This window comes from Streptomyces sp. NPDC028711, from assembly GCF_055565415.1.
In genome coordinates this window covers 56,615-113,914 of sequence record NZ_JBVHUJ010000011.1, presented here as the reverse complement: position 1 = coordinate 113,914, position 57,300 = coordinate 56,615, and the positions used below count along the sequence as shown (strand labels likewise).

Sequence of the window (57,300 nt, the reverse complement as noted above, 5' to 3'; positions counted from 1 at the left end):
CGCTCGATCCCGTGCCACCCACCCTCCGCCTCCACCGCGTCGCCGTCCTCGTGCTCGAAGGGGCGAAGCCGCTCGACGTCGGCATCCCGGCGCAGGTGTTCACGACCCGCGCGAGCATGCCGTACGAGGTGCGGGTGTGCGGCGCGGAACCCGGTCCCGTCACCGGGGGCGACGGCCTCTCCTACGCCGTCGCCCACGGCCTCGACGCACTCGCGTGGGCCGACATCGTCTTCGTCCCCGGCTACCGCTTTCCCGACCGCGAGGACCCGCCGCGCGCCGTCGTCGAGGCGCTGATCGCGGCCCACGACCGGGGCGCGCGCCTGGCCGCGATCTCCACCGGCGCCTTCGCGCTCGCCGCGACGGGACTGCTCGACGGCAAGCGCGCCACCACCCACTGGCACTACACCCAGGCCCTCGCGGCGAAACGCCCTCTCGTCCGGGTCGACGAGAACGTCCTCTTCGTCGACGAGGGCAGCGTCCTCACCTCGGCGGGCGCGGCCTCCGGCATCGACCTGTGCCTGCACATCCTCCGCGGCGACCTGGGGGTGGCCGCGGCGAACCATGCCGCCCGGCGTCTGGTCGCCGCCCCCTACCGCAGCGGCGGTCAGGCCCAGTACGTGCCGCGCAGCCTGCCCGAGCCGCTCGGTGAACGGTTCGCCGCGACCCGCGAATGGGCACTGCACCGGCTCGGCGAGCCGCTCACCCTCGACACGCTCGCCCAGCACGCGGCCGTCTCGCCCCGCACGTTCTCGCGGCGCTTCGTCGAGGACACCGGCTACACGCCCATGCAGTGGGTCATGCGCGCTCGCGTCGACCTCGCCCGTGAACTCCTGGAGCGCTCGGAGCGGAGCGTCGAGCAGATCGCCGCCGACGCCGGTCTCGGTACCGGCGCGAATCTGCGGCTGCACTTCCAGCGCATCCTGGGCACCACACCGAGCGAGTACCGGCGCACCTTCACGCAGGGCGACTAGGGCCCGTCCGGCGGATCGCGGCCGGGGCCGCGGCGCCCGGCACGGCACCTCGCCAGGGCCTTGTCCGGCCCTTCCCGTCGGGTCCGGCCCGCCCGGCTGTGCCGACGATCAGTCGGTGACGACGACGTCCTCGGCCGGCGGGGCCTTCGCCTCGACCGGCCTGTCGTAGTCCGAGAAGGTGGTCGTCCCCCGCACCTCGCCGCCCGCGGTGACGATCTTCAGGAGGTACGGGGTGCCCTCGGCGGCGATGTAGACGGTGGTCGTCCCGCCGTCGGTGCCGACCGGCTTCGTCAGCTTCAGCGCCTTCCGCCCCTCGACGGTGGTCGCCTCGCCCTCCGCGGAGTCGTCGTCCCAGCCGTTCCCCAACGCGGAGGAGTCCCTCTTCCCGCCGCAGAGCTGCTCCAGTTCGGGCGGGGCGTCGGGGCCGTCGACGGGCGGCTTCGTCCAGCGCCCCCTGAGCTCGTCGATCAGGGCCTCCAGATCCTCCGGGCTCCGGTGTCGCTCCTGCGTGCGCAGGAACGTTTCGTCGCGGCGCAGGTACACGTCCTTGCCCTCGATCTTGATCAGTTCGACCGTGCCCGCCCCGCCGTAGGACATCGTGGCGGTGCAGTTCCCCCGGTCGTCGGTGGAGACGTAGCCCTTCATCGGCACCATCAAAGAGAGCACGTCGGTGTGAACGGTGACGGACGTCGCCGCATCCGTCGCTGTGATCGCCTTGCCGAGAATCCCAGGTCTGCTCAGGTCGCCCAGGAACGGACCGCAGGCGGTGGCGGAGAGAGTGACGGCCACGCAGGCCAGGGCGGCGGCGGGGAGGCGGAGTGCGGCGGGCATGGGTGGCAGTCTCTCCGAGGGGGAGGAACGGGGGAAGGGCAGGTGTGTGGCGCGATCCTTGCGGACCATGGCGATCCCGCCTCTGTCGAGACACGTTCCGCCGAGCGAACCTGGTGGCGACGCAGAAAGGGACACACCTCATGACTCGCATCGCCATCAATGGTTTCGGCCGCATCGGACGCAACGTGCTGCGCGCACTGCTGGAGCGCGACACCGACCTCGAGGTCGTGGCTGTCAACGACCTGACGGAGCCGAAGGCCCTCGCCCGCCTGCTCGCCTTCGACTCGACCTCGGGCCGCCTCGGCCGCCCGGTGAGCGTCGAAGGGGACACCCTCGTCGTCGACGGCCACCGGATCAAGGTGCTCGCCGAGCGCGAGCCGGCGCAGCTGCCGTGGGCCGAGCTCGGCGTCGAGATCGTCCTTGAGGCGACCGGCCGTTTCACGTCGGCCAAGGCCGCCCGCGGCCACATCGACGCCGGTGCCAAGCGCGTCCTCGTCAGCGCGCCCGCCGACGGTGCCGACGTCACGCTCGCGTACGGCGTCAACACCGACGCGTACGACGCGGACCTGCACACGATCGTCTCGAACGCCTCGTGCACGACCAACGCGCTCGCGCCCCTCGCCAAGGTCCTCGACGACCTCGCCGGCATCGAGCACGGCTTCATGACGACGGTCCACGCCTACACGCAGGAGCAGAACCTGCAGGACGGCCCGCACCGCGACCCGCGCCGCGCCCGCGCCGCCGGCGTCAACATCGTGCCGACCTCGACGGGTGCCGCCAAGGCGATCGGCCACGTGCTGCCGAACCTCGACGGCAAGCTGTCGGGCGACTCGATCCGCGTGCCCGTCCCGGTCGGCTCGATCGTCGAGCTCAACACCACCGTCGCCCGCGACGTGACCCGCGAGGACGTCCTCGCGGCGTACCGCGCCGCCGCCGAGGGCCCGCTCGCCGGTGTCCTCGAGTACTCGGAGGACGCGCTCGTCTCCTCCGACATCACGGGCAACCCGGCCTCGTCGATCTTCGACTCGGAGCTCACCCGCGTCGAGGGCCGCCACATCAAGGTCGTCGCCTGGTACGACAACGAGTGGGGCTTCTCGAACCGCGTCATCGACACCCTCCAGCTGCTGGCCGGCTGAGCCGACGCCGCTTCCCCGCTGCCCCCGCCGAACCACGGATTCGGCGGGGGCAGCGGCGCGTTCCGATGTGCTCCGGAGCCCCGGGCCGCCCACGGCCTGACGTCGACTCCGGGCGTACGACACGGCCCCGGCGTCAACGGCGAACGGCCCGCAGCAGGAGGATGGCGCCGAACACCGGGACGCCCAGCGAGAACACGAGGAGCAGCAGGAGTTCCATCGGCCCGATCCGGGACGAGGCTCCGAGCAGGGCGCCCAGGAAGGCCACCCCGGGCACGACCACTCCGGTGGCCGTTCCGATGAGCTTCTGACGGCTCTCCCACTGGGGCGCGCCCCAGTAATGCAAGGTAGCCGGGTGAGAGGCGCCCGACAAGCCCGGCCCCCGGGACGGACCTCGTCCCGGGGGCCGACTCGTCGACGGGCCGACCCGTCAGCCCGCGGCCCGGTACGCCTCCGCCAACTTGCCGACCGCGCCCACCAGATCGCCCGTGAGCAGCAGATGGTCCGCCTCGGCGAACGGCCCCGCCACGGCCTCCGTGACGTTCTGGCCGATCCGCTCCTGGACGATCAGCCGCGCCGCCACGACGAGCCTCCGGCCCTCGGGGGAGCGGCCACGGCCGGCCGCCTGGAGCGCCTTGGCCGCGACGCGGACCGTCCGCAGCGCGGACTCCCCTCCGGTCGGCGCCGGGGTGAGCGTCGTCAGGCCCCAGCCGTACGGGTACTGCGGGTCATAGCTGCTGTCGCCGACGTTGATCGGCAGCTGCGCCTCCGACCTCGGCCAGGTCACCGGCAGCTGACCGGTGAACGGCCGCCTGCCGTAGAGGACATCGGCGACACCGGCGCCCTCCGTGCCGGGCAGCCAGGAGGCGACGAGCGCGTCGACGGCCGGCAGCCGGTCACCGATCAACTGCGGCCGCCCGGACACGACCAGGACCGCGCACGGCATCGCCGCGCAGACCGTGTCCACCGCCGCCTTGTCGGCGGCGGTCAGTTCGAGGTCGTTGCCGTTGCCGACGTCGCCGAACCCCTCGGCGTACGGCGTCTCGCCGACCACCACGACACCGACGTCATAGCCCCCGGTCGGGGCGGAGGCGTCCTTCGACCAGGCGATGTCGGCGTCCGGAGCCGCCTCGCGCATCCCTTCGAGGATCGTGGTCCCGGTGGTCGTACGACCGGAGGAGCCCTGCCAGCTGATGGTCCAGCCACCGGCCTGATTGCCCAGGTCGTCGGCGTTCGACCCGGCCACGTACACCTTCTGCGAGGGCTTCAGCGGCAGGACCGCGCCCTCGTTCCTCAGGAGCACCTGCGACTTCGCCACGGCCTCGCGGGCCACCGCGCGATGCTCGGGGGAACCGATCGACGGCAGGTTCGTGGTGTCCGCGTACGGCTTCTCGAACAGGCCGAGGCGGAACTTCTGGGTGAGGACGCGGGCCACGGCGTCGTCGATCCGCGCGGTGGAGATCCGGTCGGCCTCGACCTCGGCGGTGAGGGTCCGGGTGAACTCCTGGTAGTTCGTCGGCACCATGATCATGTCGAGTCCGGCGTTGACCGAGGTGCGCACATCGCTGGGGTAGTCGCCGGGGATCTGGTCGATGGCCTGCCAGTCGCTGATCACGAAGCCCTCGAAGCCCATGCGGTCCTTCAGGACTCCGTTGATCATCTCGGCGTTGGCGTGCATCTTCACGGGCCCCTGGTCGTCGCCGAGAACGTCCAGGGAGGAGTACGAGGGCATGACCGTGCCGGTTCCGCGCTGCACCGCCTCGGCGAACGGGGCGAGATGCACGGCCTCGAGCTCCGCGCGGGTGACCCGGGTGACGCCCTGGTCGATGGTGTACGAGCCGGTGGCCGAGGAGCCGAAGGCGGTGCCGCCGTCGCCGACGAAGTGCTTGGCGCTGGTGAGGACCTTGTCGTTCCGGTCGAGGTCCTTCCCGTTCCGGGCGCCCTGCATGCCGTTGATGACGGTCTCCATGGCGGTGACAAGCGCCGGGTCCTCGCCGAAGGCCTCGTAGGAGCGGCCCCAGCGCTCGTCGCGGGTCACGCAGACGCAGGGGGCGAAGTCCCAGGGGACACCGGTGGCCCGCACCTCCTTCGCGGTGACGGCGCCGGTCCTCGCGGCCGACTCGGGATCGCGGCCGGCGCCGATGCCGATGTTGTGCGGCATGATCGTCGCCCCGATGACGTTGTTGTGGCCGTGCACCGCGTCCACGCCGTAGATCAGGGGGATCTGGAAGCGGGTCGCCTGCGCGCGCAGCTGGTACGCGTCGACCATCGCGGCCCAGGCCTCGGGCGTGTTGGGGGTGGGGACCGAACCGCCGCCGGAGAGGAGGGACCCGAGGGCGTAACCGGCGATGTCGCCCGGCGCGCGCAGCGCGTTGCGCTCGGCCTGCGTCATCTGCCCGGCCTTCTCCGCGAGAGACATCCGGGAGAGCAGGTCCGCGACCCGCTTGCGTACCGGCAACCGGCTGTCGAGGTACGGCAGGCCGTGCGCGTTCACCACGACGACCGGGTTCTCCGCGGGAGCCTTGGCGCCGTCGACCGTCAGCCGGAGCGGAACGGTCTCGGCGGACTCGGCCGCACCGTCCTTCAGCGTCGGCACAGTGATCGAGCGGGTCGTACCGGAGGGCGTGCCGGCGGGGAACACGACGCTGCCCGTCACGGGCCGGTAGTCCTTCCCGGGCTCGGCGCTGCCGTCGCCCGTCTCGTACGAGACGGTGACGGGCTCACCGACCGGACCGGAGCCCGTGGTCGCCACGGAGACGTCGACCCGGGCGCTGCCGCCCTCGTCGACGGGATGCACGACGGACCGCGTGACCACCTTCGTGTTCAGGGCGGGCTCCGCCGTGCCGTACAGCTCCACGCCGTCCAGGGCGAACGCCCCGGGCCCGCCGGTGGGGAGCGTGACGGCGTACCCCCACATCCGGTCGAGCCCGAGGACCTGGTCGATGCCGCCGACGGGCTGGTAGTCGGTCCGGTAGGTGAACTCGGAGAACGGGATCTCGACGAGGTGCCACCCCTCCCAGTCGTCGGTGAAGGACGTCGTCCACAGCTCGGACGCCTCCCCGTTCGCACCGCCGTCCTTGATCTCCAGGGCGATCCGCCGGCCTGAGCCGGGAGGCAGCGGCGCGGTGTTCTGGCCGTACCACCAGAGCCGGATGCCCCGGTACGCGGTCCAGTCGTGGGCCGGCCGGTCGAAGGCGAAGTCATGGGTGAAACCGCCCCAGCCGCCGATGTCGTAGCGGCCTTCGAGGACCTTGCCGCCCTCGGGCGCGTCGGCGCGCTCCCTCAGTTCGAGCGTGGGGTGGGACCGCGCGGCGTCGCCCCAGGTGAACAGGCCCTCCGCGGGCGGACTCGCGAACGGCACCTCGCCCTCGAACCGGTCGACGGCTCGGGGAGCGGGCTCCTGGGCGGCGGCGCTCGGCGGACCGCCGGTGAGCAGGCCGGTGAGCACGGCGGTCACGGCGACCACCGCCGCGCTCACCGTCCTTCGGGGACGTGCGGGGGGCATACGGGCTCCTTGGAACGGATGCGGGGGACGGGGGAGGTCAGGACGTGCCCGGTCGGCACGGGCCACGGGTCACGACGGGCTGTGGGTCCACTTCTGGTTGGCCCCGCCGGTGCAGGTCCAGATCTGCGCCCGGGTCCCGTCGGCGGAGGAGTTGCCGGTGATGTCGAGGCACTTGTCCGCACCCGTGTTGACCACGTCGTGCGTCGAGGCGTCGTAGGTCCAGCGCTGCGCGGCGGTGCCGTTGCAGTTGTACAACTGCACCCGCGCCCCGTCGGCCGTCGAACCGCCGGTGACGTCGAGACACTTGCCGAGGGCTCGCACGCTGCCGTCTGCGGCGATGGTCCAGCGCTGCGCCGCGGTGCCGTTGCAGCCGTACAGCTGGACGGGGGTGCCGTCGGCGGTGGCCCCGCCCGCCACGTCCAGGCACTTCCCGGCCAGACCGGTCAGCGGCCCGGCACCGGTCCCGCCGCCGGGCGTCCCCGCCCAGGTGAAGGTCGCGGTGGTACGGGCGGGCAGCGTGTACGTGAAGGACTGGCCGCCCCAGTCGACCCGCACGGACTGGGCGGAGGTGCCGCCGTTGTGGGCGATCAGCGCCTTGGTGCCGTCGGAGTTGCGCCAGGCCACGTTCCGTACCGTGCTGTTGGCGGTGGAGGCGATGCGGTACGCCCCGGGCCTGACGAACTTGGTCAGGTGACCCGTCGTGTAGTACTCGATCGTGTAGTCGACCTGCCCGGCGCGGGGGCCGCCCTCCTGCACGGTGAGGAGACCGGTGCAGGTGCCGCAGCCGCCGTTGTGCGGGCCCATGTCCTGGTTGAGGGCGAGGCTCCACTTGACCAGGCTGCCGCTCCAGTTGCGCGCGTAGTCGACGATGTCCCTGAGGTCCTCGTCGTGCTGGTTCGCGATCCAGGTGCCGCCCGAGTGCTCGGTGCTGAACTGCCGCACAGCCGGGTACTGGTCGTGGACCTGCGTGCCCACGGCTGGGTCGCCGAAGTAGCCGTGCCAGGCGATGCCGCCGAAGAGGGGGTCGTTGCGGACGCCCGCGTCGTTCAGGACCCCGGCGCCGAAGTTGGCGTAGTCGCCGTAGTTCCAGTCGTGCACCAGGACCTTGGTGGTGATGCCCGCGGCGCGGAAGGCCGGGTAGACGTGGTTCTTGGTGAACTCGACGAGCCCGGCCGGATTCCAGCTCATCCCCGGGTAGTTCATGGCGGTGGGGTTGCCGGCCTGGCAGCAGTTCGGCTCGTTCTGCACGGAGAGGTAGTCGACCTTCACTCCGGCGGCCTGGTAGCTCTGCACGTACCTGACCAGGTACTGGGCGTACAGCGGGTAGTACTCGGCCTTCAGCCATCCCATCTGGTCCATGCGGCCGTTGTCCTTCATCCAGCCGGGGGCGCTCCAGGGCACGCCCTTGACCCGCAGCGCCGGGTTGAGCTGCTTGGCCTGCGCGGTCAGGAGCCGGACGTTCGTGTCGTAGCCGTTGGACCCGAAGTCCTTCAGGTCGCAGCAGGTGTCGTCGAGGGAGACGTTCCCGGGCCGGGAGAGGTCGGAGGCGCCGATGGGATTGCGGACGAAGGAGAGACCGATGCCCTCGGTCGGCGAGAACAGCTTGCGCATCACCTCGTCGCGGGTGGCCGCGCTGACGGCGCCCCCGCGCAGCAGATGGGCGGTCGTGTCGGTGATCGACGCGCCACCGCCCTCGAACTGCTGGTACGTGGTGCCCTCGTCGACGCTGATCGTGTGGGACGCGGTGCCGCCGGCCGGGCCGAACGCGAGGGGCGCCTGCGGGGCGAGACCGCGGGTGACGGTACGGCCGCCGGAGTCGGAGGTGGTGGTGAGCCAGACGTCGACCCGCTCGCCGGCGGCCTGCGCGGTGCCGGGGCCCGCGAGGACCAGGCTGCCCGCGACGAGGGCGCCGGCGGTGAGCGCGGTGAGGGGGCGGTGGCGGTGAGGGACGGCTGCTCCGCCTCTCCTTCCTCGGAGGAACGCGAGACCACGCGTAAGTATGTTATGCACCTGACAACCCTTTCGTCGTTCCACGCCGGGGCGGATCGCAACAGCAGGCCTTTTATCAAGGCTTGAAGTTATGGGGCGCCCCTGGGGGCGTCAACCCTTCGGGTCCGGAAGGTGGGCGCCCCTCTCGCGCCGATTGCGTTCGTCTCCTGCAAGGACTCCGCAGCGACGCAACTCGCTTGCGCGGCTTGCGATACTCTTGCGCTCATGACGCGACGACTTGCTCAAGTGGCCAAGAAGGTGGGAGTCAGCGAGGCGACGGTCAGCCGTGTCCTCAACGGCAAACCCGGTGTCTCCGAGGCGACACGGCAGTCCGTGCTCACCGCTCTAGACGTGCTCGGTTACGAGCGGCCCACGCAGCTGCGCGGAGAGCGCGCGCGTCTGGTCGGCCTCGTGCTCCCGGAGCTGCAGAACCCCATCTTCCCCGCGTTCGCCGAGGTGATCGGCGGCGCCCTCGCGCAGCAGGGCCTGACCCCGGTGCTGTGCACCCAGACCAAGGGTGGCGTCTCCGAGGCGGACTACGTGGACCTCCTCCTCCAACAGCAGGTGTCCGGCGTCGTCTTCGCCGGCGGCCTGTTCGCGCAGGCCGACGCACCGCACGACCACTACCACCAGCTGGCCGAGCGCAACATCCCGGTGGTCCTCATCAACGCCTCCATCAAGGGGCTCAACTTCCCCTGTGTCTCCTGCGACGACGCCGTCGCCGTCGAGCAGGCGTGGCGCCACCTCGCCTCCCTCGGCCACGAGCGGATCGGCCTCGTCCTCGGCCCCGGCGACCACGTGCCGTCGCGTCGCAAGCTCGAAGCCGCCCGGGCCATGGTCGAAGCCGCCGGCGGAGAACTGCCGGACGAGTACGTCGTACGGTCGATCTTCTCGCTCGAAGGAGGCCAGGCAGCGGCCACCCGCCTCCTGGATCGGGGCGTCACCGGGATCGTCTGCGCCAGTGACCCGCTCGCCCTCGGCGCCATCAGGGCCGCACGCCGCCGCGGACTCTCCGTCCCCGCCCAGGTGTCGGTCGTCGGCTACGACGACTCCGCCTTCATGAACTGCACCGAGCCGCCGCTCTCCACGGTGCGCCAGCCCATCGAGGCGATGGGCCGGGCCGCCGTCGAGCTGCTCTGCGCCCAGATCTCGGGCACCCAGACGGATCCCGGTGAGCTCCTCTTCGAGCCCGAACTCGTGGTGCGCGGCTCGACGGCGCCGCCGCCGACCGTCTGATCCTTCCGCTCCCGATCCCGGCTCCGGCGCCGGGGAGGCCCCACGGCCTCCCTCGGCGCCGGAGCCGTTTCTCGTTGACCTGCGCGGATGGAGGGCCTCAACCCCCGTTTCTGTCATGGCTGTTGACAAAGCCGTGACCTGCTAGAAACCTGACACCCCGGCGGCGCAAAAGATTAACGAAAATGCTCAATTAGTCTGTATCTCGCCGTCATTCATTGTCAGAGTTCCGCTGGGTTCCTGGCGAGAGGCACTGTGTCGGCGCCGAGCCGCGGCCCAGCAGACGGAGAGGCCCATATGAGAGGCAAAATCCTGAGCTGGCGGCTGACCATCGGCGTCCTGATAGCCGGACTGGTCGCCATCGGGCTCCTGCCGGTCACCGCCCACGCGGCGGCCGCACCCAACCTCGCCCTCGGCAGAACGGTGACGGCCACCGGCGCCCACGGGGCGTACCCGGCGGGCAACGTCACCGACGGAAGCCAGCAGTCCTACTGGGAGGGCCCGGCCGCATCGTTCCCCCAGTGGGTGCAGATCGACCTCGGCGCCGGAACCCGGGTCGACAGCGCCGTCCTCAAACTCCCCACCGGCTGGGGCGCCCGCTCCCAGACCGTCGCCGTACTCGGCAGCACCGACGCCGGCACCTTCACCACCCTCGCCGCGCCCCAGCCACGGTCCTTCGACCCCGCGGCGGCGAACACCGTCACCATCGGCCTCACCTCCGCCACCGTCCGGTACCTCCGGGTCCAGGTGACGGCCAACACCGGCTGGAACGCGGCCCAGCTCTCCGAGGTCGAGGTGTACGGCGAGAGCGCAGGCCCGGTCGACCCACCGCCCACCGGCGCCAACCTGGCCCGCAACAAGCCCATCGAGGCGACCTCCACCACCCAGACGTACGTCGCCCCGAACGCCAACGACGACAACACCGGCACCTACTGGGAGTCCGCCGGCTTCCCGTCCAGCCTCACCGTGAAGCTCGGGGCCGACGCCGACGTCACGGCCGTGGTCGTCAAACTCAACCCGGACCAGATCTGGGGCCCGCGCACCCAGGCGATCCAGGTCCTCGGCCGTGCGCAGGCCGCCTCCGGGTTCACCTCGCTCAAGGCCCGCGCCGACTACGCGTTCAGCCCGTCCGCCGGGCAGAACACCGTCACCATCCCGGTCACCGGAAGCTACGCCGACCTGCGGCTCACCTTCTTCTCCAACACCGGAGCCCCCGGCGCCCAGGTCGCGGAGTTCCAGGTCGTCGGTACGGCGGCGCCGAGCCCCGACCTCACCGTCACCGGCCTCACCTGGACCCCGTCCGCCCCCTCCGAGACGGAGACCGTCACGGTCCAGGCCACCGTGCGCAACGCCGGCACCGCCACGGCGGCCGCCACCACCGTCGAGGTCAGTGTCGAGGGTGCCGTCGCCGGGTCCGCCCCGGTCGGTCCGCTCGCCGCCGGCGCCTCGGCGACCGTCCCGGTCACTGTCGGCAAGCGGCCCATGGGCTCGTACACCGTCTCCGCCGTGGCCGACCCGAGCGACACCGTCCCCGAGCTGGACAACGGCAACAACAGTCGTACGGCCGCCACGAAGCTGGTCGTCGGCCAGAGCCCCGGCCCCGACCTCCGCGTCACGGCCATCACCACCAACCCGGCCAGCCCCGCCGTCGGCACCGCCGTCACCTTCACCGTCACGGTCCAGAACCGCGGCACCACCGGAGTCGCGGCCAGCAGCGTCACCCGGCTCACCGCCGCGGCGACCACCCTCAGCGGCACCACCGGCGCCGTCCCCGCCGGCCAGTCGGTCACCGTGCCGATCTCCGGCAGCTGGACCGCCACGACCGGCGGCGCCACGCTGACCGCGACGGCCGACGCCACCGGCACCGTCACCGAGACCGACGAGAGCAACAACGTCTTCTCGCGCTCGCTCGTCGTGGGCCGGGGCGCGGCTGTCCCCTACACCGAGTACGAGGCGGAGGACGCCCGCTACCAGGGCACCCTGCTCACCACCGACCAGAAGCGGACCTTCGGGCACACCAACTTCGCCACCGAGTCCTCCGGCCGCGCGTCGGTCCGGCTGAACACCACCGGTGAGTTCGTCGAGTTCACCTCCACCCACCCGGCCAACTCCCTCGTCGTCCGCAACTCCGTGCCCGACGCGGCCACCGGCGGCGGCGCCGAGGCCACGATCAGCCTCTACGCGAACGACGTCTTCGTCCGCAAGCTGACCCTGTCGTCCAAGCACAGCTGGCTGTACGGCAGCACCGACGACCCCGAAGGACTCACCAACCGGCCCGGCGGCGACGCCCGGCGTCTCTTCGACGAGTCCCACGCCCTGCTCTCCCAGTCGTACCCGGCGGGCACCACGTTCCGCCTCCAGCGCGACGCCGACGACCGGGCGGCCTTCCACATCATCGACCTGATCGACCTGGAACAGGTCGCACCCCCGGCCGCCAAGCCCGCGAACTGCGTCTCCATCACCGAGTACGGCGCCGTCCCCAACGACGGCATCGACGACACCGACGCCCTCCAGCGCGCGGTGACCGCCGACCAGAACGGCCAGATCCCCTGCGTCTGGATCCCCGCCGGCCAATGGCGCCAGGAGCAGAAGATCCTCACCGACGACCCGCTCAACCGCGGTCAGTTCAACCAGGTCGGCATCCGCGACGTCACCATCCGCGGCGCCGGCATGTGGCACTCCCAGCTCTACACCCTCACCCCGCCGCACGAGGCCGGCGGCATCAACCACCCGCACGAGGGCAACTTCGGCTTCGACATCGACCACAACACCCAGATCTCCGACATCGCCATCTTCGGCTCGGGCACGATCCGCGGCGGCGACGGCAATGCCGAGGGAGGCGTCGGCCTCAACGGGCGCTTCGGCACCGGTACCAAGATCAGCAACGTGTGGATCGAGCACGCCAACGTCGGCGTCTGGGCGGGCCGCGACTACTCCAACCTCCCCGAGCTGTGGGGCCCCGGCGACGGCCTGGAGTTCACCGGCATGCGGATCCGCAACACCTACGCCGACGGCATCAACTTCGCCAACGGCACCCGCAACTCCACCGTCTTCAACTCGTCCTTCCGCAACACCGGCGACGACGCCCTGGCCGTCTGGGCCAGCAAGTACGTCAAGGACACCTCGGTCGACGTCGGCCACGACAACCACTTCCGCAACAACACCATCCAGCTGCCCTGGCGTGCCAACGGCATCGCGGTCTACGGCGGCTACGGCAACACCATCGAGAACAACATCATCTCCGACACCATGAACTACCCCGGGATCATGCTGGCGACCGACCACGACCCGCTGCCCTTCTCCGGCCAGACCCTCATCTCCAACAACGCCCTCCACCGCACGGGCGGCGCGTTCTGGAACGAGGACCAGGAGTTCGGTGCCATCACCCTCTTCGCCCAGGGCCAGCCCATCCCCGGCGTCACCATCCGGGACACCGAGATCCTCGACTCGACCTACGACGGTATCCAGTTCAAGACGGGTGGCGGCGAGATGCCGGACGTGAAGATCACCAACGTCCGCATCGACAAGTCGGTCAACGGCTCCGGAATCCTCGCGATGAGCGGCGCCCGCGGCAGCGCGACGCTGACCGGAGTGACCATCAGCAACTCCGCCGAGGGAGACGTCCTCGTCGAGCCCGGTTCGCAGTTCGTCGTCAACAGGGCCGGATGAGCGCGATGCGACGATTCGAGAGCGAGGACAGATGACCATCCGCAACTGGAGATCACGGAGCCTGGGCGCCGTGATCGCGACCAGCCTCCTGGTGCTGGGAGGGCCCCTCATCTCCGCCCGGGCGGCGGGCGGCCCCAACATCGCCCTGGGCGACGCCGCCGCGGCGGCCAGCACCCACGCCGAGTACGACGCCGCGAACATCACCGACGGCAACCAGGGAACGTACTGGCAGAGCGCCGGCAGCACCTTGCCGCAGTGGGTCCAGGTCGACCTGGGCGCCACCACCCGCGTCGACGAGGTGGTGCTCAAGCTGCCCGTCGGCTGGGAGAGCCGCGACCAGACCCTCTCCGTCCAGGGCAGTGCCGACGGCACGAGCTTCGCCACCCTGAAGAGCTCCGCCTCCTACGCCTTCACCCCGGGCGCGGCCAATACCGTCACGGTGAGCTTCCCGGCCACCCAGACCCGGTTCGTCCGGGTCGACATCACCGCCAACTCCGGCTGGCAGGCCGCCCAGCTCTCCGAACTGGAGGTGCACGCCGCCGACGGCTCCTCCACGAACCTGGCGAGCGGCCGAACCCTGACCGCGAGCAGCCACACCGAGGTGTACGTCGCGGGCAACGCCAACGACGGCAACCGGGCCACCTACTGGGAGAGCGCCAACAACGCTCTCCCGCAGTGGATACAGGCCGACCTCGGCTCCTCCGTCCGCGTCGACCGGGTCGTGCTGCGCCTCCCGGACGGCTGGGGCGCCCGCAGCCAGACCCTGAAGATCCAGGGCAGTACGAACGGCACCACGTTCACCGACCTGACCGCCTCCCAGGCGTACACCTTCGACGCCGCCGGGGGACGGGCCGCGACGATCACCTTCGACGCCACCACCACCCGGTACGTCCGCGTCCTCGTCACCGCGAACACCGCGCAGCCCGCCGCCCAGGTCTCCGAGCTGGAGATCTACGGCCCGACGTCCGGGGACACCCAGGCACCGACCGCCCCCGCGAACCTCGCCTACACCCAGCCGGCCACCGACAAGATCAGGCTCACCTGGAACGCCGCCACCGACGACACCGGCGTCACCGGCTACGACATCTACGCCAACGGCACCCTGCTGACCGGCGTCGCCGGCGATGTCACCACCTTCACCGACACCCGGCCCGCCGGCCAGTCGGTCAGCTACCGGGTCCGCGCCAAGGACGCGGCGGGCAACCAGTCGCCCGACAGCAACACCGTCACCCGCACCGGCAGCGGCGGGACGGGCTCCAACCTCGCCATCGGCAAGGAGATCAAAGCCTCCTCCGTCGTGCACACCTTCGTCGCGGCCAACGCCAACGACAACAACGTCAGCACCTACTGGGAAGGCGCGGGCGGCAGCTACCCGAACACCCTGACCGTCAAGCTCGGCTCCAACGCCGACGTCAACAGCCTCGTCCTCAAGCTCAACCCGGACACGGCCTGGTCGACCCGGAGCCAGACCGTCGAGGTCCTCGGCCGCGAACAGAGCGCCTCGGGCCTCACCGGCCTCGCCGCCGCGAAGAGCTACACCTTCGACCCGGCGAGCGGCAACACCGTCACGATCCCCGTCACCGCCCGGGTCGCCGACGTCCAGCTGAAGTTCACCACCAACACCGGAGCCCCGGCGGGCCAGCTCGCCGAGTTCCAGGTGATCGGAGTCCCGGCCCCCAACCCGGACCTCGAAGTCACCGGCCTGACCACCTCGCCCGCCTCACCCGTCGAGTCGGCCCCGGTCACGGTCAGCGCCACCGTCCGCAACAGCGGCCCGGCCGCCGCACCGGCCAGCGCGGTCGCGCTGCGTCTCGGCGGCACCAAGGTCGCCACCGCCCAGGTCGGCGCCCTGGCCGCCGGCGCCCAGACCACGGTCAGCGCATCCATCGGGGCCCGCGACGCGGGGACGTACCAGCTGAGCGCCGTCGCGGACGAGGCGAACGCCGTCATCGAGCAGAACGAGTCCAACAACACCTACACCAGCGCCACCGACCTGGTGGTGAGGCCGGTGTCCAGTTCCGACCTGGTCGCCGCCGCGGTGACGACCTCACCGTCCAGCCCCGCCGCCGGTGACACGGTCACCTTCAAGGTGGCCCTGAAGAACCAGGGCACCGCCGCGAGCGCGGCGGGCGGCCACGGCGTCACCCTCACCCTGACGGACTCGACGGGCGCCACCGTCAAGACCCTGACGGGCGCCCACACCGGAGCCCTCGCGGCCGGTGCGAGCGCCGAGGTGAACCTCGGCCCGTGGACGGCCGCCAACGGCTCGTACACGGTGAGGACGGTCCTCGCCGACGACGCCAACGAACTGCCGGTCAAGCGTGCCAACAACACCTCCACCCAGCCCCTCTTCGTCGGGCGCGGCGCCGACATGCCGTACGACATGTACGAGGCGGAGGACGGCTCCGTCGGCGGCGGAGCCACCGTCGCCGGGCCCAACCGCACGGTCGGCGACATCGCGGGCGAGGCCTCCGGCCGCAAGGCCGTCAGCCTGGACGCGACGGGGGAGTACGTCGAGTTCACCACCCGGCGCCCGACCAACACCCTGGTGACCCGCTTCTCCCTCCCGGACGCCCCGGGCGGCGGCGGCATCGACTCCACGATCAACGTGTACGTCGACGGCGTCCTGAAGAAGGCGCTGCCGCTGACGTCGAAGTACGCGTGGCTGTACGGCGCCGAGACCGCCCCCGGCAACTCCCCGGGCGCGGGCGCCCCGCGCCACATCTACGACGAGGCGCACATCCTGCTGGGCGAGAACGTCCCGGCCGGGTCCAGGATCCGGCTCCAGAAGGACGCCGCGAACACCTCCACCTACGCGATCGACTTCGTGAACCTGGAGCAGGTCGCCCCGGTCGCGAACCCGGACCCGGCCACGTACACCGTGCCGGCCGGCTTCACCCACCAGGACGTGCAGAACGCCCTGGACAAGGTCCGGATGGACACCACAGGCACCCTCGTCGGCGTCTATCTGCCGCCGGGCGCCTACCAGACGTCCAGCAAGTTCCAGGTGTACGGCAAGCCCGTCAAGGTGGTGGGCGCGGGACCTTGGTACACGGCCTTCCACGCGCCTTCGGCACAGGACAACACCGACGTCGGCTTCCGCGCCGAGGCGACGGCGAAGGGCTCGCTGTTCAAGGGCTTCGCCTACTTCGGCAACTACACCTCGCGCATCGACGGACCGGGCAAGGTGTTCGACTTCGCCAATGTGTCGGACATCGTGATCGACGACATCTGGAACGAGCACATGGTGTGCCTCTACTGGGGCGCCAACACCGACCGGATGACGATCAAGAACTCCCGGATCCGCAACATGTTCGCCGACGGCATCAACATGACCAACGGTTCGACGGACAACCACGTCGTCAACAACGACGCGCGGGCGACGGGTGACGACAGCTTCGCCCTGTTCTCCGCGATCGACGCCGGCGGCGCCGACATGAAGAACAACGTCTACGAGAACCTGACCTCGACCCTCACCTGGCGGGCTGCCGGGGTGGCCGTCTACGGCGGCTACGACAACACCTTCCGCAACATCCACATCGCCGACACGCTCGTCTACTCGGGGATCACCATCTCCTCCCTGGACTTCGGCTATCCGATGAACGGCTTCGGGACCGGGCCCACGACCTTCGAGAACATCTCGATCGTGCGGGCAGGCGGCCATTTCTGGGGCTCCCAGACCTTCCCCGGCATCTGGGTCTTCTCCGCCTCCAAGGTCTTCCAGGGGATCAGGGTGAACCACGTCGACATCGTCGACCCCACCTACAGCGGCGTGATGTTCCAGACGAACTACGTGGGCGGTCAACCGCAGTTCCCCATCAAGGACACCGTGTTCACGGACGTCTCCGTCACGGGAGCGCGCAGGAGCGGAGACGCCTTCGACGCGAAGTCCGGGTTCGGCCTGTGGGCCAACGAGATGCCCGAGTCGGGGCAGGGGCCCGCCGTGGGCGAGGTGACCTTCAACGGTCTGCGGCTGAGCGGCAACGCGGTGGACGTCCGCAACACCACCTCCACCTTCAGGATCAACCTCAACCCGTAACCGCAGCCGTACCCCTTGCGCGAGACCGATGCAGGTGGCTTGCAGCCACGTGCATCGGTCTTGCGTGCGTTCTGACCGTCACGAGAAGCGCGGGGTGACGGCACGCCTCTGCGGCCCGCCAGGTGTCGGCTTCGTGAGCCTCCCATCACCCCCATATTCCGCTGCCTGTCAGGCAATTACTAAATCAGCGCGATATCTTGCGTTCACTTGTCGAGGGTGATTGAGTGTGCCGCGCCCCACAACGCACAGGCGGTGGGGCGACCTCCACGTTCAGGCCCGAAGGGGACCACCCATGAGAAGTGCCCGGTTCCGCCGTACGCGCCGCGCCAGCGCGGTCACCCTCGCCTCCGCGCTCACGCTGACCGCACTCGCCGCCTGCGGCACGAGCAGCAGCAACAACGGCGGCGGCGCTTCGGAGGGCGGCGGCTCGTCCGACCCCACCACCCCGCTGGACCCGAAGACCAAGGTGACGCTCACCATCGACTGCATGCCCCCCGCGGCGAAGGCGGCCGAGCTCAGGGAGTGGAAGGAGGACGTCGCCGAGTTCAACAAGACGTACCCGAACGTCACCATCGAGGGCCGCTCCACCCCCGGCCAGTGCCTGGAACCGCCGCGCTTCACCGCGATGCTCAAGGCCAAGTCCCAGCCGGACGTGTTCTACACCTACTTCACCGACCTGCCGCAGGTGCTCTCCGAGGACGGAGCCGCGGACATCACCGCGTACGTCCACGACAAGAGCGTGCCGCTCCTCAAGGACATCGACCCGAACGTCCTCGGCTCCCTCAAGCACGACGGGAAGCTCTACGGACTGCCCACCAGCAACTACACGATGGGCCTCCTGATCAACCGCAGGCTCTTCACCCGGGCCGGCCTGGACCCCGACGCCCCACCGCGCACCTGGGCAGAGGTCCGCACCGCCGCCAGGAAGATCGCCGCACTCGGCGACGGCATCGCCGGATTCGGCGAGTACAGCGCCGGCAACACCGGCGGCTGGCACTTCACCGCGCAGATGTACAGCATCGGCGGTGAGGTCGTCGACGCGAGCGGCAAGAAGGCCGCGTTCAACAACGAACTCGGCAGACAGGTCGCGAAGAACCTCCACGCCATGCGCTGGGAGGACGACAGCATGGGCAAGACCCAGCTGCTCAAGTGGGGCGACCTCCAGAAGCAGATCGCCACCGACAAGCTCGGCATGTTCCTCGCCGCCCCCGACGACATCGCGTACATGGTCCAGCAGCTCGGCGCGGAGTACGAGAACTTCGGCATGGGCCCCATACCCGGCGAGAAGAACACCCTCGCCGGCGGCAACAACTACATGATCAAGAAGGGCATCCCGGGCGACAGGATCAAGGCCGCCGTCGCCTGGCTCAACTTCAAGAACCTCACGGTCGGCAAGGGCCAGTTCGACTGGGCCCGCGCCAAGAAGGACGCCCTGCCCGTGGGCGTACCGCAGCCCAACTTCTGGCTGAACGAGTCCAAGAGCACGGACGACGCGGCCCGGCTCGCCCACGCCACCATGCCCGTCGCGAACTTCAAGACCTTCATGGACAACCCCGTCGCGGGCAAGGCCGAACCGCCGAAGGCGCAGGAGGTCTACAAGGTCCTCGACAACGTCATGTCCGGACTCCTCACCAACAAGGACGCCGACATCGACAAGCTCCTCGCCACCGCCGAGGCACAGGTCAACCAGGTCCTCGCCACCCAGTGACGGCCCCCGGCGGGGGCGCGCCGAACCGCCCTCGCCGGCCCCCGAACCCCACCCCGGCAGACCAGCACCAAGGAGCGATGATGTCGGCCCCCAGCGTCACCCCGAGCAAGGCGGGCCGCCCCCGCCACTCCCCGCCGCCGGCGCGCCCCCCGGCCCCCGGCGGCCGTGACCGCCTCGCGAAGAGCGTGCGGCGCAACCTCACCGCCCACGGCTTCCTCATCGGCGCCGTCCTCTGCTTCGCCTTCTTCTCCTGGTACCCGATGGTCAGGGAGTTCCTCCTGGCCTTCCAGAAGACCGAGAGCGGACAGACGACCTGGGTCGGCCTGGACAACCTCCTCACCGTCGTCAACGACCCCGCCTTCTGGCAGGCCTGGCGCAACACGCTCCTGTTCACCGCGCTCGCACTGGTCCTCGGCTTCGCCGTCCCCTTCGTCGTCGCCCTCGTCATCAACGAGTTCCACCACGGCCAGGGCTACCTCCGGCTGCTCGTCTACCTGCCCGTCATGCTCCCGCCGGTCGCCTCGGTCCTCCTCTTCAAGTACCTGTACGACCCCGGCTACGGGCTCCTCAACGAACTGTTCCGCCTCCTCCACCTCCCGGAGCAGCAATGGCTCCAGGACCCCGACCTCTCCCTGCTCTCCGTCGTCATCGCGTCGACCTGGATGAACATGGGCGGCGCCGCCCTCATCTACCTCGCCGCCCTCCAGGGCATCCCCGGCGAGCTGTACGAGGCGGCCGAACTCGACGGCGCCGGAATCCTCCGCAAGATCTGGCACGTCACCATCCCGCAGACCCGGCTCATCCTCTCCCTGATGCTGCTCATGCAGATCATCGCGACCATGCAGGTCTTCGTCGAACCGTTCCTGCTCACCGGCGGGGCGGGACCCGAGGGATCGACCACGACCGTCGTCCACCTCATCTACCAATACGCCTTCAACTTCAACAACTACGGTGCCGCGGCGGCGCTCGGCCTGCTCCTGCTCGTACTCCTGTCCGGATTCTCGGCGGCGTACGTCAGGCTCAGCCGCGCCGAGGACGAGTAGGACCGGGGAGACCAGCATGTCCACACGCACACTCATCTCGCCGGCACAGCTCGCCCGACCCCGGGGCAAGGTCCTCTACTGGACCGTCTTCGCCCTGGTCGTCGGTGGCTTCACCCTGGCGTTCCTCGGGCCCCTGTACTGGCTGGTGTCCAGCGGCTTCAAGGACACCCAGGAAGTGATCCAGACACCGCCGACCCTGGTGCCGGGATCCTTCCGACCGGAGAACCACACCCGGGCCTGGGAGGTCATGGACCTCGCGACCCTGCTCTTCAACACCCTCTACTACGCGTTCGGAGCGCTCGCCTTCCAGCTCGTCCTGGACGTGGCCGCCGCGTACTCCCTGTCCAAACTCCGGCCCGTGTTCGGCAAGGCCGTGCTCGGCCTGATGCTCGTGACCCTCATGATCCCGGCGACCGTCCTCGTCGTACCCCAGTACCTGACGGTCCTCGACCTGCCGATCTTCGAGCGCAACCTGCTGAACACGCCCTGGGTGATCTGGCTGCCCTCGGTCACCAACGCGTTCAACATCTTCCTGCTCAAGCGCTTCTTCGACTCGATCCCGAAGGAACTCCTGGACGCCGCGTCCCTCGACGGAGCGTCCCCGACGCGGGCCCTGTGGTCGATCGTGCTGCCCCTCTCACGCCCGATCCTCGGAGTCGTGTCGATCTTCGCGGTCGTGGGCGTCTGGAAGGACTTCCTCTGGCCGATGCTCACGCTCCCCGACCCCGCCCTGCAGACGCTCAACGTCGGGATCTACTCCCTGTCCAACGGCGTGCCCGTGAACGTGCTGATCGCCGCGCTCACCATCGCCTCCGTGCCGACCCTGCTCATCTTCCTGGTCTTCCAGCGCAACATCATGAGCGGCCTCACCGCCGGCGGACTCAAGGGCTGACCGGCCCACCCGCCCCGACCCGCCCGAAAGGACCCTCACGTGGCAGCCCCGCACTCGCATCGCACCGACGACTGGTGGCGCGACGCCGTCATCTACCAGGTGTATCCGCGCAGTTTCGCCGATGGCGACGGCGACGGCACCGGGGACCTCGCGGGCGTCCGGGCGAGACTGCCCCACCTCGCCGAACTCGGCGTCGACGCCGTCTGGTTCACCCCCTGGTACCTCTCGCCGCTGGTCGACGGCGGCTACGACGTCGCCGACTACCGCACCATCGACCCCGCCTTCGGCACCCTCGCCGACGCCGAGAAACTCATCACCGAGGCCCGCGACCTCGGCATCCGCTCGATCGTCGACATCGTCCCCAACCACGTCTCCGACCAGCACACCTGGTTCCGCGAGGCACTGGAGGCAGGCCCGGGCAGCGCCGCCCGCGCGCGCTTCCACTTCCGGCCCGGCCGGGGAGAGCGCGGCGAACTCCCGCCCAACGACTGGCCGTCCCAGTTCTCCGGGAACACCTGGACCCGCGTCCCCGACGGCGAGTGGTACCTCCACCTCTTCACCCCCGAACAGCCCGACCTCAACTGGTCCCACCCCGACGTCCGCCGCGAGCACGAGGAGATCCTCCGCTTCTGGTTCGAACGCGGAGTCGCCGGCGTACGGATCGACTCCGCCGCCCTGCTCACCAAGGACCCCGGCCTCCGCGACTTCGTCGAGGGCGTCGACCCGCACCCGTACATCGACCAGGACGAGATCCACGACATCTACCGCTCCTGGCGCGCGATAGCCGACGAGTACGACGGTGTCTTCGTCGGCGAGGTCTGGCTCCCCGACGCCGAACGCTTCGCCCGCTACCTCCGCCCCGACGAACTGCACACCGCCTTCAACTTCACCTTCCTCTCCTGCCCCTGGGAACCGGACCGGCTGCGCCGCACCATCGACGACACCCTCGCCGAACACGCCCCGGTCGGCGCCCCCGCGACCTGGGTCCTGTGCAACCACGACGTGACCCGCACCGTCACCCGGTACGGACGCGCGGACACCGGCTTCGACTTCGCGAAGAAGACCTTCGGCACCCCCACCGACCTCGGCCTCGGCACCCGCCGGGCCCGCGCCGCCGCGCTGCTGACCCTGGCACTCCCGGGCTCCGTCTACGTCTACCAGGGCGAGGAACTCGGCCTTCCCGAGGCGGACATCCCGCTCGACCGGATCCAGGACCCCATGCACGCCCGCTCCGGCGGCACCGACCCCGGCCGCGACGGCTGCCGCGTCCCCCTGCCGTGGACGGCCGACGAACCCTGGTACGGATTCGGTGCGCACACCGAGCCGTGGCTCCCGCAGCCCCCCGACTGGCACGACTACGCGGTGGACCGGCAGCGGGCCGACCCGGGATCGATGCTGGCCCTGTACCGGGAGGCGCTGCTGCTCCGCCGCACGGCCGACGGCTTCGGCGACGGCCCCCTGACATGGCTGCCCGCGCGGGCGGGAGTGCTCGCCTTCGCCCGGACCGAGGGCCTGATGTGCGTGGTCAACCTCTCCGAGGGCCCGGCCGGCCTCCCGCCGTACGAGCGCCTGCTCCTGTCGAGCGGCCCGCTCGACCCGGACGGCCGCCTACCGGTGGACACGGCGGTGTGGCTGCGCGCCTGACCCGCCGGCCGCTCACCTTCCGGTGGCCCCCCGCCCCGGCGGGGGACGTCAGGAGACGGACCTGCCGAAGAACTCCAGCTCCGCGACGGCCACCTGCTTCCGGGGGTCGGCCCGCCACGCCGTACGCAGCACAAGCCGCACCGACAGCGCGTCGCGCACCCGCACGTCGACCCGCTGGGTGCCACCGTCGTTGACGCGGTGGTGCGAGACCCGCGTCTCGCCCGAGGAGTCCCTGACCACCAGGTCGAAGGTGCGCGGGGTCGCCTGACCGTCCGCCTGGGTGGTGTTCTTCGAACTGCCGGGGGTGATGAGGACGCTCAGCAGATCGGTCGGCTCGGCGAAGCGCGCCTCCAGGTACTGGCCCGCCGAGTCGCCCGCGTACCCCGTGCCCCACCAGGTGTTGGAGTAGCCGTCGCCCGCCAGCTTCGCCTCCTGCTTCGGCGCGGAGTGCGAGGCGGTCCAGCCGACGGGGTGCACCGGGACCCGGGTGGCGAAGTGGTCCTGGACCGCGCGGGCGGCGGGCGGTCCGCCGATGACACCGCCGACCACCACGGTCACGACCGCGGTGGCGATCAGGGCACGGACGATCCAGCGGCTCCGGTCGCGGGTCAGACCGGGACGCCGTCCCGCGTACGGGCCCTCGGCCGTGGAGAGCCGCTCGGGGACCATGGGGGTCGCGCAGAAGCGGCAGAAGTGACGGCCCGGGGTGTTGGCGAGCGAGCACGCGGGGCACGGGACGCCGCCCTGGACGGGCGCGGGCGCCTCCGGGGCCCGTACCGCCGGACGTGCGGCCTCCGGACGAGCGGGCAGCACGGGCGCGGCCACGGCAGGCTCCGCGGGCCGGTTCCCGGGGACCGGGACGAGGAGGGAGCGTACGAGCGTGTCCGACGGCCCCTCGGACGCCGGCCTCGCCTCCGGTACGGCTGCCGACGCGGGTGCCTCGGGGGACGGGGGCACGGCGGGCAGCGGCGCGGTCACCTCCTCGGGCCCGACGGCCGGACGGTCGCCGTCCGCCGCGCCGGAGCCCGGGACGCCCGAAGCGCCGCCGACACCCGAAGCGCCGGCCGCGGCCGATGCCGGAGCCGGGGCGTCGGAGGCCGGCGTGGACGCCGTCGCCGGGGACGGCTCCGGCCGCGCCACGGGAGCCGGCGCGGTGTCACCGCCCGGCGTGCCGCCGACCGGCACCGCCGCGTCGGCGCCGGACGGGGACCCCCCGGCCCCACCGGCCGGGTTCACGGCCGGGCTGTCCCAGCGCAGGAACGCTCCGCAACTGTCACAGAAAGACTGGTCCGTCGTCCGGACCGGGCTCGCGCAGTCCGGGCAGGGACGGGTCTGGGGCGCGTCACTCATCAGGGTCATGCTCCTTCGGATGTACGGGAAGTGGTCACCGACACCGTGAACGGCAGGTGCGCGGGACGGGCCGCGGCCACGACCGCGCGCAGGCGGTGCGGATCCACGGAGGCCGGGTCGGCGACCCGGAGAACGACACGCAGCCCGGCCACGGGCGTTCCGGGGAACGGGCCGAGCGGAGCGGCGGACCAGCTCGCGCCCCCGCTCTCGGAGATCTCCGGAGGCACGCCGAAGGCCAGCCGGACCGCCGCAGCGAGGCCCTGCCGCGTGCCGCGGACCCGGTGCAGCGCCACGGCCGAGGCGACGGCGTGCCGGCGCAGCGGAAGCGGCTCGCCGCCGTCCAGCTCCGCGCCGACCCAGGTCGCGAGGTAGTCCACGAAGTCGGCCGGGGCGAGCGCGGGCGAGAAGTACGCCTCGAGGGAGTCCAGGACGCCGAAGAGGGGAGCCAGGACGACATCGAGACCGGAGACGAACCGCTGCCCGAAGTCGTCCTCCGCGTACACGGCGGGCAGCGCCGCCCCCAGCGGGTACGGCGTCGCCAGACCCGGAACCGTCCCCCGTACCGACCCGCTCACCGCGCCTCGATCACACGGACGCGGTGGTCGAACGGGAAGAGCAGCGCGGACGGCGACAGCTCGATCCGGTCCGTCACGTCACCCCTGCGACCGGTCAGCGGGTCCGCCGGATGCAGCAGGACCTCGTCCACCAGCTCCACCCCCGGCACCCGCTGGAGGGCCGCGAAGACCTCCCCGGCCCGCAGCGGGCGCCCGAACGGCCACCCCTCGCCGTGCGCCCCGCCCGTCAGCGGGTCCAGATACGCGTACAGCGCGTCGAGGGCCGCGGCCCGCACCCGCTCCGCCTCCGCCGCCCGGAAGGAGTGCAGCGTCGCCACCACCGTCACCCCCTGGTAGAACGGCGGCCCCACGGCGAGGCGGGTCCCCAGCGGACGCCGCTCGTCGAGGAAACCGGTCACCCGGGAGAGGAGCTCCTCGCCCGGGACCAGCTGCTCGAACCGCAGCCGCCCGCCCCGGTCCGGCACCGCCTGCGGCACCACCAGGACCCGCACCGCGTTCTCGCCCGCCTCGGCCGCGTCAGCCGCCAGGCAGGAGATCCGCGCCGCCTCGGGCGCGGCCCGGCGCGCCAGCTCCTCGTAGTCGCGGGCGGTGACCGCACGTTCCTGCGCCCGCAGGGTGATGGGCGCCCGGGACTTCGCCTCCTCGACGGTCTCCCCGTCCACCCCGCCCCGCGCCGCCTCCCGGTTCTCCACCCGCGCGATGTACGGGATGGAACTGCGGAGCACGGTGATCGTCGAGCGGGCCACGTTGCCCGCCCGGCCGCCCCCGGTGCCGTAACGGACCGCGCGGATCGCCGCGCCCTTCGGCGGCACCGCCCCGAACTGCCGCAGCGTCCCGTCCGGTTGGCGCACGCACGGTCCGAAGGCGATCTCGCCGGTGGTCGCGTCCAGGGTGACGTGGCGGTCCTCCGGGCGTGAGGAGGCGAAGTCGCGGACGACGCTCCACTCCTGCCACCCGGCCTCCGGATCATCCTCGTCCCCACCGCCGTCCGCCCGCTCGGCGACCTGGAGCAGCAGCGGAGGCCGGTCGACGACCGGCGCGTGCGCGAGCCGCACCCGCTGCCCCGCCACGCCCTCGGACTCGCCGAGCGGCTCGTCCCGTACCGCCTCGGCGTGCGCCGCCCGTACCGTCCCGCCGATCGTGAACGCCCCCGCCGCCCGAACGGTCGGAGACTCGCTGTACGAGGGCAGACCCTCGACCGGCTCCACGACCCGGCAGCGCACCCAGCCCGCCTCGTGCCCCGCGAGCCGCGACACCGCGTGCCCGGACGGCATGTGCAGCACGACCTCGCCCGGGCGGTTCAGGCCGCCCGTGGTGTCCTCGTCGACCTCGCAGCCGACCCAGCCCTCGGCCGCCGTCCACGCCTCCCACACCAGGGGCGGCCGGCGCGGGTCCACGCCGACGCCGTCCACCCGGCTGTCGAGGTCGAGGACGAGCAGACAGTCCGGCACGGCCGCCGAAAGACCGAGCAGCAGCAGATCGCCGACGCGCGGCGCCGGCGAGAACGCGGGCACGTCCTCGCCGCCGGCCAGGTCCTGCGAACGGTCCTCGGGCGTACCCCCCGTCTCCTGGCGCACGAGATGGGTCAACGCGCACGGCACGACGGTCAGATCGGCGGTGGTCGCGAACACCACCGCCTCCTCCGTCTCCGTACGCCCGGTCGACACCTCCGTCCCGGTGGGCAGCACCACCGGCTCCGGCTGCGGAGCGGAGAGCCGGAAGGTGATCTCGGCACGCGCGGCGGCCGGCGGGAACAGCGTCACCCCGAGCAGGTCGAGGAAGGCCAGATGGTTCTTCTCCGGGACCCGGTTGAGGCGGTAGACGAGCTGGTCCGCCATGTGCGCGACGGCCTCGACCAGGGTGACCCCCGGGTCCGAGACGTTGTGGTCGGTCCACTCGGGGCACGCCTGCTGGATGTAGCGCTTGGCGTCGTCGACGAACTGCTGGAAGCGGCGGTCGTCGAGATGGGGTGCGGGCAGGGCCATGGCGGCTCTTTCAGTCCTCGGAGGGGATGACGTAGAAGGGGAAGACGAGATTGCGCGGATTGTTGGCCCCGCGCACCCGGTAGCGGACGTCGATGTACAGCGTGGTCGGCTCGTCGGGCGCGGGGACGACCGTGACCTCCTCCACGTCGATGCGCGGCTCCCAGCGGTCGAGCGCGGACACCACCTCGTACCGGACCCGGCCCATCGTCGCGTCGTTGACCGGGGCGAACACCAGCTCGTGCACCGCGCAGCCGAACTCGGGGCGCATCGGCCGCTCGCCCGGAGCGGTCGCGAGCACGAGCCGCATCGACTCCTCGATCTCGCGGTCGCGCCGGACCAGGGCGATGGAACCGCTCGGCCCGGTCCGCAGCGGAAAGGCCCAGCCCGCGCCGACGAAGTGCTCACTCACAGGAGGTCCTCCTCAGGACCGGGATACCGGCCATCAGATCGGCAGGTTCGCCACGACGGGGTTCGGCATGGGGACGGTCGAGGTCACGAACGCCGGCGCGTTGACGACGGCCTGCGTCAGCGCCGACACCTTGAACTTCATCCCGGCCTTGATGTCCACACCGAGCCCCGCGTCGAGCTTGATCCGCCCCTTCGCGGAGAGCGTCAGATCGGTCCCCGACTCCACCGTGACCCCCCGGGCCCCCGAGATGGTGACCGTGCCGTCGCTGTCGATGGTCAGCGTGGTCCGCGCCTCGTTCAGCTCGACGCTCAGCCCGCCCTTCGCGGTGCGCAGGCGGATGCCGTGCGAGGCCCGCGTCCGGCCGCCCTCCTCGCGCAGCTCCACCGTGTGACCGGTCCGCGAGGTCAGGGCACGCCACTGGACCCGTCCGCTGGTCGGATCGACCGGCGGTACCCGGTCGGTCGCCGGGGTGTGCCGGTCGACGCCGTTGTACAGCCCCGCCAGGACGTACGGGTGTTCCAGTGACCCCCGGTCGAAGGCGCACAGCACCTCGTCGTCCACCTCCGGCAGCATCAGACCGCCGCCACCGCGCCCGCCGAGCTGGGCGACCCGGCACCAGCCGCTCTCGTACGTCGCCGAGAGCCACGGGAAACGCAGCCTGACCCGGCCGAGCGACAGCGGGTCCTTCGTGTTGGTGACGAGCGCGACCGCGACCCCCGGCATCGGCGGCGCCGGCTCCCCACCGCCCGAAGCCGTCCCGTACAGCGAACGGAACTGCCGGCCCGACACGGTCAGCCACGTCGCGAACTGCCGTCCCGACGCGAAGACATGCCGGACACCGGTGGCCGTGTAACGCCCCTCGAAGGGAAAACCCGCGCCCTTCACGGCCACCGGCTGCCCCGGCTTCAGCGCCGGGTTGCCCGTGACGGCGACCTCCAGCTCCGCGAACGAGCCGGTGACGTCGTCCGCGAGCGCCACCGCCGCCCGCGTCACCTCCGACTGCGTCGTGAACGGCGTCCCCGTCGCCGCCAGTTCGGCGGGACCGAAGGGGGCGGACAGCTGGGCGGGGGTGATGTCGGAGACGATCTCCGTGCTCGCCACGGCGGGCGTCGGAGACGACAGCGCCTGCTTGGTACGGGGATCCCAGCCCCGCACGTCCACCTTCCCGACCTGCCCGGCGGCGGTCACGGACACCCGGCTGTGCAGCGTGTTGCTCCCGAAGTCCAGCACGTACGGGCTGACCGCCGCCGGCGTCGTGTCGGCGGGCGCGGACGAGGCCGGAGGCAGCGCGGCGAAGACGAGCCGGCCCGCCGGGTCGAGCGAGAGACGCACGTCGTTCTCCCGCGCCAGCCGGGACAGGAAGTCCCAGTCGGTGATGTTGGGCTGGGTCGCCAGCTCGTACACCGTCGGCGTCGCGTCGATCCTGCCCAGCGGGATCCGGTTGAGCGCGGCGAGCTTCCTGACGATGTCGGACGCCGTCATGTTCGGATAGCCCTCGACGCGCCGACTGCGCAGCAGCCGGTGGCCCGGGTCGTAACCGCGCACGATCAGATACCGGCCGTGTCCTGGCGCCGCGTCCACCTCGACGGCGGTGACCTCGCCGGTGAGCATCGGCTCCCCGAGCTTCCCGTCGGTGAAGGGCGAAAGCACCGCCATCGCCCCGACCTTGAGGAAGGGGAACTTCCCGGTGAGGGTGCCGTCCTTGTCCCCGAAGGTCAGCTGGAAGGCGGACGGCACGTTGACACTCGCGTCCACCCAGCCCTCGGTCAGGCGGACCGCGAGCGGGTCCGGCAGCGGCGTGCCGTCGAGCTGCACGTGGAGGACGGTGGTGAAGGTCTTCTCGCTCATGAGGCGCCCTCGGTCTCCGGCGTTTCGGTGGTGGAAGGGAGCAGCAGTTCCGTGCCGGGCCGCAACCGCATCGGGTCGTCGATGCGGTTCGCCTCGGCGATGACACGCCAGCGGGTCGCGTCGCCGTACTCCCGCCAGGCGAGGGAGGCGAGCGAGTCCCCGGCGACCGTGCGGTGCACCCGACGGGCCGAGAGCGCGCCCGAGGTCGGGTTCTGCTTCTTGGTCGCGCTGGAGATCTCGGTGAGCGCGAGCGAACAGGTGGCCCGGATCGGCATCCCGCTGGGGCTGAACAGGGTGTACGTCGCGGACACGGAGGTGACGTACGCGATGAACTGCACCGTCGAGAACGACCCCCAGGTGAACTGCACCCACGGCGGCGACGGCGCCTTCGCGCTGATGCTCTGCTGGGTCACCTCACAACAGGAGAGCAGCAGTTCCACCTGCTGCTTCACGTCGTCGGACGACGGGTCGCCGGAACGGTCGAGGAAGACCTCGAGCTGCATCTCGGCGGGTTGGCTGCCGGTGAACTTCGGCGGCGCGCCCCGGTCGTACGCGACGGCCTGCTCGGTGTGCCAGCTCGCGGACCGGCTGAGGCTGAGCTGATCCGGGTTGAACTCGAAGGTGACTTCGCCGAGCTTGCCGCCGTAGTTGCTCGACAGGTCGGTGGGCGGCTGGTGGATGGCGAGCGACGCGCGCGACAGTCCGCTGGCGACGAGCCCGCCGAAGGACGGTGCCATCTCAGGCGCCTCCCGCGTCGGTGAAACCGTGGTGCGCGATCTCCAGCGTCTCCGTCGCCACGGCCGGATTCGCCGGGTCGAGCGTCGGCCCCGTCCAGCGGACCGGCAGCACCTCCACCAGACCCCACTGGGCGACGAGCGACCCGTCCGCGCGCAGCGCCGCGATCTGCGCCGTCGGACGGGTGATCCCGGTGGCGAGCGACGAGACCCAGGCGGCGACCTTGGCCGTGTCGGGGGTGAGGGGACGGGTGAGTCGGATCGTGGAGAACGTGACGCGGGTGGGGAGCTGCCAGACGAAACCGTTGTTCCCCCCTTCCCGGCGCTGCTCCACTTCGACCTCGGAGGAGAGACCGTCACAGCTGTTGAACAGGCCGAGGTCCTGGCCGTCGATGCTGAGCTTGAAGAAGACGGTGGATGCGGGGTCCAGCTGCTGGGGCATGGTGGCGGGTCTCTCGGATCGTCGTGTCGGTGTCGGGGCGGAAGCCTGGGAAGGGGCCGGGACGGCCGGTCAGCGGCCGTGGTCGCGGAGCCGGCCCACCCGCTCCCGGTCGGCGCGGAGCTCGGCACGCAGGAGCCGCGACAGCGGGGTGACGAGACGACGGGCCAACTCGTCCAGCTGACCGGGCCCATCGGTGTCGGCACCTGCGGCGGCGGCATGCGGGGTCGTGGCGGTCCGCTGTACGGCGGTCTGAGCCGGTGCGGTCCTGGTGACGGTGGTGGCGGCGCGCGGGGCGTGCGCGGCCGGAGCGGGTGCCGCGGTGGTCCGCTGGAGCGGGACGGGGGCCACGACGTGGAGCGGGGACGCGGACGGCGTCGCCTCGGGAGCGGTGTGACGCTGTACGGCCACCGGGCGCGCGACCGGCCGCGCGGCGGAGGGCGAGGCGAGGGGGACGACGGGAAGGGGGGAACTGGGCGGCGTCGCGGCGGAGCGGCGCTGGACGTGGGGGACTGGGGTGGTGGGCCTGGAGAGGGGAACGGCGGCCGTGGCGGGGGAGGTACGCGGGGCCGGGCCGCCAGGGGTACGGGAGGAGGGCGGCGCGGTCGGGACGTCCGGCGGCTTCGGTGTGAACGACCGCGTGCCGGCGAGCGGAAGCGCGGCCTGCCGCTGCACGCCGGGTACGCCGGCACGGGGTACGTCGGTGACGGTGACCACGGGCATGGGGAGCTCGGCGGGAGCGTGGGCGGGCGGCTGCGCAGCGGGCCGGGGAGGGGGAGCTGCCGCACTCGGGAGCGCGGCGCTCCGCCGGGGTGCGGCCGTGGAGCGCTGTACGAGGGGAAGCGGCGCGGCGACGGGAGCCGAAGGAGCACTGTTCGACACAGCCGTCGTCGGCGCCGGTTCTCCCGGAACGTCGGCTGCCTCGGGGGCGGTCGCCCGCTGGATCGGAGCCGACGCGGATGCCGGGGTACGTGGAAGGGGCGCGACCGGCGGAAGCGCGGGCGGAGTCAGGGGGGTGCTCGGGGCCGGTGCGGCGGCCGGCCGGGACGCGGGAGCCACGGGGACGCCCGGAAGGGCCGAGGGCGTGGAGGGAGCGGACGACGGCCGGGTCGGGGAGGGCGGGGCGACCGGCAGGGTGGTCGGAGGGGCGGTCGGCGGGGTGGTCGACGGTGTGATCGGCGCCCCGATCGGAGACCGGCGCGGCGCGGCGCTGGTGCGTGGTGCGGGGTTGCCCCGTGGCGTCGGATTCGGGTGCGGTACGGGTGCCTCGACGGCCGAGCGCTGCACGGGAGCGCCGAGGCCCGGGTGGGCGGGCGGAGGTGTGGTGACCGGGCGAGGGGCGGCGGCCGGGGCCGCCGGGGCCGCCGGGGTCGGCAGGTTGGCCGGGGCCGCCGGGGTTGCCGGGGGAGTGGGTGGAGCCGTCGGGCTCGGGGGAGTGGTCGGTGCCGAGGGACGTACCGGAGCGGCCGGAGCCTTCCGCGGTGCGGGTCCAGACGGAAGCGGTCGGCTCGCCTGAGGTTCCGGTGCCACCGGACCTGACGGAGGCGGCGGGCTCGCCTGAGGTTCCGGTGCCACCGGGGTCGCCGGGCCCGGCGGCGGCGTGGACGACGTCGTGTTCCAGTCCGCCCCGGGGGCACGCCGGGAGCGACGCACGAGAGGACGACGCTGCACCGGCGCGACCGGCGCGTCGGCCGTGCCGACGGGAGTCCCGGGCCCCACGGGGGAAGCGGGGCCCGGGACGTTCTGGGGCCGACCGGCAGCCAAGGGCTCCGGTGCGGCGGTGTCGTGCGCGGTCGTCGGCGTCGCACCGCGCTCGGACGCGGAGGCAGGGACTGCCGCCCGCTGGACGGGCGCCGCGCCGGGCGTGACCGTGCCACCCTGCCGGGCCGCCCCGGCAGGGGCGAGTCGGCGCGGCGGCTGCACGGGCCGGGCGGAGACGAGCGACGCACGCCGAACGGGCATCGGCCGTACGGGCCCGGGGGGCGTGGCGCCGAGGGACGGTGTCGCCGTACGCGCCACGGAGCCGGATTCGGGTTCGCGGGCGCCGCTCCTGGACGCGGACGTCCGGGCCGCGCCCTCGGAACTCCTGGCTTCGGGCGCGGCAGCACGCTGGACCGCCCGAGGCGCGGACGCCGGAGGGCGCTGCGCGCCGCCACCTCGTACAGGAGCGTCAGCTGCATCCCGTACGGGAACTGCGGCCGGCTCGACCCCTACGGGAGCGGTGGAAGGCACACGTTGTACCGGCGCCGGCGCCTCGCCCCGTACGGGACGGGCCGCCCCGGCCTGTCGCCCGTGCGGAGCTGTCGCCGCCGGCGGCGACACCGACGGTGTGGCGCCACGGGCGCCGGCCCCCGGGGGCACCGACCCGCCCGCACGACCGGAACCCGACCGCGCGGCCGAGCCCCCAGCCGAGCCCGGAGCGGACACGGAAGCGGACCGGGAAGCCGTTCCCGAACCAGGCACCGGCCCGGACGCCGTTCCCGAACCAGGCACCGGCCCGGAAGCCGATCCCGCACCCGGAACCAGCCCGGACACCCTCCCCGAACCCGCCGCGGAAGCCGTCCCCCCACTCGTTCCCGCCACCGGCAGCCGCAGCCCCGGCAGTTCGGCAGCCGCCTCGGGCCGGGTCGCCGACCGCTGTACGGGCCGTACCGCGTCGAGCAGTACACCGCTCGGCGCGTCCGGCACCGCCCCATGGCCCAGGTCGCTCTGGAAGGAGGGGTCCCAGTGGGTCGCGAGCGAGGCGGCGAAGCCGTGTTCCGCGACGGTACGCGCGGCGGCGGTGTCCAGTACCCGCTGCAGGGGCGGAAGCCCACGCCAGGCGTCTCCGGACGCCGTCGCCGGCGCGACGGGCGCGCCGCTCTCCGCCTGGGCAGCGGCCCGCGCGTCACCGCGCTCCGACCGCGCCGCCCGCCATCTCTCGAACATTCCCACCGTCTCCTCCAACCCCCTCTCCCTACACAGCGGTTACGCCTGCGACCGCTCCACGAGCGACGCCACCTGAGCCACGTACCTCCGCCGGTCCGCGTGTTCCAGATCGAGGATGTCGTCCATGCCCCAGTGGAAGTGGAAGGCGAGGTACGCGGTCTCCTCCTCGATCCGGTCGGCCGCGTACGTCACGATTCCCCCAGGCGGCTCCCGGCCAGCTCGACCTCGAAGGACTCCTCGCAGTGCGGGCAGGCGACGGCGGCCCTGGTGTGGCCCTCCGCGTTGATCTGCCGGTAGAAGTCCTGGAGGAACGCCAGGTCGGAGGCGAACATGTTCTCCACCGTCCCGTCATGGACCGACGGGAGCGTGCCCAGGCGTGTGATCACCCGGCCGAGCAGCACCACGGACAGATACGCCGGGTTCTCACGGACCCGGATGTCCCGCAGCGGGAGCAGCTCGTCCCTGGCCGTGGCGAGCCGCATCGCACCGCCGCGGTGCACGGTGCCCGCCTCGTCGACGAACCCGCGCGGCAGCTCGAACTCGAACTCCGTGCGCAGCGGCTCCTGTCGGTGGCCCGGCTGCGTGCCCGCCGCTCCTCCTTCGCGTCGCATCAGCCGAGCGTCAGCTCTTCGAAGGTGATGGTGACCTGCTCGGTCAGGGCGGCGGCGTCGCCGGCCTTGGTCGCGCTCAGCTCCACCTTGGTGCACCAGGCGTTGCGCAGGTTGTACCGCTTCACCTCGGTGAGCTGGTAGTCCAGGAAGATGATGGACGCGTCCTTGCGGGCCGAGCCCATGTCGCCGGCGATGGAGGACGTGATCCACTCGGTGAAGGCGGCGGACTGGGTCGCGCCCCGGGTCACCGTGCACTGACCGGCCTTCTTCACACCGGGAAGCTTCTTGATGATCGGCTTGCCGTCCGCCGAGACCTGCTGGAACTCGATGACGTCCTGCTCCATCGAGAGGCCGCTGATCTCCTGGAGGGTCTCGACCATGACGCCGTCGATCTGCAGGCCGAAATTGTGGGTGGTGAGGGCGTCACCGGTGTCGAGGGACATACGGTTCACTCCTGTTCATGAGAGGGGTTTCGGGTGCTGAGGGGGACGCGGGGCGGGGGACTACTCCTCCAGCTCGCCGCCGCCGCCCTGGATCTGGGCGAGCCGGAAGACCACGAACTCGGCGGGCTTCACCGGGGCGATGCCGATCTCGCAGACCACGCGGCCCAGGTCGACGGACTCCGGCGGGTTGGTCTCGGCGTCGCACTTCACGTAGAACGCGTCCTCGGCACGCTGGCCGAACAGGGCGCCCTGACGCCACTCGTTGACGAGGAAGGCGGAGATGTTGCGGCGGATACGGGCCCACAGCGACTGGTCGTTGGGCTCGAAGACGACCCACTGGGTACCGACGAGGATCGACTCCTCGAGGTAGTTGAAGTAGCGGCGGACGTTGAGGTAGCGCCACGCCGGGTCGGAGGCCAGCGTCCGCGCGCCCCACACCCGGATGCCGCGCCCGGGGAAGGCGCGGATGCAGTTCACGCCGATCGGGTTGAGCAGGTCCTGCTCACCGCGCGTGATCTGGAGCTCCAGGTCGACCGCGCCGCGCACGATCTCGTTGGCGGGGGCCTTGTGGACTCCCCGCTCGGCGTCGTTGCGGGCCCAGACGCCGGCCATGTGGCCGGACGGCGGAACCGTGCGGGTCTGGCCGCTCGCCGGGTCGAAGGCCTTGATCCACGGGTAGTAGAGCGCCGCGTACGCGGAGTCGTAACCGGCGAGCTCCTGCCGCCACTTGCGGACGTCACGGGCGTTGAGCGAGGGCGGCGGGTCGAGGATCGCCATCCGGTCGCCCATCAGCTCGCAGTGCGCGATGAGACCGAGCTGGACGGCCTTGACCTGCTCCAGGTCGATGAGTCCCTGCTGGTAGGCGGCCATCAGGTCGGGCACGGCCACCATGTTGATCTCGTCGAACGCCTCAAGACCGCCGAAGCCGGTCCGGTCGGCGGAGTCGCCGATGAACTGCCCCGACTCCAGCGCACCGGCGACGTCGGCCCGCGCGGTGACGGGGGCGGGCACCTGCGCGGGCGGCGCCAGCGTCACGGTCTGCGCGTCGGGCCTGGCGAGCTGCGCGCCGGCCGCCGCCTCCTCCAGGACGATGGTCTTGGAGCGCTGCTTGACCTGCGCCACGACGTAGTTGCGGGCACTCTTCTTCGCGGAGGCGTCGAAGCTCTCGACGACCTTCTCCCCGTCCTTCACGACCAGCTTGAAGCGCTCCGCCTCGCCCTCGACGTCCTGCACCTCGACGGTGAGTGCGCCACCGGCCTCGGAGCCGGCGGCGACGGCGGCGACCCGGAAGGTGCCGAGCGCGACGGCCTCACCGGCGACGAGCTGCGGCGCGGCGACGGCGGGGGCGGATCCGACGGCCCGCGTGGCGCCCTGGGCGTCCCCACCGCCGACACGCACGACGTACGCGGCGGTGCCGCCGTTGTTGAGGAACCCGTACACGGAGTGGGCGAGGTAGTACCCGTCCGTGAAGTCACCGAACGCCGCGACGTACTGCGACCAGTTGGTGACGAGCACCGGCTCGTTCAGCGGTCCGACGGGCGACAGGCCGACGAAGGCGGCGACGGAGGTCCCGAGGCCCTCGATGGGGCGGGAGCCGCTGGCGACTTCCTCGACGTAGACGCCGGGGGACAGGTACGTGGGCATGGTGCGTGTTCTCCTCGGGGAGCGTGGTGCTGCGGAAGGCGATGGTGATGCGGTGTCACGGGGTGGTGCGGACGGTGGCGAGAGCGGTACGGGCGGACCTCCGCGCGGGGCGGGAGCGGGTCCCGCTGCTCCGGCCGTGGCGCGTCGCGCTCCACCGGCCGTGGCGCGGCCCGCTGCTCCGGCCGGTGCGCACCGCGAACGTGAACGCGCAGGGCCTCGCCGCCGCTCCCGGTCTCAGGTGCGCCGCGCCGTCGGAGGCCGCCGGGCGGTCCCGTCGGCCCGACCCCGTCGTGCCGTGGTCCGCCGCATCGGGGCGCGTGTGGCGCGTCGGCTTCATCCCGCTCGCCCTCCCCTCGGCCGTCGGCAGCGGTCGTACGCTTCCGACTCTCGCCGAGTCCCACCGCCCCGGCCAGGGAGGAAGGGGCGTTCGCGAGGGCAGCGACGGTTGCCCTCGCGGACACCGCTCCTCGCGGCCCGGCCCCCACGACGCCCCCGGCCCCAGGGGCCCGGCGGCCCCCGCAGCGGCCCGGAGGCCCCACGGGCACGGCGCGCTGCCCCCGAGCAGGGACTTTCGGGCAGCCTGACACCACCCCCGCCCCCTTAACGTTCGCCCATGACCATGTGGACCTCTCTGGACCCGGCCGAGGTGACCGTCGAGCCCGGAGCACGCGCCGGCGCCCGACTGCGGGTACGGAACACCGGCGACACCGTCGAGGAGTATCGGCTCTCCCTCGTCGGGAAACCCTCGGGCTGGTCCCGGGTGGAACCGGACGTACTCCGCCTCTACCCGGGCAGCGAGGGGACCGCCGAGATCTCCTTCGCCCCGCCCCGCTCCTCCGACGTGGAGGCCGGACCGCTCGCGTACGGCATCCGTGTCGACCCCCGCGAGAACGCCGCCGCCCGCGACGTGGTGGAGGGCCGGCTGACCATCACGCCGTTCACCGAGACGCGCGCCGAACTGCTGCCGCCCTCGCTCCTCGGCCGCTTCCGCGGGCGGGCCCGGATAGCCGTGGACAACCTCGGCAACACCCCCCTGACCGCGTCCCTCGTGGCACGCGACGAGGCGAACCGGCTCACCTTCGACGTACGGCCGAACGCCGTGCAGATCGCCCCGGGCCGTGCCGCCTTCGGGGAACTCGTCGTGCGGCCGGAAACCGTGCGGTGGACCGGCGCCGAGGAGTCGCACCGCTTCACCGTCGCCGTACGGCGGGCGGGCGACGACACCACCCTCGACCTCGACGCCACCTTCGACCAACGGCCCGTCTTCGGGAACTGGCTGATGGTGGTCGGCGGACTCCTGCTGACCGCCGTGATCGCCTTCGTCGTGCTCTGGTTCAACTTCTCGCCGAAGATCGTCAGCGCGGCGAAGGAGATCCGGGCGACCGGCGCGCCCAGGCCCGCGCCGCAGGGCACGGGATCGGCGCTGCCCGAGGCGCCGCCCCCGCCGGGTGGGAACGGCGGGCCCACGCCCGGCGGCCCGCCGCCCGCCTCGGACGGCGGACCCCCGCCGGCCGGCGGGGACGGCGGGCAAGGCGGCGCCACGGGAGGCAGCGGCGGCGGCCCGACGGAGGGCGGCCAGGACGGCGGCGGGCAGGACGGAGGCGGCGGAGCGACCCCGCCCCCGCCGGACACCGGAGACGACGGGAACGAACAGCCCCCGGCCCCGCCCGTCGCCCCGGAGCCCGTGCCCCCCTGGGTCCCCGGCTCTCCGAAGGACGTCATCGTCGAGTTCGCCCAGGAACGCCTCGCGCACATGGCGGCCGGCAACCCGTGCAGGCTCCAGCCGGGCTGGAGCCCCGGCGTGATCGACACGCCGACCCGCAACTCCCTCGCCTGCTACCAGAACGCCGTCGTGAGGGACGGGGAAGAGAACCAGAAGAACTCCGCCGAGATCTTCAAGACGGACGCCGAGGGCACCCTCGGCCCGGCCACACTCACCTCTCTCTGGGCTCAGGGCATCACGCCGGAGAAGGTACGCACCGGTGGCACCAGCTGGGAGACGACCCAGCTGATGGCGGCGTTCTGGGCGGCGTACAACCGCGACTACAGCGACACCGACTTCGAACGGGCACGCACCAACGCCCAATGGGGCATCGACCACTTCCGCTCCAACTCGGACACGCCCAGCCACTACAGCACCCAGGTCGAATCGAAGATCCGCGCCTACCAGGCGGCCGTCGGCGTCACCGTGACCGGCAACGTCGACTGGCCGACGATCCGCAAGATGCTCGGCGGCAGCATCATGTGAGCTGACGGGCGAGCGGTCCGACAGCCAGGAGGGGGCCACCCGCACGGGTGGCCCCCTCCTCCGGTTCTCCGACCGCTCCGCCGAGCGCTCCGTCACGGAGCCCAGGGCGCCCCCGCGTCCAGGACGAGCCGTCCCGCCTTCTGGTACTCGCGCCGCGCCCCCGCCCGTACGTCCTCGCCGGTCACCGCCGAGCCGCGGGCCGCCGCCAGGTACCCGGCCGTCACCGCGGCCGAGCGGATCGCGCCGCCCGCCAGCTCGAACTCCCCGGCGCAGCGCGCGATCTCCTCGTGCGCGTCCTCCGCCTTCGGCGTGCCCGCCAGGCAGGAGTGCCAGAGCGAGACCCGCTGCTCCGGGTCGGGGAACGGAAAGTCCACGACCAGATCGAGCCGGCGCGTGAACGCCTCGTCGATGTTGGCCCGGAGGTTGGTCGTCAGCACCGCGATCCCGGCGAACGACTCAAGGCGCTGGAGGAGATACGCACTCTCCAGGTTGGCGTACCGGTCGTGCGAGCTCTTCACCTCCGACCGCTTGCCGAACACCGCGTCGGCCTCGTCGAACAGCAGCACACAGTCCGTGCGGTCCACCTCGACGAAGATCCGCTCCAGGTTCTTCTCGGTCTCGCCGACGTACTTGTCGACCACCGACGAGAGGTCCACCACATAGAGGTCCAGGCCGAGGTCGCCCGCGACGACCTCGGCGGCGAGCGTCTTTCCGGTGCCCGACTCCCCGGCGAACAGCGCGACGACACCCCGCCCGCGCCCGCCGCCGGTGCGCAGCCGCCACTCGCCGAGCACCCGGTCCCGGTTGCGGGCCCGGCCCGTCAGCTCGCGCAGCAGCCCCAGCGGTTCCTCGGGAAGGACGATGTCGGCGAAGCCGACCGCCGGCCGGATCCGCCGTGCGTGACTGTCGAGCAGGGGCGCCGAGACCAGCCGGGCACCCCGCTGCACCTGCGCGGCGGTGAGCGAGGTGCCCTCGAACGCGGCGAGCGCCCGCGCCGTACGGGCCGCCCTGCGGACCTGGTCCCCGCTGAGACGGTACGGCGCGGTCGCCTCGTCCAGGTCGAAGTCACGCTCGGCCGCGCTGAGTTCGGCGCGCCACAGGTCACCCGGACGCGCCGCGTCCTCCGGCGCGTCGAGAACCAGCAGCTCTCCGTCCGGCGCCCACCCGGGGTCGGGCGCGTCCGTGCCGGCGAGGACCACTGTCGTGTCCGGCGAGGCGAGGGCGCGCACCAGCGGACCGGGCCGCGGCGGCAGCGGCTCGACGACCACGGCGGCACCGCGGAGCCGTGCCTCCCGCAGCAGCACCCGCGCCACCGCCTCGTCGACGGACTCCGGCCGGTACCGCAGGACGGGCCGCCCGGCACCGAGCAGAGCGGCCACCACCGAACCGGTGGCGGCCCCGGGAACACGCTCCCGCAGATGTACGGTCACGGGCCCGGCGGCGGCGACCCGCGCACCGAGCCCCGTGGACGCGTCGCCCGTGTCCGCCCCGGTCCCGAGGCTGGTGGACGCGTCGCCCGTCTTCGTCCCGGTCAGCAGCTCGACCCCCTGGCCGGCCAGTCGGGCATCCAGCCGCCCGTCGTCGCCGAGCAGATGCGCCACCACCCGCTCCGGCACCCGCAGGGCCCGCCCGGGCAGCGGCCTGTCCTCGTCCTCGACATCAAGGAGGCCACCGGAGCGGAGCGGCGCCGCCGGATGGAACCGGTCGCGGGCGGCAGGGTCGGCGGGACCCGTACCCGCGAGGTCGAGGGCGAGGGCCACGGAGGCCCGGCGCCGTGCGACATCGTCGTTGAGGTACCCGTACAGCGTCTCGAAACCCCGGTCCACATCGGGTGCGAGAGCCACGAGCAGGATGTGCGCGTCGAGCGGGGACAGCCCGAAGGACCGCGCCAGCGCCCCGAGCCGATCCCCCCGACCGGTGTCGGGCAGGGGGAGACCGGCGCCCCGCGCCCCGGCGGGAGCCGGCTCCGAGGCGGACCGACGGGCCGCCTCCGCACTGACGTAGAGCCCGCGCAACGGGTCGCCCGCCGTGGGATCGCCGGCACTGCGGGCCTCCACGAGCGCCCCGACCCTCGACCGCAGCGCGTCGATCAGCTCCAGCACACCGTCCGGACCGCTCACGCCCCGGCCTCCCTCTCCGAACCGGAGCGGGCGCCGGGCGGGGGACCGGAGTCCGAGCCACCGCCCCGAACCCCCTTGAGCTTCAGGGCTTCCTCGACCCCCGTGATCCCCGCGCGCCGGATCAGCCGCGGCCTGCTGTCGGCCGGCCCGCCGTCGGTCCCGCGGACGACGAACTCCGCCTCGGTGACCGGCGGCGCCACGTCGTGCACGGGCGTGACGGGGAACGGCGTGCTGATGACGACGTCGAGCGAGGGCTTGAGTTCGCCGCCGAGCGCCGACCAGATGTCGGCGAGCGAACGCGACTCGGCGGGCGGCACCGCGACGGAGAGGGGAAGGGAGGCGGTGAGCGGCCGCACCGACTCGGGCACGGAGTCGCCCGGCAGCACCTCGTGGGGCAGCAGCAGCGCCATCGCGCCCGAGAGCAGCCGGTGTTCGTCCTCGGGGCGTGACGTCCAGGCCGTCACCAGGTACGAGAGCCGGAACCAGCGCGGCGGCCTGCGTCTGCGCGTCACGACGCCGCCGGCGTCCCGCTCGGCGTAGGCGCCGCGCTCCCGACGCGCCACGTCCTCCCGGATGTCGTACAGATAGGCGTTCAGGGTCGGGGCGTTGCGGCGGGCCGCCCAGTCGCGGGTCGGCGCGTCGAAGGCGACGTCGCCGGTGACGGCGGGCGCGAGCAGGCGCCGCAGTGCCTCGTCGATCTCATGGATCATCAGATGTAGCCTTCGCGGAGCGCGTACGCGACGGCATGCGCCCGGTTGGTGAGCTGGAGACGCGTCATCAGCGCGTGCAGGATGTTCTTGACGGTGCGTTCGGAGTAGGCGAGCTTCTCGCTGATCTGCCGGGTGTCGAGCCCCTCGGCGAGGAGCCGCAGCACATCCACCTCGCGCGGTGCCATCCCGAAGAGCGGCACCGCCCCGCCGGCGGCCGCTCCCGTGGTCGTCGCCCTCTGCAGCCGCCCCACCTGGTTCAGCAGACGGCTGACCAGGTCGGGCGGCAGCTCTCCCTCGCCGCGCGCCGCGCTGTGCACGGCGCTCAACAGCCGCTGTTCGGTGGCCTGATGCCGCCAGATGATGGCCCGCACCCCGTACTCGACCACGGCCAGCAGGTCGGGCTCGCGCAGCTCGCGCGCGACGAGCACGACGCGCTGGTCCCTCCCGCGCAGCAGGCGCCGCAGTTCGGTGGTGGTCGGTTCGTCGATCCGTTCCGCGAGCATCACGGCGACCGCCGGGCCGTCCCGGTCGCCGTCGTCCTGGTCAGGAACGACGTCGACGGTCGGCTGATGCCGCAAGTGGCTGATGAGCCCGGCCCTGCTGAGCGGATCGGATGCGTGGACGGTCACCGTCACCCGCTTGGTGAGCACTTCCCCTACCTGCTCTTTCTCACTCGCCTCGACGGTCCGGGCGGCAGGGTCTTCGGCGCGACCGTTGAGACGGCCGTTCCGGTGTCCCCCGCCGGATGGTCGGCACGCATGGTGAGCCCCCCGAGGTCTACTGATCCGTGGCGGAGGCGCCGGTGGGGGGTCTACTGATTCCCGGTCCGGGCACGCGTCGGCCACGTGTGGTCCCGGCCAGCTTGCCGTGCGCGACTCACGTCCCACTGGCGTCGCGCTAACGTTCTACTGCCGCTGTTCGGAACCCGCTTGAACCCGTCCCACCAACGTTCTCCCGTGTGGTGCCTGTCACGTGCCCAGGGGGTGTCTTGCCGATCAGGCCGGGCTCGCGGCGTGATCGGCAAGACACCCCCTAGTACGGGCCGCCGCGGAAGAGGAGGCTGCCGTGGTGGCGCGGGCGGAAGCCGTGCTCGTGGGCCGCGTCGGAGCGGTCGGTGGGGGACGAGCGTCCGGCGAGCGCCCGGAGCTTCGCCAGGCCGGCCAGCACCTCGTCCCGGTGGTCCGCCGACTTCATCCAGACGGGCAGCCGGGCGAACATCGCCAACGTCGGAGAGGCGTGACGTTCACGCAGGCGCGCGCCCACATAAGCGGCGAGCGCGTCGACGTGCTCCTCGTCGTACGCCCAGAGGATCCGCCCCGCGCAACGGGTCTGCAGCCAGAGCGGCCGCCCGAAGAACGGGTCCTCGGTGCCGCCGGGCACCACCCCGACCAGCGCGGTGCCCCGCTGCTCGGCCGTCCACTCGGCCACCGCCCCGCAACCGGCGCAGCTGAGGCGGCGGGGCTGGAAGAGCAGGCCGCTGACGTACTTCGGTGCCTCGAGCCGCGGCAGGGGCACGACGAGCGCCCGGCCACCGCACCGGGGACAGACCACCTGCACCCGGCCGGTGAACCGCATGAGCCACGTGCCGTGGTCGTGATGGCGCTCCGGTCCTGGGGCTGCGGGCTGGGAACTCATACCGGACACCCTGCCAGGCCGGCCGCGCCCAGGGCGACCGGAATACGACGGACCGTGGGCCGGTGCGACCGCCCCTGCGGACGCGGGCGGCGCGCCCCTTCGCCGGTGTGACCGCCCGTGCGGACCCGGGCGGCGCGCCCCTTCGCCCATGCGCCGCCCGCGCCCGCTCCTACGCCGCCGCCAGCGCCAGCGTCGGTGACAGTCGTGACGCCCGGACCGCCGGATAGAGGCCCGCCGCCGTGCCGATCGCGAGCGTCGCGGCGAAGCCACCGCCCACCGCCCAGAGCGGCACGACCCACGGCAGCCCGCCCGTGGACGCGTACACGCCCGTCGCCGCACCGCCCAGCGCCACGCCCGCCAGGCCGCCGAGGCCCGACAGCATCAGGGACTCCGTCACGAACTGGATCCTGATCTGGCCCCGGGTCGCGCCGAGCGACCGGCGCAGGCCGATCTCGTGGCGCCGTTCGAGCACCGAGATGATCACGGTGTTGGCGACACCGACGCCGCCCACCAGGAGCGCGATCCCGCCGAGGCCGAGGAGCAGCGTGGTGAACGCGCCCTCCGTCGCCGCCTTCGCCTTGAGCGCCGATGACGGATCACCGACCGACACGTTCTGCGGGTTCCGCGGGTCGATCGTCGGCGCCAGAAGCCGCTGGACGTCCCGTACGGACGCGTCCGTGGACCGCTCGTACACCGCCGTCGGATGCCCGTCGAAGCCGAGCAGCCGCGCCGCGCCCTCCCAGCCGACCAGCGCCGACCGTTCGATCTCGGGGGAGAGCGGCAGCGGGTCGAGGACACCGATGACCGTGAAGTACCGGTCGTCGATCCACACCTGCTGCCCCGGCCTCGTGATGCCGAGCCGCCCGGCCGCGACATGGCCGAGCACCACGGACGGATAGCGGCCGTTGGCGCCGTTCAGCCACGTACCGGACGCCGTCCCGCCGCGCAGCACGTCGAGAAGCCCCTCCGTGGCCGCCTTCACCGCGATCCCGCCGGTCTCGCCCTCCGGGATCTTCTCCGTGCGGCGCACCGAGCTCTTCAGGTCGCCGGTCCCGGCGGCCTCCTCGACCCCCGCGATCCGGCCGACCATGCCCACCGCGTCCTTGGGCAGCTTGACCTCCTGCCCGCTGAACATGCCCTCGCCCGGCTTGGCGACCAGCATGTTCGTGCCGAGCGCGTCGAGCTGACGGAGCAACTGGGCCTGGCTGGAGGCCGAGATGCCGACGACCGCGATCATCGTGGCGATGCCGATGGCGATGCCGAGCGCGGACAGCACCACCCGCACGGGCCGGCTCCGCAGCCCCGCGGAGCCGACGTGCAGGACATCGCGCGGGCCGAGCCGGGCGGCCTTCGGAACGGTGCGCGTACGGGACATCACGCCGCGACCTTCCCGCGAGCGGTGTCCGCCACGACACGCCCGTCACGGATCCGGACCTGCCGTGGCAGCCGGCCCGCGATCTCGGTGTCGTGCGTGATGACGGCGATCGTCGAACCCTCCGCGTTCAGTTCCCGCAGGAGTCCCATCACCGCCTCCCCGGAGGCCGAGTCGAGCGCGCCCGTCGGTTCGTCGGCGAGCAGCAGCGCCGGTTCGCCGACCACCGCCCGCGCGATGGCGACCCGTTGTCTCTGCCCGCCCGACAGCTCGTGCGGCCGGTGCTTCATCCGGTCCGCGAGACCCACCCGGGCCAGCGCCTCGGCGGCCATCGTCCGCCGCCGGGCCCTGGGCAGCCCGGAGTACAGCAGCCCCTCGGCCACGTTCTCGAGCGCGCCCACGCCCGGCACCAGGTGGAAGGCCTGGAAGACGAAGCCGATGTGCCGGGCGCGCAGCGCCGAGAGCCCGCGGTCCGACAGCGAGGCGATGTCGTGCCCGGCGATCTCGACCGTTCCGGCGCTGGGCCGGTCCAGGGTGCCGACGATGTGCAGCAGCGTCGACTTGCCCGAACCGGACGGCCCGACGATCCCCAGCAACTCCCCCGCGGCGACGGTGAGGTCGACGCCGTCGAGGGCGCGGACCCCGCCCGCGTACTCCTTGGTGACTCCGGAGAGCCGTACCACCGTGCTCATGCGGACGGCACCCCGACCTTCATGCCCTCGCGCAGCCCCTCGCCGCTGACCTCGACCCTGCCCTGCCCGAACATGCCGAGCTCGACCTCCACGTCCCGAGCCGTGCCGTTCTCGACGACCTGGACGCCGAAACCGCCACCGGGCAGCGCGAGCAGCGCGTTCACGGGCACGGACAGGACGTCCCGGCGCGTCTCGCCGGTGAGGTCGACGGTGACGGGGGACTGGTCGATGCCCCTGACCTTCCCCGGCTCGTCGAAGGAGACCGTGACGGGCACCTTCGGGGTCCTGTCCTGCGGGTCCTCGCCCGCCGACGCGGTCCTCCCGACGGCCGACACCTTCCCCGGAAGCTCCGTACCGTCCGGCAGCCTGACCCTCACCCGTGTGCCGGTCCTCGCCGACGCCGCCTCCGACACGGGGATGTCGAAACGTACGACGCGCTCGGAGCCGGTCACGGTGAGCACCGGAGCGCCCGGCGCGATCCGGTCGCCGACCGCGGCACCCGCCTCCTTGATCCGTACGGCACTGCCCGCGAAGGCGATCCGGTCGGGACCGACCGTGCCCGTCTGCTTCAGGTCGTGGGACTTCTGCCAGCGCTTCACGGCGGCGGCGGTCCTCGCCGTGTACTCCTCGTCGACGTCGAAGCCCGTGTATCCGAGGGCGGCGAGGTTCTCCTCCAGCTGCCGTACGTCCCTGCCCTCGTCGCCGGTCCTCAGCGTCCGGTACATGGGCTCGGCGCCGTACATCAGCCGGACGGGACCACCCTCGACCTCGTACAGCCGCTCGTCCCGCCCGACGACGGACCCGGCGGCCGCGACCCATGTGAGGACCCCGGCCGGCCCGGCGTTGATCTTCCGCTCGCCGAGGTGCCCCAGGGTGCCGTCCCGCTGGGAGCTGTCGCTGAGATCGCCCCGCGTGACGGGGGCGGTCGCGCGCGGAAGCCCCGCGGAGCCGGCCGAGCCGCCCGCCGTGTCCCGCTGTTCCGGCGCGGACAGGGCCGTCACCGCGGCGCCGCCGCCCGCGACGGCCACGATCGCCGCGAGGGCGAACGCCAGCCGACGCCGGCCCATCGGCCGTTCGCGGCCGGTCACCGGGCCACGCTCTCGCACGCCTTGGCGGCCTTGTCGAACTTCTGCTTCTCCGCACCCTGGGGTATCGGCCGGGCCGCCTGCGCGCCGCCGTCGAACGACGGGTCCGGCATGTTGAAGCCGTTCTCGCGCATGCACTTCGCGTACGCGAGCGCCTTGTCCTTGTCGGCCTGCGTCGGCTCCTCCCCGACCCCGGCGCCGCCCGCCTTGTCCCGGCAGGCCTTGAACGCCTTCTCCATCTGCTCCTTCGACACGCCGTCGCCGCCGATCGTGAGCCCGACGCCCTGCTCGCCCGGCTTGGGCTCGGGCACGTCGAGACCCTGCTCACGCAGGCACTTGCGGTGCTCGAAGGCCTGGTCGGCCTTCTTGCCCTCCTCGCTCACGCCCCCGTCGCTCCCTCCGGAACCGGAGTCCGAGCCGGAACAGGCGGTGGCGAGCAGGGACAGGGCGGCGGCCAGGGAAGTGGCGGCGGCGGCCCGGGTGATCCTTCGAATCGTCATGGCGTGGAGCCTGCCGCCAAGGGATGTTTCGTCTCTCTCAGCGGTTTCGTTTACACCGGCGAAACGTCACTCTCGGATAGACAGGGGACATGCGTGTACTGGTGGTGGAGGACGAGGCGTTTCTCGCCGAGATGATCGCCGAGGGGCTGCGCCGCGACGCGCTCGCCGTCGACATCGCGGCCGACGGCCTCGAAGCCCTCCGGAAGATGCAGCTCGGCGAGTACGACGTCCTGATCCTGGACCGTGACCTCCCCGGGATGCACGGCGACGACGTGTGCCGCCGCGTGGTCGAGCAGCGGCTGCTGACCCGGGTCCTCATGCTGACGGCGTCCGGCACGGTACGGGACCGGGTGGAGGGCCTCGGTCTCGGCGCCGACGACTACCTGACCAAACCCTTCGCGTACGACGAGCTGCTCGCCCGCGTCCTCGCGCTCGGCCGGCGCGCCCGGCCCGCGCTGCCACCCGTACTGGAACGGGCCGGGATCGTCCTCGACACCGCCCGCCGCCAGGCCTGCCGGGACGGACGCCACCTGCATCTGTCACGGAAGGAGTTCGCGGTCCTCGAAGCACTGCTCCGGGCCGAGGGAGCCGTCGTCAGCGGCGAGGACCTGATCGAACAGGTCTGGGAGGAGCACACGAGCTACCGCACGAACGCGGTACGGGTCACGCTCAGCAAACTCCGGGCGAAACTCGGCGAACCGCCGGTGGTGGAGACGGTGCCGGGCTCGGGCTACCGGATCGTGCCGTGAAGCGGATGCCGACAGGGGAGCGGTCCCGGCTGACGGCCCTCTACGGAGGACTCCTGCTGCTGGCGGGCGCCCTTCTCACCGGGGTCGTCTATCTCCTCGTGAAGGAGGGCCTCTCCTCGTCGATCAGCCTCGCGGTCACCGGGGCCGTACCGGCCCAGCGTCTCGAGGACCTGCCGACCATGTTCCCGACGGACTTCCGGACGGCCGAACCCGCCAGTCCGGCACCCTCCGACCCGACAGCGACCGCGCCCGCCCGGATCCCCGGCGAAGCCCTCGCGATCACCCGCACGGTGAGCGACGCGGCCGAGTCGGCGGCCCTCGAACGGCTCCTCACCGTCTCGCTCGTCGTCCTCCTCGCCTACGCGGTCCTCTCCGTCGTGCTCGCGTGGTGGATGGCGGGACGGGTGCTCCGGCCGGTGGCCGTGATCACCGAGACGGCCCGCCGGCTGTCCGGCGAGAACCTGCACGAGAGGATCGCCCTCGGCGGACCGCCGGGCGAGCTGAAACGACTCGCCGACACCTTCGACGGCATGCTGGGCCGGATGGAGGGCCTGGTCTCCGCACAGCAGCGGTTCGCGGCGAACGCGGCACACGAACTGCGCACTCCCGTCGCCGTACAGCGCGCCGCGGCCGAGATCGGGCTCGCGGGGGAGCCGTCACCCGAGCGGATCGCCCGGATCCGGACGAAGCTCATCGAGGTCGCCGACGACAGCCAGCGGATCATCGAGGGCCTGCTGCTGCTCGCCGCCTCCGACCAGGGGCTGCGGGAACGGAGCCCGGTGGCGGTGCACCGGGTGGCCACCGAGGCCGTGGACGCCCTGGCCGCCGAGGCACGGGAACGCGGGGTGACCCTGACCGTACGGGCCCGCCCGCTGACCGTCGACGGCGACGCGGTGCTCCTCGACCGGCTGATCCACAACCTGGCCGTGAACGGCGTACGCCACAACGTCCCCGGAGGCCGCGTGGAGGTCCGTACGGGCCCCGACGGCATCGAGGTGACGAACACCGGCCCCGAGATCCCGCCGGCCACCGTCCCCCTCCTCTTCGAACCCTTCCGCCGCCTCACGGAACGCACCGGCGCCTCCGGAGAGGGCGCGGGCCTCGGCCTGTCGATCGCCGCCTCGATCGCCCGCGCCCATGACGCCAGGGTGGAGGCGTCCCCGAACCCGGAGGGAGGCGGTCTGACGGTACGGGTACGGTTCGGGTCGTCCGACTGAGGGCGTGCGCGGCGACCGAGACGGCCCGCCCGCCCCGAACGAACGGCTCGTCAGCGGCCGGGACCGGACCCGTCACCGTGCCGGCCGAGGACCTCCAGGTAGTGCGGGTTGCGCATGATCCCGAGGATGTTGCCGAACGGGTCGAGCACCGCCCCCGCACGGAAGTCGCCGTAGTCGCGCAGCGGTTCGTGTTCCTTCGCGCCCAGGCCGAGCAGCCGGGCCATCTCGGCGTCGGCGTCGTCCACGTGCCAGTACGCGACGACACCGGCCGGGGCGGAGACGGTCCGGGAGATGCCGAACTCCTGCAGGTAGTCGCCGAGCCGGAACTCGATGTACTCCGGGCGCTCGAAGTACGGCTCGACGCCGAGTACCTCGGAGTACCAGGCACGGGCGGCGGCCAGGTCGTCGGCGTGGTAGCGGATGGTCGCGAGACCGCGGAATGTCGTCGTCATGGGGAACACTCTGCCTGCCATATAGGCCAGTTGATGTCCTAGATGGCCACGCTCCGCGCGTCAGCGGCACTGATACGTGAACGCCGCAGCGGACGTGTGGGCGGTGGGCGAGATGATCACGAGGCGCGCCTCCGCGTGGTGCGTCCCCGGGCCGTGGAAGGTCCACAAGAGGCGCAGCTTGGCCTCCTCCTGTCCACGTGTCAGGCGCTCGCGCAGAGGAGCGGAGCGGGTGCCGTCACTGCGTTCCCAGCGGTACGTGAGGGTCCCGGGGCGCCCGTCCGTACGCACCACACCCACGATGTCCGCCGTGTCGTCGCAGCCGATGCGCTGCCCCGTGGCGCTGACCGTGACGTCCCGCACCGCGACGCGGGGGCCGCCATGGCGCCAGGCGAGGAACACGAGGACGGCGGCCGCCACGACGGCCGCCCACGCGAAGCGGACCGGCCACCGGGAGCGGACGGGGCGCGGCCCGGGGACGCCGGGGAGGGTGCCGTGCCAGATCTGTACGGCGGTGGGGGCGCTCGCGGCGCGCCGGGCCGCGGCGGCGGTCACGCCGGGCCCGAACCGCAGGACCTCGCCCTCCGCCCGGTCCGGAGCCGTATCGGGTGTCGGGTGTGTGAACCAGTGGCTGCCGAGCCGGGTGGCGCTGTAGTCGTCGTCGTTCATGAGACCGTGCACCGCCGGACGAGGACCTCCTGGAAGGAACCGCCGTTCGCGGCGGCGGGGTTCGTGGTCGCACGCAGCCCCCAGTGGCAACCGGCGCCCCGGAACTCGTGGGTGAGCGCCAGGGTGTACCGGGTGGCGCCCTCGCGCCGGAAGGTCTCGGAGCCGTCGGGGGTGCCCGGCGCCCCCTTCCCGTCCCCGGTGAACCACTCGACGGAGATCGTCACCGGTCCCGTTCCGTCCGTCGTGACCTCGACGCCCCCGGCGGCGGTCGTCGGCCCGGTCTGACGCGGGCCGGTGACGGAGACCGCCGTCACGGAGACGGGCGGAGACGCCGAGGCCGTGGTCGGGGGCGTGGTCGTCGGAGTCGGCGGTGCTGTCGGTGGGGGTGTCGTGGGTGCCGTGGAGCCGGCAGGCGTCGCCGTGTCCGACCATGTCGGGGTCGGCGCCGCCTCCGAGCGGGTCGCCTCCGGAGAGGCGGTGGGCCCAGGGCTCTCCGACCAGGAGGGCGAGGGACTCGTCAGGGTCGGCGTGGGCGCCGTAGTGGTGGACGTGGCCGGACTCGGGGCGGGTGGCGGAGTCGACGCGGCGCCGGGCCCGGTACGCGTCGTCGCGAACGCCTGGGCAGCCTCGTCGCCCTCCGCCTCCTCACCGCCGGCCCGCGCGGCGAGGGCGAGCAGGAGCGCCAGGACGAGCGCGGCCGCACCCGCCGGCAGCCCATGGGGGATACGCCGTCGAGGACGGGGCGGCGGGGCGGGAAGGGTGGTGGTGGCGAGGGCGGTCGTTCCCTCCGACGTGCCGCCGGAGGAGGGGAAGAGCAGGGGCAGGAGCGCGGCCAGGGCGGCCAGCCGCCTCCGGCCCCTCTCCTCCCAGTCCGGGCCGTACGCGGCCCTGGCGACCGACTCCAGTTCCGTCACGAACGCGGCCGCGTTCTCCGGCCGCTCGTGCGGGGACTTGGCGAGACCGCGCCGGATGAGCGGACGCAGCGGCTCAGGCGCCTGTCCGTCGGGAACGGGCATGTCCAGGTGCTGCAGGGCCAGCTCCGCGATGGTGCCGCCGGAGAACGGCTTCCGCCCCGTCAGACACTCGAAGAAGGTCGCGGTCGCCGCGTACACGTCGGCGGCCGGCGAGGCGGGCGCGCCGTTCCACTGCTCCGGCGCCATGTAGGCGGGCGTGCCGGCCACCCCCGGCGTGGCACCCCGACCGGTCGCGATGCCGAAGTCGACGAGCTTGGACGAGCCGTCGGCGGCGACGAGGACGTTCGCGGGCTTGTAGTCACGGTGCACGACGCCCGCCCGGTGAGCGGCGGCGAGACCGAGGAGCGAGCCCTTGAGCACGACGAGAGCGGCCTCGGGACCGGTCGCACCCTCCCGCGCCAGGAGGGCGCGCAGCGCGACGCCGTCGACCAGCTCCATGACGATGGCCGCACCCCGTGGAGCCTCGACGTACTCGTAGAACCCCACGACGTACGGACTGTCCAGAGCGCCGAGCAACCGGGCCTCGGCCCGGAACCCCCGTACGAACGCCGCGTTCGAGCGGAAGCTCTCATTCAGGTACTTCACGGCGACCGGCGCACCGGTCGGATCGTGCGTCGCGAGCACGACCCGACCACTGGCGCCCGCACCCAGCTCCCGCGCCTCGCTGTACCCCGGGACCACCCACGCGCCCATCCGAGCCCCCTCGACGCCGTACCCGATACGCCCGCTCATATGGACACAATCCCGCCACGGCCGGTTCCCGGCGGTGGCGGTCGTTTCGTCGGTGTGTGCCGTGCGGCCGGAGGAGCGTCCTCCGCCGACCGCGACGGCGTCCACGCGGGTGATCGGGGCGGGCATCCGGTGGAGGCGGGACGGGCGTGCGCGCCCGCCGCGTGGCGGCGGCGCACAGTGGGAGGCGTGGATGTCGAGCAGGTGACCGACGAGCTGTACGGCCTCAAGCCGGCCGAGTTCGTTCCGGCGCGGGACGCGTACGTCGCCCAGGCGCGGAAGGCGAAGGACACGGCCGCGGCGAAGGCCGTCGCCGCCTTGCGCCGGCCGGGACTCGCGGCATGGGCCGCGAACCTCCTGGCCCGGGAACGGCCGCAGGAGACCGCGCGGTTCCTCACGTTGGGCGAGACACTGCGAGAAGCCCACAGGACGCTCGACGGCGAGCAGTTGCGGGAGGCCGGCCGACAGCGGCAACAGCTCGTGACCGTTCTCGCCCGTACCGCCGCCGACCTGGCCCGAGAAGCCGGACAGCCGCTGAGCGACACGGTGCTCCACGAGGTCGAGCAGGCCCTCCACGGCGTACTGGCGCACCCGGAGGTCGCCGAGCAGTGGTCGAAGGGCCGCCTCGTGAAGGTGCCGGAGGCCGCGGTCGGCTTCCCCGCCGTCGCCCCCGAGTCGGTGCCCGCCCGGCCGGCTCCCGCCGAGCGGCCGACGCCGGGGAAGGCGGAGGCGGGGCGCGCGGCGGAACGACGGCTGCGGGAACGCGAGCGTGCCCGGACGGAGGCGGAGGCCGCCGAGCGAGGGGCCGACCGGTGCGAGCGGGAACTCGACGCGGCCCGCGAAGCGCAGGAGGCCGCGGAGGGGAAGGACGAGGAGGCGGCCGGCCACGTACGCCACCTGGAACAGGCGCTGCGGGAGGCTCGCGCGAACAAGTCCGCGACGGGGGCGGCCGCGACGGACGCCGGTACGAGGATGAAGGCGGCGGAACGTGCCCTCCGGGAGGCCCGCCGAGCCGCCGAAAAGGCGGCACGAGCCGTTCAGGACCTGGAGCGGCAGCCCGAGCCGTAGGCCCGTGGAGCGGGAAGCCGCAGGCGATGCGTACGCCTTCCGTACGGCCTTGGTGCGCTGCCCGTACGGTTGCCGTGGGTAGAGTGGCGGCCAGGAGGTCTCATGTCCGAGTTGTTCGACGCTGTCGACGCCCTGGTCGCGTCCCGCGCACCGCTGCCGCCGCCGGAAGAGCGCAAGCGGCTGCGCACCGCGCACGGCCTGACTCTGGACCAGGTGGCCGCCGCGCTGCGGGTGCGCCGGGCGACGGTCAGCGGCTGGGAGTCCAGGACGGAGCCCCGAGGACCGGAACGCGAGGCGTACGCCCGGCTGCTCACGCAGCTCGCCGAGCTCTACCCCGTTCCCCCCGGCCCGGCCGAACCGGCCAGGGAGACGGCGCCGGTCACCCTGGCCCCCGCGCGAGAAGCCGGCCCCGCCGATCCGGCAGCGGATCCCGACAGTCCTGCGGGCCCCGCCCCTGAGGCCGCAGCCGCCCCCGCGACCGAAGCCGTTCCCCCGCCGGAAGCCGATCAAGCCGAGCCGCCGTTCCCCGGGCAGTCCGCCGATCAGTCCGCCGACCCGACCGCCTCCGAGAGCGCCCAGCCCCCACCCGCCACCGCTCCACGGTCCGCGCCCCGCCCCGCCGCCGCTGCACCGTCCGCCCCCCGCCCCGCGCGCCGCCCCACGAGCACGTCCCCGGCATCGCGCCGCCCCGGCGCCGTGAAGGCCGCCGCCCCGGACGGGGGCGCCGACCCACGGTTCGAGAACGGTCCCCTCGCCGTCGTCGACGTCACCGACGACGGTCAGGTCCTCGCGTACTGCGTCGGCGGCCTGGTCCTTGACGTGCCCGCGAAGTCCGTCCCGGCTCTGGTCGACTGGACCCTCAGGGAGGCCCGGCTCGGGCAGCCGAAGCTGTCCGGTCCCGGCAAGGACGCCGACCCGCTCCTCGTGCTCACCGAGGCCGCCCTCGCACGCTACGGACTGCCCGTCACCCTGACCGATGAGGAGCAGCTCGCCGGCCGCGTCCCCGAGGACCACCCGGTCGTCAAGCAGCTGGCGCGGGCCGACTGGAAGCTGACCAAGCGCGGATTCGGGCCGTGGGCGCGCATCTACCGCCCCGCCACCGGCTCCGAACGGGCCTGCGTCCAGCTGTGCGTCCCGTCCTGGAACGCGCTCGACGCCCGCCACTGGGGCGACGCCGCCCAGCTGCCGCCGGCGGAACTGGCCAGGGTCCTCGGTACGTACGCCGCCCGGGTCATGACTCCGCGCGGCTCCACCGCCGTCACCGGTCTGGAGCTGATGACCGCGCTGCACCCGCCGACCCGCGCGTCCGAGCCCGACGCCGACGGCACGCGGCACTCCGAGCACAACCCCGGTTCGCTGGGCAGCGACCCGGTGGACCCGGCACCGTGCGAGGCCCCCGACGGACACCCCGTACTGAAGGACCTGCCCCGCTTCCACCTGCGCGGCCCGGCCGAGGCGCTGTTCGAGGAGGCGTACGACTGGGCGCGGCCGATGACGGACGCCGAGTGCCTCCGCCGGAACCTCGTGGGCATCGATGTGAACCTCGCCTTCGCCGCCGGCGCGAACGGCCTGGTCGTCGGCCTCGGCGCGCCGACGCACGTCGACCGGCCGGCGTTCGACCCGAAGCTCCCCGGAAGCTGGCTCGTCGACCTGTCCCATGTCGACCTGTCGAAGGTGAAGGTCGCCAAGGACAAGTGGGTGGAGCTGGACGGCAGTCTGCTGCCCAGCCCCTTCACACGGACCGGCGACCGTCCGCAGGGCCCGGCGTGGTACGCGACGCCCACCGTCGCCTACGCGGTGGAGCTCGGCTACGACGTGGCGCCGATCGAGGCCTACGTCCGCCGGGAGAACGGCCGCTACCTCGACGTCTGGTACAACCGGCTCCGTGACGCCTACCTCACCACGATGGCCGAGCTCGGGGTGTCCGCGGACCTGGCCCCGGCCGACTTCCTGACGGCGATGGACGGCTTCAGGAGCCGTGACCCGGAACTCGCGATCGTCGTCTCGGCGATCAAGGCCACGGTCAAGGGCGGCCTGGGCAAGCTGCGCGAACGCCCGCGCGGCGAGGGCTGGCGCCCGGGCCGGCCGTGGCGCGCCCTGGCCCGCCCGACCTGGCGGCCGGACATCCGCGCCGCGGTCATCTCCCGGACCCGCGTCAACCTCCACCGCAAGATCGTCAAGCACGCCGCCTTCACCGGCGACTACCCGGTCGCGATCCTGTCCGACTGCGTGGTGTACGCGGTCGACGGCACGTCACCGCTGGACTTCCTCCCGTACCGGGACGGCCGACCGCTGCCCGGCGGCTTCAAGCTCGGGGTCAATCCCGGCCTCGTCAAGCACGAGGGAACCCAGACCGTCCTCTGGGGCGAGGGCGTGAGGGAGCAGTTCGACGCTCCCGAACTCAACCTGGCCCGCTACATCAAGGACGGCACCGTCACCGGCGCCGACAACGGAGAGTAGGAGAGGGCGATGACCCTGTTCGGGGACGGCCTCGACAAGGCGGTGCAGAAGTCGTTCACCCGCCCGGCCCCCAAGAGCGCCGGCGCGCAGATGCGGTACCTCGTCCGGCAGCTCAAGGGCACCAGGGCGGTCGCCCGGATGCTGCGGATCTCCCAGCGCACCGTCGAGCGGTACGTGAAGGACCAGATCAAGAAGCCGAGGCCCGACCTCGCCGCACGCCTGGAACACGAGGTGAGGAAGCGGTGGCAGCCTCAGATCAGGGCCAGGGCCCGGCAGAGGGCGGCCACCACCGGCGGCATCGTCATCGACACCCGCGCCCGCCTCGGCTACACGGCGCCGATCGGGTCGACGGACCAGGACCGCACCCGGCACCTGACCGTCGCCCTGCCCCCCGCGTACGCCGCCCGCCTCTTCGCCGCTCAGGAGGCCGGCGCGGGCGACGACGAGCTCCAGCACATCGCGGCCGAAGGACTGAAGGAGGTGTACTTCCAGGACGGCGGCCGCCGCGCCGGAAGCCTGGAGGAGGTCCGCTTCACGGACATCCAGCACCTGGAGTTCGACCTGTGACCCGGGGCGGCCGAGGGGCCACCAGACCGGACTCGTAGGCGAGGACCACGAGCTGGGCGCGGTCGCGGGCATGGAGTTTGGTCATCGCCCGATTGACATGGGTCTTCGCGGTGAGCGTCGTGATCACCATCCGGGCGGCGATCTCGTCGTTGGACAGGCCCTGCGCGACCAGGGTGACGGCCTCGCGTTCGCGGCTCGTGAGGGCATCCAGCGCCGTGGAGACGCCGCCGTCGTCGGCGGGAAGCAGACCGGTGACGTACCGGTCGATCAGCTTGCGGGTGATCGACGGGGCGAGCAGGGCGTCCCCCCGGGCGGCGACGCGCACGGCGTGCAGGAAGTCCTCCGGCACGACGTCCTTGACGAGGAACCCGGCGGCCCCGGCGCGCAGCGCCTCCAGGACGTACTCGTCCATGCCGTAGTTGGTCAGGATGACGACGTGGACGGCGGCGAGTGCCGGATCGGCGGCGATGCGCCGGGTCGTCTCGATGCCGTCGAGGACCGGCATCCGGATGTCGACGAGCGCCACGTCCGGCACGTGCTCCCGAGCCAGAGCGAGCCCCGCGGCCCCGTCGGCCGCCTCGGCCACCACCTCGATGTCGTCCTCGAGGTCGAGCAGAGCGCGGAACCCACTGCGGATGAGCGGCTGGTCGTCGACCAGCAGGACCCGGATCACGACGACCGCTCAAGCGGCAGTTCGGCGTGGACGGTGAAACCGCCCCCGTCCCGTGGCCCCGCGCGCAGCCGGCCGCCGAGGGCGGTCACCCGTTCGCGCATGCCGAGCAGCCCGAGGCCGGGTGCCGTGACACCCGCCGGTCTCGCCGCCGTCGCCCCGCCGCCGTCGTCGTCGACGCGCACCGCGACGGCGTCCGTACGGCAGTCGATGCGCACCGACGCCGTGCCCACGTCCGCGTGCCGGGCGACGTTGGTGAGCGCCTCCTGAACGATCCGGTAGACGGTACGGTCCACCGCCGCCGGCACATCGTGGCCCCGGCCCTCGATCGTCAGCGTCGCGTCCACGCCGAACGCACGGGCCCCCTCCACCAGCTCCGGGACGTCATCGAGTCCGCACGGCGGAGTCGTGTCGTCGTCGCGCAACGCCTCCAGGGTCGCGCGCAGCTCCCGGCTCGCCTCCCGCCCGGCCTGCTGGATCGCGAGCAGCGCATCCGGCACGTCCTCGCCCCGCTTCCTCGCCACGTGCACGGCGACCTCCGCCTGCACCTTGACGACCGATATCTGATGGGTGAGCGAGTCGTGCAACTCGCGGGCGATGCGCAGCCGTTCCTCGTCGGCGCGACGCCGGGCGGTCTCCTCCCGGGTGCGCTCGGCCTCCTCCGCCCGCCGCTCGGCCTGCCGCAACGCCTCTCCGGCGGCGCCGGCCGCGACCAGCCAGGCGATTTCGAGGGCACCCCTGGCCTGCGCGAACGCCTGGCCCGTGTCGTGCAGACCCGAAGCCAGGGCCGCGACCGGGAGTGAAGCCAGCATGACGACGCTCGCCACCACCGTGACGGTGCGGTACCCCGCCCGCACCGCCGCGTACACCGCGAAGAGGTACGCGACGACGGGCACGTCGAAACCGGCCGCCTGATGGCCCACCGCGCAGACCCCGGTCACGGCCAGGACGGCGACCGGTGCCCGGCGGCGCGCCGCCAGAGCAAGCCCGCCCGCCGCCAGGAGCCCGAGCCCGAGCAGGTCGAGGCGGGTCGTCGTGGCCGTGTCCGGACGCAGCTCGGCGAGACCGGTGACCAGGAGCGCCGCCGTCACACCCGCCGCGATGACCCAGTCCCCGTACCGCTCCCACACACCGGCAGTCCGTGTCTTCATGCGCGCACCCTAGACCGGGTGGCGCAGCCGGCGAATCCTCCTCGCGACCAGCGAACGGCTACCACGCCCGTGGTAGCCGGCACCGTGCCTGCCGCAGTCGCGGCAGTGCGAGGAGTCTGCGCTCGCCGGACGACCGGCGAGCGGCCCGAGGGCCAGGATTCGGGGGACAGAAGCGAGGCGGCGCAGCCCGCCCCGTCCGACGAGAAGGAGCATTCCCATGAGCCCCGACCTGTTGCTCGCCGCCGACGTCCTCAGCTTCAGCCCCGGCCGTCTCGGAGCCACGACGGGGGCCCTCCTCGGCCTCGCCGGCGTGGTCATCGCCTGGCGCGCCCTGGCCAGGCCGACGAGCCGCCCCGGCGCGGTACCGGCCGTGGTCGCGGGCCTGATCGGCCTGCTCCTCGGCGGACTCGTCGCGGCCACCGCGGAAGGCGGCCTGGGCACCGGCAACGGCCTGGGCGGCGCCTACGTGGCCGTCCTGACGGGCCTGCTCGCCACCGCACTCGGCGGCTGGGCCGTGTCCCGCTCCCGGCGCACCGGCTGAGGCCGGCCGGGGGGGCGGACCGCAGGCGCCCCCCCGGCGCGACGAGGGCGGGACGGGTTCCCGACGACCCA

General features: G+C 72.6%; 45 protein-coding genes. 16 read left to right on the top strand and 29 right to left on the bottom strand.

What is annotated here, in order from left to right; genetic code table 11:
• The first annotated feature begins 11 nt into the window (after window positions 1–11).
• Window positions 12–971, top strand: a complete 960-nt coding sequence (locus tag ACZ4VK_RS29115; RefSeq protein WP_468358306.1) for a GlxA family transcriptional regulator — start codon at window positions 12–14, stop codon at window positions 969–971.
• A 108-nt stretch (window positions 972–1,079) separates the two neighbouring features.
• Here ACZ4VK_RS29115 and ACZ4VK_RS29110 read toward each other — a convergent pair whose 3' ends face one another.
• Window positions 1,080–1,802, bottom strand: coding sequence for a hypothetical protein (locus ACZ4VK_RS29110; RefSeq protein WP_468358303.1), 723 nt, complete (start codon window positions 1,800–1,802; stop codon window positions 1,080–1,082).
• Between the two features lie 140 nt (window positions 1,803–1,942).
• Between ACZ4VK_RS29110 and gap the strand changes: the two genes are divergently transcribed.
• Entirely contained in the window at window positions 1,943–2,938 is a 996-nt protein-coding gene (gap, locus tag ACZ4VK_RS29105; protein WP_468358300.1) for a type I glyceraldehyde-3-phosphate dehydrogenase, read from the top strand.
• A gap of 133 nt (window positions 2,939–3,071) precedes the next feature.
• Here gap and ACZ4VK_RS29100 read toward each other — a convergent pair whose 3' ends face one another.
• From ACZ4VK_RS29100 to ACZ4VK_RS29090, 3 genes are all read right to left on the bottom strand, one after another.
• On the bottom strand, window positions 3,072–3,281 hold the full coding sequence (locus ACZ4VK_RS29100; protein WP_468358297.1) for a hypothetical protein: 210 nt from the start codon (window positions 3,279–3,281) through the stop codon (window positions 3,072–3,074).
• 84 nt (window positions 3,282–3,365) lie between these two features.
• Window positions 3,366–6,440, bottom strand: coding sequence for a glycoside hydrolase family 3 protein (locus ACZ4VK_RS29095; protein ID WP_468358294.1), 3,075 nt, complete (start codon window positions 6,438–6,440; stop codon window positions 3,366–3,368).
• 69 nt (window positions 6,441–6,509) lie between these two features.
• Window positions 6,510–8,330: a lectin gene (locus tag ACZ4VK_RS29090; RefSeq protein ID WP_468358815.1), complete on the bottom strand. Its 1,821-nt coding sequence runs from the start codon at window positions 8,328–8,330 to the stop codon at window positions 6,510–6,512.
• Window positions 8,331–8,654: 324 nt separating this feature from the next.
• Between ACZ4VK_RS29090 and ACZ4VK_RS29085 the strand changes: the two genes are divergently transcribed.
• The 7 genes from ACZ4VK_RS29085 to ACZ4VK_RS29055 all read left to right on the top strand — a co-directional run bounded on the left by ACZ4VK_RS29085 (window position 8,655) and on the right by ACZ4VK_RS29055 (window position 22,657).
• The gene (locus tag ACZ4VK_RS29085; protein WP_468358291.1) at window positions 8,655–9,665 is read left to right on the top strand and encodes a LacI family DNA-binding transcriptional regulator; all 1,011 of its coding nucleotides are present in this window, start codon (window positions 8,655–8,657) and stop codon (window positions 9,663–9,665) included.
• A gap of 294 nt (window positions 9,666–9,959) precedes the next feature.
• A complete protein-coding gene (locus ACZ4VK_RS29080) occupies window positions 9,960–13,331 on the top strand; it encodes a CARDB domain-containing protein (protein ID WP_468358288.1) in 3,372 nt (1,123 codons plus the stop codon).
• A gap of 31 nt (window positions 13,332–13,362) precedes the next feature.
• A complete protein-coding gene (locus ACZ4VK_RS29075; RefSeq protein ID WP_468358285.1) occupies window positions 13,363–17,370 on the top strand; it encodes a discoidin domain-containing protein in 4,008 nt (1,335 codons plus the stop codon).
• 292 nt (window positions 17,371–17,662) lie between these two features.
• Window positions 17,663–19,078, top strand: coding sequence for an extracellular solute-binding protein (locus tag ACZ4VK_RS29070; RefSeq protein WP_468358282.1), 1,416 nt, complete (start codon window positions 17,663–17,665; stop codon window positions 19,076–19,078).
• An 80-nt stretch (window positions 19,079–19,158) separates the two neighbouring features.
• Window positions 19,159–20,121: a carbohydrate ABC transporter permease gene (locus tag ACZ4VK_RS29065; RefSeq protein ID WP_468358279.1), complete on the top strand. Its 963-nt coding sequence runs from the start codon at window positions 19,159–19,161 to the stop codon at window positions 20,119–20,121.
• A 16-nt stretch (window positions 20,122–20,137) separates the two neighbouring features.
• The gene (locus ACZ4VK_RS29060; protein ID WP_468358276.1) at window positions 20,138–21,013 is read left to right on the top strand and encodes a carbohydrate ABC transporter permease; all 876 of its coding nucleotides are present in this window, start codon (window positions 20,138–20,140) and stop codon (window positions 21,011–21,013) included.
• A 39-nt stretch (window positions 21,014–21,052) separates the two neighbouring features.
• Entirely contained in the window at window positions 21,053–22,657 is a 1,605-nt protein-coding gene (locus ACZ4VK_RS29055; protein ID WP_468358273.1) for a glycoside hydrolase family 13 protein, read from the top strand.
• 48 nt (window positions 22,658–22,705) lie between these two features.
• Here the strand turns inward: ACZ4VK_RS29055 and ACZ4VK_RS29050 are convergent, their stop codons facing one another.
• From ACZ4VK_RS29050 to ACZ4VK_RS28995, 12 genes are all read right to left on the bottom strand, one after another.
• Window positions 22,706–24,007: an NADase-type glycan-binding domain-containing protein gene (locus ACZ4VK_RS29050; RefSeq protein WP_468358270.1), complete on the bottom strand. Its 1,302-nt coding sequence runs from the start codon at window positions 24,005–24,007 to the stop codon at window positions 22,706–22,708.
• Window positions 24,008–24,012: 5 nt separating this feature from the next.
• On the bottom strand, window positions 24,013–24,582 hold the full coding sequence (locus tag ACZ4VK_RS29045) for a phage tail protein (protein ID WP_468358267.1): 570 nt from the start codon (window positions 24,580–24,582) through the stop codon (window positions 24,013–24,015).
• On the bottom strand, window positions 24,579–26,567 hold the full coding sequence (locus tag ACZ4VK_RS29040) for a putative baseplate assembly protein (protein WP_468358264.1): 1,989 nt from the start codon (window positions 26,565–26,567) through the stop codon (window positions 24,579–24,581). The genes ACZ4VK_RS29045 and ACZ4VK_RS29040 overlap by 4 nt, the downstream gene beginning before the upstream one ends.
• A 10-nt stretch (window positions 26,568–26,577) precedes the next feature.
• Window positions 26,578–26,976 carry a GPW/gp25 family protein gene (locus tag ACZ4VK_RS29035; RefSeq protein ID WP_468358261.1) on the bottom strand — a complete coding sequence of 133 codons (399 nt, stop codon included), beginning with the start codon at window positions 26,974–26,976 and terminating at the stop codon, window positions 26,578–26,580.
• Window positions 26,977–27,009: 33 nt separating this feature from the next.
• A complete protein-coding gene (locus ACZ4VK_RS29030; protein ID WP_468358258.1) occupies window positions 27,010–28,824 on the bottom strand; it encodes a VgrG-related protein in 1,815 nt (604 codons plus the stop codon).
• Window positions 28,821–29,561: a CIS tube protein gene (locus ACZ4VK_RS29025; RefSeq protein ID WP_468358255.1), complete on the bottom strand. Its 741-nt coding sequence runs from the start codon at window positions 29,559–29,561 to the stop codon at window positions 28,821–28,823. The genes ACZ4VK_RS29030 and ACZ4VK_RS29025 overlap by 4 nt, the downstream gene beginning before the upstream one ends.
• A gap of 1 nt (window position 29,562) precedes the next feature.
• The gene (locus tag ACZ4VK_RS29020) at window positions 29,563–30,000 is read right to left on the bottom strand and encodes a phage tail protein (RefSeq protein ID WP_389681606.1); all 438 of its coding nucleotides are present in this window, start codon (window positions 29,998–30,000) and stop codon (window positions 29,563–29,565) included.
• A 69-nt stretch (window positions 30,001–30,069) separates the two neighbouring features.
• On the bottom strand, window positions 30,070–30,720 hold the full coding sequence (locus ACZ4VK_RS29015) for a hypothetical protein (protein ID WP_468358251.1): 651 nt from the start codon (window positions 30,718–30,720) through the stop codon (window positions 30,070–30,072).
• A gap of 2,244 nt (window positions 30,721–32,964) precedes the next feature.
• A complete protein-coding gene (locus tag ACZ4VK_RS29010) occupies window positions 32,965–33,117 on the bottom strand; it encodes a DUF6760 family protein (RefSeq protein ID WP_167346856.1) in 153 nt (50 codons plus the stop codon).
• A complete protein-coding gene (locus ACZ4VK_RS29005) occupies window positions 33,114–33,536 on the bottom strand; it encodes a hypothetical protein (RefSeq protein WP_468358248.1) in 423 nt (140 codons plus the stop codon). The genes ACZ4VK_RS29010 and ACZ4VK_RS29005 overlap by 4 nt, the downstream gene beginning before the upstream one ends.
• On the bottom strand, window positions 33,536–33,979 hold the full coding sequence (locus ACZ4VK_RS29000; RefSeq protein ID WP_383586967.1) for a phage tail protein: 444 nt from the start codon (window positions 33,977–33,979) through the stop codon (window positions 33,536–33,538). Before ACZ4VK_RS29000 ends, ACZ4VK_RS29005 begins: the two co-directional genes overlap by 1 nt.
• Window positions 33,980–34,039: 60 nt before the next feature.
• A complete protein-coding gene (locus tag ACZ4VK_RS28995) occupies window positions 34,040–35,623 on the bottom strand; it encodes a phage tail sheath family protein (protein ID WP_468358244.1) in 1,584 nt (527 codons plus the stop codon).
• 613 nt (window positions 35,624–36,236) lie between these two features.
• Here ACZ4VK_RS28995 and ACZ4VK_RS28990 point away from each other — a divergent pair.
• A complete protein-coding gene (locus tag ACZ4VK_RS28990; RefSeq protein ID WP_468358241.1) occupies window positions 36,237–37,871 on the top strand; it encodes a COG1470 family protein in 1,635 nt (544 codons plus the stop codon).
• A gap of 92 nt (window positions 37,872–37,963) precedes the next feature.
• Here the strand turns inward: ACZ4VK_RS28990 and ACZ4VK_RS28985 are convergent, their stop codons facing one another.
• The 8 genes from ACZ4VK_RS28985 to ACZ4VK_RS28950 all read right to left on the bottom strand — a co-directional run bounded on the left by ACZ4VK_RS28985 (window position 37,964) and on the right by ACZ4VK_RS28950 (window position 45,985).
• A complete protein-coding gene (locus ACZ4VK_RS28985; RefSeq protein ID WP_468358239.1) occupies window positions 37,964–39,991 on the bottom strand; it encodes an AAA family ATPase in 2,028 nt (675 codons plus the stop codon).
• Window positions 39,988–40,701, bottom strand: coding sequence for a Pvc16 family protein (locus ACZ4VK_RS28980; RefSeq protein ID WP_468358236.1), 714 nt, complete (start codon window positions 40,699–40,701; stop codon window positions 39,988–39,990). Before ACZ4VK_RS28980 ends, ACZ4VK_RS28985 begins: the two co-directional genes overlap by 4 nt.
• Window positions 40,701–41,351 carry a helix-turn-helix transcriptional regulator gene (locus ACZ4VK_RS28975; protein ID WP_468358233.1) on the bottom strand — a complete coding sequence of 217 codons (651 nt, stop codon included), beginning with the start codon at window positions 41,349–41,351 and terminating at the stop codon, window positions 40,701–40,703. The genes ACZ4VK_RS28980 and ACZ4VK_RS28975 overlap by 1 nt, the downstream gene beginning before the upstream one ends.
• A 382-nt stretch (window positions 41,352–41,733) precedes the next feature.
• On the bottom strand, window positions 41,734–42,336 hold the full coding sequence (locus ACZ4VK_RS28970; protein WP_468358230.1) for a hypothetical protein: 603 nt from the start codon (window positions 42,334–42,336) through the stop codon (window positions 41,734–41,736).
• A 169-nt stretch (window positions 42,337–42,505) separates the two neighbouring features.
• A complete protein-coding gene (locus ACZ4VK_RS28965; RefSeq protein ID WP_468358227.1) occupies window positions 42,506–43,711 on the bottom strand; it encodes an ABC transporter permease in 1,206 nt (401 codons plus the stop codon).
• Window positions 43,711–44,400, bottom strand: coding sequence for an ABC transporter ATP-binding protein (locus ACZ4VK_RS28960; RefSeq protein WP_468358224.1), 690 nt, complete (start codon window positions 44,398–44,400; stop codon window positions 43,711–43,713). Before ACZ4VK_RS28960 ends, ACZ4VK_RS28965 begins: the two co-directional genes overlap by 1 nt.
• Window positions 44,397–45,467, bottom strand: a complete 1,071-nt coding sequence (locus ACZ4VK_RS28955; RefSeq protein WP_468358812.1) for a peptidoglycan-binding protein — start codon at window positions 45,465–45,467, stop codon at window positions 44,397–44,399. Before ACZ4VK_RS28955 ends, ACZ4VK_RS28960 begins: the two co-directional genes overlap by 4 nt.
• Window positions 45,468–45,484: 17 nt before the next feature.
• Window positions 45,485–45,985, bottom strand: coding sequence for a hypothetical protein (locus ACZ4VK_RS28950; protein ID WP_468358221.1), 501 nt, complete (start codon window positions 45,983–45,985; stop codon window positions 45,485–45,487).
• A gap of 89 nt (window positions 45,986–46,074) precedes the next feature.
• Between ACZ4VK_RS28950 and ACZ4VK_RS28945 the strand changes: the two genes are divergently transcribed.
• Together ACZ4VK_RS28945 and ACZ4VK_RS28940 are read left to right on the top strand one after the other, a co-directional pair.
• Window positions 46,075–46,734: a response regulator transcription factor gene (locus tag ACZ4VK_RS28945; protein ID WP_468358218.1), complete on the top strand. Its 660-nt coding sequence runs from the start codon at window positions 46,075–46,077 to the stop codon at window positions 46,732–46,734.
• 5 nt (window positions 46,735–46,739) lie between these two features.
• On the top strand, window positions 46,740–47,951 hold the full coding sequence (locus ACZ4VK_RS28940; protein ID WP_468358215.1) for a sensor histidine kinase: 1,212 nt from the start codon (window positions 46,740–46,742) through the stop codon (window positions 47,949–47,951).
• A gap of 50 nt (window positions 47,952–48,001) precedes the next feature.
• On the opposite strand, the gene ACZ4VK_RS28935 is transcribed toward ACZ4VK_RS28940, so the two are convergent.
• From ACZ4VK_RS28935 to ACZ4VK_RS28925, 3 genes are read right to left on the bottom strand one after another with little or no spacing between them, the layout of a single operon-like run.
• Window positions 48,002–48,403, bottom strand: coding sequence for a VOC family protein (locus ACZ4VK_RS28935; protein WP_468358212.1), 402 nt, complete (start codon window positions 48,401–48,403; stop codon window positions 48,002–48,004).
• 60 nt (window positions 48,404–48,463) lie between these two features.
• Window positions 48,464–49,069 (bottom strand): hypothetical protein, encoded by a 606-nt coding sequence (locus ACZ4VK_RS28930; protein WP_468358209.1) that lies wholly within the window; start codon window positions 49,067–49,069, stop codon window positions 48,464–48,466.
• Window positions 49,066–50,736 (bottom strand): serine/threonine-protein kinase, encoded by a 1,671-nt coding sequence (locus tag ACZ4VK_RS28925; RefSeq protein ID WP_468358809.1) that lies wholly within the window; start codon window positions 50,734–50,736, stop codon window positions 49,066–49,068. Before ACZ4VK_RS28925 ends, ACZ4VK_RS28930 begins: the two co-directional genes overlap by 4 nt.
• A 225-nt stretch (window positions 50,737–50,961) precedes the next feature.
• Between ACZ4VK_RS28925 and ACZ4VK_RS28920 the strand changes: the two genes are divergently transcribed.
• From ACZ4VK_RS28920 to tpg, 3 genes are all read left to right on the top strand, one after another.
• Entirely contained in the window at window positions 50,962–51,840 is an 879-nt protein-coding gene (locus ACZ4VK_RS28920) for a hypothetical protein (RefSeq protein WP_468358206.1), read from the top strand.
• Between the two features lie 102 nt (window positions 51,841–51,942).
• Entirely contained in the window at window positions 51,943–54,300 is a 2,358-nt protein-coding gene (tap, locus tag ACZ4VK_RS28915; RefSeq protein ID WP_468358203.1) for a telomere-associated protein Tap, read from the top strand.
• Between the two features lie 9 nt (window positions 54,301–54,309).
• Window positions 54,310–54,867: a telomere-protecting terminal protein Tpg gene (gene tpg, locus ACZ4VK_RS28910; RefSeq protein ID WP_468358200.1), complete on the top strand. Its 558-nt coding sequence runs from the start codon at window positions 54,310–54,312 to the stop codon at window positions 54,865–54,867.
• Here tpg and ACZ4VK_RS28905 read toward each other — a convergent pair.
• Window positions 54,833–55,540, bottom strand: a complete 708-nt coding sequence (locus ACZ4VK_RS28905; protein WP_468358197.1) for a response regulator — start codon at window positions 55,538–55,540, stop codon at window positions 54,833–54,835. The two genes, tpg and ACZ4VK_RS28905, sit on opposite strands and share 35 nt — an antisense overlap.
• Window positions 55,537–56,688: a sensor histidine kinase gene (locus ACZ4VK_RS28900; protein ID WP_468358194.1), complete on the bottom strand. Its 1,152-nt coding sequence runs from the start codon at window positions 56,686–56,688 to the stop codon at window positions 55,537–55,539. Before ACZ4VK_RS28900 ends, ACZ4VK_RS28905 begins: the two co-directional genes overlap by 4 nt.
• A gap of 217 nt (window positions 56,689–56,905) precedes the next feature.
• Between ACZ4VK_RS28900 and ACZ4VK_RS28895 the strand changes: the two genes are divergently transcribed.
• Window positions 56,906–57,229: a DUF6223 family protein gene (locus tag ACZ4VK_RS28895; RefSeq protein WP_468358191.1), complete on the top strand. Its 324-nt coding sequence runs from the start codon at window positions 56,906–56,908 to the stop codon at window positions 57,227–57,229.
• The last annotated feature ends 71 nt before the right edge of the window (window positions 57,230–57,300 follow it).

What these genes read in the sequence shown, in the direction of transcription:
- ACZ4VK_RS29110 (WP_468358303.1), bottom strand. Translation starts at nt 1,802, where the DNA reads ATGCCCGCCGCACTCCGCCTCCCCGCCGCCGCCCTGGCCTGCGTGGCC.
- gap (WP_468358300.1), top strand. Translation starts at nt 1,943, where the DNA reads ATGACTCGCATCGCCATCAATGGTTTCGGCCGCATCGGACGCAACGTG.
- ACZ4VK_RS29095 (WP_468358294.1), bottom strand. Translation starts at nt 6,440, where the DNA reads ATGCCCCCCGCACGTCCCCGAAGGACGGTGAGCGCGGCGGTGGTCGCC.
- ACZ4VK_RS29085 (WP_468358291.1), top strand. Translation starts at nt 8,655, where the DNA reads ATGACGCGACGACTTGCTCAAGTGGCCAAGAAGGTGGGAGTCAGCGAG.
- ACZ4VK_RS29080 (WP_468358288.1), top strand. Translation starts at nt 9,960, where the DNA reads ATGAGAGGCAAAATCCTGAGCTGGCGGCTGACCATCGGCGTCCTGATA.
- ACZ4VK_RS29075 (WP_468358285.1), top strand. Translation starts at nt 13,363, where the DNA reads ATGACCATCCGCAACTGGAGATCACGGAGCCTGGGCGCCGTGATCGCG.
- ACZ4VK_RS29070 (WP_468358282.1), top strand. Translation starts at nt 17,663, where the DNA reads ATGAGAAGTGCCCGGTTCCGCCGTACGCGCCGCGCCAGCGCGGTCACC.
- ACZ4VK_RS29065 (WP_468358279.1), top strand. Translation starts at nt 19,159, where the DNA reads ATGTCGGCCCCCAGCGTCACCCCGAGCAAGGCGGGCCGCCCCCGCCAC.
- ACZ4VK_RS29060 (WP_468358276.1), top strand. Translation starts at nt 20,138, where the DNA reads ATGTCCACACGCACACTCATCTCGCCGGCACAGCTCGCCCGACCCCGG.
- ACZ4VK_RS29050 (WP_468358270.1), bottom strand. Translation starts at nt 24,007, where the DNA reads ATGAGTGACGCGCCCCAGACCCGTCCCTGCCCGGACTGCGCGAGCCCG.
- ACZ4VK_RS29040 (WP_468358264.1), bottom strand. Translation starts at nt 26,567, where the DNA reads ATGGCCCTGCCCGCACCCCATCTCGACGACCGCCGCTTCCAGCAGTTC.
- ACZ4VK_RS29030 (WP_468358258.1), bottom strand. Translation starts at nt 28,824, where the DNA reads ATGAGCGAGAAGACCTTCACCACCGTCCTCCACGTGCAGCTCGACGGC.
- ACZ4VK_RS29025 (WP_468358255.1), bottom strand. Translation starts at nt 29,561, where the DNA reads ATGGCACCGTCCTTCGGCGGGCTCGTCGCCAGCGGACTGTCGCGCGCG.
- ACZ4VK_RS29020 (WP_389681606.1), bottom strand. Translation starts at nt 30,000, where the DNA reads ATGCCCCAGCAGCTGGACCCCGCATCCACCGTCTTCTTCAAGCTCAGC.
- ACZ4VK_RS29015 (WP_468358251.1), bottom strand. Translation starts at nt 30,720, where the DNA reads ATGCCCGTGGTCACCGTCACCGACGTACCCCGTGCCGGCGTACCCGGC.
- ACZ4VK_RS29005 (WP_468358248.1), bottom strand. Translation starts at nt 33,536, where the DNA reads ATGCGACGCGAAGGAGGAGCGGCGGGCACGCAGCCGGGCCACCGACAG.
- ACZ4VK_RS29000 (WP_383586967.1), bottom strand. Translation starts at nt 33,979, where the DNA reads ATGTCCCTCGACACCGGTGACGCCCTCACCACCCACAATTTCGGCCTG.
- ACZ4VK_RS28995 (WP_468358244.1), bottom strand. Translation starts at nt 35,623, where the DNA reads ATGCCCACGTACCTGTCCCCCGGCGTCTACGTCGAGGAAGTCGCCAGC.
- ACZ4VK_RS28990 (WP_468358241.1), top strand. Translation starts at nt 36,237, where the DNA reads ATGACCATGTGGACCTCTCTGGACCCGGCCGAGGTGACCGTCGAGCCC.
- ACZ4VK_RS28980 (WP_468358236.1), bottom strand. Translation starts at nt 40,701, where the DNA reads ATGATCCATGAGATCGACGAGGCACTGCGGCGCCTGCTCGCGCCCGCC.
- ACZ4VK_RS28970 (WP_468358230.1), bottom strand. Translation starts at nt 42,336, where the DNA reads ATGAGTTCCCAGCCCGCAGCCCCAGGACCGGAGCGCCATCACGACCAC.
- ACZ4VK_RS28965 (WP_468358227.1), bottom strand. Translation starts at nt 43,711, where the DNA reads ATGTCCCGTACGCGCACCGTTCCGAAGGCCGCCCGGCTCGGCCCGCGC.
- ACZ4VK_RS28960 (WP_468358224.1), bottom strand. Translation starts at nt 44,400, where the DNA reads ATGAGCACGGTGGTACGGCTCTCCGGAGTCACCAAGGAGTACGCGGGC.
- ACZ4VK_RS28955 (WP_468358812.1), bottom strand. Translation starts at nt 45,467, where the DNA reads ATGGGCCGGCGTCGGCTGGCGTTCGCCCTCGCGGCGATCGTGGCCGTC.
- ACZ4VK_RS28950 (WP_468358221.1), bottom strand. Translation starts at nt 45,985, where the DNA reads ATGACGATTCGAAGGATCACCCGGGCCGCCGCCGCCACTTCCCTGGCC.
- ACZ4VK_RS28945 (WP_468358218.1), top strand. Translation starts at nt 46,075, where the DNA reads ATGCGTGTACTGGTGGTGGAGGACGAGGCGTTTCTCGCCGAGATGATC.
- ACZ4VK_RS28940 (WP_468358215.1), top strand. Translation starts at nt 46,740, where the DNA reads ATGCCGACAGGGGAGCGGTCCCGGCTGACGGCCCTCTACGGAGGACTC.
- ACZ4VK_RS28935 (WP_468358212.1), bottom strand. Translation starts at nt 48,403, where the DNA reads ATGACGACGACATTCCGCGGTCTCGCGACCATCCGCTACCACGCCGAC.
- ACZ4VK_RS28930 (WP_468358209.1), bottom strand. Translation starts at nt 49,069, where the DNA reads ATGAACGACGACGACTACAGCGCCACCCGGCTCGGCAGCCACTGGTTC.
- ACZ4VK_RS28925 (WP_468358809.1), bottom strand. Translation starts at nt 50,736, where the DNA reads ATGGGCGCGTGGGTGGTCCCGGGGTACAGCGAGGCGCGGGAGCTGGGT.
- tap (WP_468358203.1), top strand. Translation starts at nt 51,943, where the DNA reads ATGTCCGAGTTGTTCGACGCTGTCGACGCCCTGGTCGCGTCCCGCGCA.
- tpg (WP_468358200.1), top strand. Translation starts at nt 54,310, where the DNA reads ATGACCCTGTTCGGGGACGGCCTCGACAAGGCGGTGCAGAAGTCGTTC.
- ACZ4VK_RS28900 (WP_468358194.1), bottom strand. Translation starts at nt 56,688, where the DNA reads ATGAAGACACGGACTGCCGGTGTGTGGGAGCGGTACGGGGACTGGGTC.
- ACZ4VK_RS28895 (WP_468358191.1), top strand. Translation starts at nt 56,906, where the DNA reads ATGAGCCCCGACCTGTTGCTCGCCGCCGACGTCCTCAGCTTCAGCCCC.